Here is a 56,049-nt window from a genome sequence, read left to right as displayed (position 1 = left end):
ATGTGCTCGATGATGACGGTGGGCTTGCTGCCGGAGCCGCTCTTGCCCTTCTTTCCCTTGCCGCCGCCGACCAGGTTCTTGAAGCCGTCGGTGACCTTGTCCTTCAGGTGCGAACCGCCGGTCTCCAGGGCGCTGCGCAGCGGCCCCTTGCCCTCGGCGAGCTTGCGTCCGCCGTCGAGGGCCAGCTTGCCGAATCCGGGGCTGTTGCCCTCGGCGATGTCGTTGAGCTTGCCGGTGGTCTGCCCGAGCTTGCGGCCGAAGCCGGTCAGCAGGCGGGTGGCCTGGGCGGTCATGTAATCCTGCAGTTCGGCCTTGAGCCGGTCCGCGGCCTCACTGTGGGCCACTTCGCTGAGCGGGTTCTTCGACGTTTCGCGCGCGTCGGAGGCCGCCGATCCCACGGTGTCGGTCATCCCTCACCGCCTCCCTTCGGCGTACGGGAGCGGGCACTGCCGCCCCTGCTTCCGGCGGTCGCCTTCTTCGCGGCCGTGGTCTTCTTCGCCGTCGTCCGGCGTGCCGCCGTCTTCTTGGCGGGAGCCTTCTTGGCGGCCTTCTTCGCGGGGGCCTTCTTCGCCGGCGCCTTCTTGGCCGGCTCCTTGCGTGCCTCCGGTTCCGGTTCGCCGTCCTCGTCGCGGCCGGAGTCCTCGGGTTCCTCGTCCTCGCGCTCGTCCTCGTCGCGCTGGGCCTCGGGCTCCTCGTCCTCGTCGCGCTCGGCCTCGGGCTCCTCGTCCTCGTACTCGTCCTCGTCGGCGTCCTCGTCACGGCGGCCGGGCACCGCGCCCGTCAGCTGGTCGCGCACCTGGGCGGTACGGCCGTGCAGCCGGTCGGCGAGCGCGTCGATCTGGCGCTCGACCATGGCCCCGGACGCGGCCTTGCCGACGCCGCGCAGGTCCTCGCGCAGCTGGTCGCCGATCTCCTTGAACTGCGGGTTGTTCCGCAGTTGCTGCTGCAGCAGGTCCGCGACCATGCGCGGACTGAGGTTCAGCTTCTTTCCGGCGACCAGGCCGCCGACGGCCACCGCCATCTTCAGCTTCTTGGTGCGTCCCAGGAGATATCCGGCCCCCACCGCGAGGCCCAGTCCCACTCGGTTCATGGTGTTGTCCCGTTGCCTGTTCCCGCGCTCCTGCGCGAAGCGGTCTCCAGCCGGTCGAGGAGGTCGTCCTCAAGCCGGTCGAACTCTTCCTCGGTGATCTCTCCGGCCTCCAACTGCTCCTCGAGGCGAGCCAGTTCGGCCCGGACCGTGGCGGGGTCGTAGTAGATCCGCTCGGCTTCCTGGAGTACCTGTCTGACGGCCCAGGCGCTGCCGCGCACCGGTGCGAACGGCAGCAGCAGCACCTCGGAGATCAAGCCCACGTCGTCACCCCGCTCCGGTGTCCGTGCCACCCGCCGCGGTGCTCGCGTGCTCCGCCGGGCCGGGCTCGACGAAGCTGTACGGCGGCAGCGGGCCGTTGACCCGCACCTCCAGGTGCGGCATGTCCTTGCGGAGCTGCTCGACGGTGGCCAGGAAGGCGTCGGCCTCGTCTCGGTTCACCAGGTACGACACGTTGGCCAGCCAGCCGGTGGACTCGGGGCCGACGCTCACGTCGTCGGCGGCCCCCTCCAGGGCGCGCTGGACGGCGGCCCCGTCCTCGGCCTCCCTGGCCTTGACCGCCGCGGCGACCATCTCGCCGAGCCGGATCTTGTCGTCGTAACTGCCTCCGCCCGCCTGCCGGTTGGCCTCCGCGAGGCCGCGGATGTCGGGGCTCTCCGCCATCACCTGGTGCAGGACGGCCTCTTCGACGTGGTTGGCCTTGACGTTGTACTCGACCCGGTTGTCCAGCGCCCCCAGCCGCTCCTTGTAGTGCTCGGCACGCTCGGCGAGCACCCCGGTGACGGAGTTGTCGTCCGGGGCGACGCTGCCGAACCGCATGGGCAGCACGCAGCCGGCCGCACCCGCCTCGCTGAGCACGTTCTGGTGGGCGAGCAGGTCCTTCCGCTTGGGCCGCAGCCCCTCGGGCGCCTCGCTCACGACGGCCGCCAGGTCGCCCGCCCGCAGGATGCGCACCGGGCGCGGCGGGTCGCCCACGCCGCCCATGCCCTCCGGGAGGCCCGGGTGCGAGCTCGCCGCGATGCCGTAGACGTAGGTGCTCACTCCTGCTCCTCCTTCCGGCGGGCCGACGACGTCTTGCGGGCTCGCGGACGCGACTCGGTCTCACTCTCGCTGCGCGCCTGCTTGAAGGCGTCGGATATGGTCTCGGCGGCGCCCGACAGCGCCCCCTTGGACTTGCCCCGGGCGCCGGACTCGGTCATCTCCCCGACCAGGTCGGGCAGGCCCGGGTCCTTGCGCGGCCCGGCCTCCAGGTCGAGCCGGTTGCACGCCTCGGCGAAGCGCAGATAGGTGTCGACGCTGGCGACGACGACGCGCACGTCGATCTTGAGAATCTCGATGCCCACCAGGGACACACGGACGAACGCGTCGATCACGAGCCCCCTGTCCAAGACGAGTTCGAGCACGTCATAGAGACCGCTGCTGCCGCCTCCGCCGCCGGACTGCTGTGCCGGTACGACACTCATGCCGGATGTTCCTCCTTGTGCGTACGTACGGGTTGTGGAAGTACGGGACCGGTCGGGCGGCCTAGCGGCCGCCGGACCTGCGCGCGTCGGAACGACCGCGTTCATAGCGGCGGACGCGCCGGTAACCCGTGAGCTGCCCCTCGCTGTCGAGCTCCACCTGGTAGCTCGCCATCAGACTCATCGTGTCGGGCACGCGCTCGAGTTCGAGCACCTCGACCTCCAGCGCCCAGCCGTCCTCCGTCTGCTCGAAGGACGACACGGACTCGGCCTCCATGCCGGTGAGTTCCGCGAGCTGGCCGCGCGCCTGGCGCAGCACCTCCATCGGGTTCGGCCGCTTGGGGGCCGACTCGTTGTCCTTTGCCTTGCTTGTGCCGCTCGAATTCCGTGAGTCCTGAGAATCCTGTGAACTCTGTGACTCTTGCGTGTTTTTCGTGTTCGACATGGCCACCTCCCCCTCCGTGTGGCCGCAAGCGTGTACGCCAAACCTCTGGGGACGCATGCATCTGCCACCCGCCTGGCCGGAGGCGGGTCGCGTCAGCCCCGCAGGGCCTCCAGCCGCCGCCGGGCCGGACCCAGTGAGCGGCCCCGGGCGAGCAGGCCCGACCAGGGATCGGTGCGGGCCTGCTCGACGGCGTCGGCGATGGTCCAGCGGCGGGCGTGCAGCTCGGGGTCGTCCAGCTGCCGCCAGGTGATCGGGGTCGCCACCGGTGCTCCCGGGGCGGGCCGGACCGTGTAGGGCGCGACGGCGGTCTGCGCGTAGGCGTTGCGCTGGATGTCGAGGTAGAGCCGCTCGCCTCGGTCCTTCTTGCGGGGTGCGGTGGTGAGCCGGTCGGGGTGCTCGGCGGTGAGGGTGTCGGCCACGTCCCGGGCGAATGCCCGCACGTCCTCGAAGTCGTGCCGGCCGTTCAGCGGCACGATCACGTGCAGTCCGCGCGAGCCGGTGGTCATCAGCGCCGAGGGCAGCTCCAGCTCCTCCAGCAGCCGCCCGAGCAGCCGGGCGGCCTCGCGCACGGCCTCGAAGTCGTCGCCCGGCGGATCGAGGTCGAAGACCATCCGGTCCGGCCGCTCGGCGCTGTCGGCGCGGGACAGCCAGCGGTGCAGGGTGATGCTCGCCTGGTCGGCGAGGTACACGAGGGTGGCGGTGTCGTCGCAGACGGTGTGGCAGACGGTGCCGCCCTCCTTGGCCAGCTCGACGCGGCCGATCCACTTCGGGTAGTGCTCCGGGGTGTTCTTCTGCATGAAGCGGGGCCCGTCGAGACCGTCCGGGTGGCGCTGCAGCATCAGCGGCCGTCCGCGCAGGTGGGGCAGCATGAAGGGCGCGACGGCCCGGTGGTACTCCACCAGGTCGCCCTTGGTGTACTCCTCGGCTCCGCCGCCACCGGGGAAGAGCACCTTGCCGGGCCGGTGCACCTCCACCGTGCGGCGGCCCGCCCGCACCTTCAGCCCGCCGTCGCCGCCGCTCACCGCACGACCGCCTCCTCCACCAGCAGCCGTCCGGCCGCCGCGATGGACTCCGCGTCGATGCCCGCGGCGTGCAGCTGCTCCTCGGGCGACGCCGAGCCGGGCATCGCCCGCACGGCCAGCCGCACCAGGCGCGGCACGGGCCGCCCGTCGGTGAAGGCGTCCAGGACCGCGTCCCCGATGCCGCCCTCCGGGTGGTGGTCCTCCACGGTCACCAGGCAGCCGGTCTCCTCGGCGGCCCGGCGCAGGGTGGCCCGGTCGACGGGCTTGACGGAGTACAGGTCGACGACCCGGACACGGATGCCCTCCTGCTCCAGGGCGTCGGCGGCGGCCAGCGCCTCGTGCACGGTGACGCCCGCCGCGACCAGGGTCAGCCGGTCCTCGCCGGAGGAGCGCAGCACCTTGCTGCCGCCGACCGGGAACTCCTCGTCCGGGCCGTAGATCACCGGGCTCTCGCCGCGCGAGGTGCGCAGGTAGCGGATGCCCTCCATACCGGCCATGGCGCCGACCAGCCGCGCGGTCTGGTTGGCGTCGCAGGGGTACAGCACGGTCGAGCCGTGCACCGCCCGCATCATCGCCAGGTCCTCCAGGCCCATCTGGCTGGGCCCGTCCTGGCCGATGGCGACACCCGCGTGGGAGCCGACGAGGTTGATGCCGGAGCCGCTGACGGACGCCATGCGGATGAAGTCGTACGCCCGGGTCAGGAACGCCGCGAACGTGGCGGCGTACGGCACCCAGCCGCGGGCGGCGAGCCCCACCGCGGAGGCGACCAGCTGCTGCTCGGCGATGTAGCACTCGAAGTAGCGGTCAGGGTGCTCCTTGGCGAAGAACTCGGCGCGGGTGGAGTCGCCGACCTCGCCGTCCAGGGCGACGATGTCGCCGCGGCCGGTGCCGAGCGCGGTCAGGGCCTGGCCGAAGGCGTCGCGGGTGGCGACCTCGTCGCCCTTGTCCCAGGTGGGGAGCTCGAAGTTCCCGGTCTGCACGGAGTGCAGCATGCGGGTGGCGGGCGGCTCCTGCACCCGGACGCGGATGTCACGGGGCCCGCCGAGTTCGGCGACGGCGTCCTCGGCCTCCGGCAGCGGCTTGCCGTGCAGGCCCTCGCGGTCCTGGACGGCCTCGACGCCCTTGCCCTTGAGGGTCCGGGCGAGGATCGCGGTGGGCTGGCCCTTGGTGGAGGCGGCCTCTCCGTAGGCGCGGTCGACGGCGTCCACGTCGTGGCCGTCGATCTCGATGGTGTGCCAGTCGAAGGCCTGGAAGCGCCGGGCGTAGGCGTCCAGGTCGTGACCGTGCCGGGTGGGGCCGCGCTGGCCGAGCCGGTTGACGTCCACGATCACGGTGAGGTTGTCGAGGTGCTCATGCCCGGCGTACTCGGCGGCCTCCCAGACGGACCCCTCGGCCAGCTCGCTGTCGCCGCACAGCACCCAGGTGCGGTACCCGGTGCGGTCCAGCCGCTGGCCCGCCAGCGCGATCCCCACGCCGACGGGCAGCCCCTGCCCGAGGGAGCCGGTGGCCGTCTCGACCCACGGCAGGCGCTGCGGGGTGGGGTGCCCCTCCAGGCGGCTGCCCAGCTTGCGGAAGGTGAGCAGTTCCTCGTCGTCGATGGCGCCGGCCGCCTTGTACGCGGCGTACAGCAGCGGCGAGGCGTGGCCCTTGGACAGGACGAAGCGGTCGTTGCCGGGGTGGGCCGGGCGCTCGAAGTCGTAGCGGAAGTGGCGGGCGAGCAGCACGGCCACCAGGTCCGCGGCGGACATCGAGGACGTCGGATGCCCGGAGCCCGCGGCGGCGGCCGCGCGCACACTGTCCACGCGCAGCTGCCGGCCGAGTTCGGTGAGTTCACCGGTGTTCATGAGTCTCCTTTCGCGGAGTCGTCGGGAACGCCGTCCCGCTTGACGGGGCCGGGAGCGGTACCGGGCCCCGGCGGGGGCTGGTGGGGCGGGGGCTGGGGGGAGGGAACGGGCTGATTCTTGGCGGGCTCGCCACCGGGCTGATTCCTGGCGGGCTCGCGGCCTGGCTGGTTCTTGGCCGGCTCGCCGCCCGGCTGGCTCTTGGCGGGCTCGCTGCCCGGCTGATTCCTGGCCGGCTCGCCGCCCGGTTGATTCCTGGCCGGCTCGCTACCCGGCCGGCTCCGCGCGGTCTCGTCACCCTGCCGGCTGGCAGTGGGCTCGCCGCCGGGTTGGTTCCCGGCGGGCTCGCGGCCTGGCTGATTCCTGGCAGGCTCGCCGCCCGGCTGGTTCTTGGCCGGCTCGCCGCCCGGCTGGCTCTTGGCCGGCTCGCCGCCCGGCTGATTGCTGGCCGGCTCGCCGCCCGGCTGGCTCTTGGCAGGCTCGTCACCCGGGCGATCCCTCACCGGCTCACCGCCCCTCCCGGCCGGCTCCGGATCCGGCCGGTCGTTGGCGGCGGCACGCGGCGGCGGGGACGGCTCGGCCGGGCGGCCCTTCGCCGTGTCGGCCTCCGTCGGACGTAGCTGCGCGCCGCCCGTGTCCTGCCGTTCGCCCTGGTCACGGGCCGGGCGGCCCTTCGCCGTGTCGGCCTCGGTCGGTTGCAGCCGCGCGGCCCCGGGTCCGGGCCGCACCTGCGTCGTCCCGGACCCGGGGTGCCCCTTCGCGGGCTCGTCGCCGGCACGGCCGCCCTCGCCGGGCTCCGCCGTGCCGGTCTGCCTGTCGTGGGAGCCGGGCGTGCCGGTCCCGGAGTCGTGGATGTCCGACTCGAGCGCCGCCCCCGGTCCGGACCGGGCGTCGGCCTCCTGCCGCCGGCCCGGTCCGCCCGGCACCCGGGCCACCTCGGGGGACGACGTGTCCAGCGGCACCGACCAGGACCGCACCAGCCCCAACTGCACGGCCTGGCGCGGCAGCACCGCGTCCAGCAGCCAGTCGGCGGCGACCCGGACGCGGTTGCCGGGCATCGCGGCGAGGTGGTAGCCACGGGTGACCACGCCCGCCGGTACGCCGGACAGGGCCACACCGAGCGGGTTCGCCGCGGCCTTCGCACCACCCAGGTCGACGACGAAGCCCAGGTCACGGTGGCGGTAGGGCTTGCGCGCCCCGCCAAGACCCAGCGACGCGGCCACGTTCTCGGCCGCGACCTTGCCGTGCCGCCAGGCGTGCTGCGCGGTCATCGGCGTGTAGCTGCCCGGCTTCTCCAGATCGGGCACCGCCGCCACGTCACCGCACGCGTACAGCTCGGGCCGGCCCGGCACCTGCAGATGCGGGTCGACCAGCAGCCGCCCCTTCTCCATCGGCAGCCCCAGGGACTCGACCAGCGGATCGGGCCGTACGCCCACGCACCACACCAGCGTCCGGGTCGCGACGAACTCGCCGTCGGTCAGCACGACGCCCTCGTGCGTGGCCTCCTTCACGGAGGTGCCCATCCGCACGTCCACGCCCCGCTGCCGCAGCACCCGGTCGGCGGTGGCGGACAGCTTCTCGTCCATCTCGGGCAGCACCCGCGGCGCCACGTCGAGCAGCATCCAGCGCGGCCGCATGCCCTGCCGCAGCGGATGCCTGCGGACCTGCGCGTCGGTGAACATCTGCCCGTGGGCGGCGACCTCGGTCCCGGTGTAGCCGGCGCCCACCACCACGAAGGTGCAGCGCGCGGCGCAGGTGTCGCCGTCGTCGGCCCCGGCGGCCAGCTCCACCTGCCGTGTCACGTGGTCGCGCAGGTACAGCGCCTCGGGCAGCCCCCGGAAGCCGTGCGCGTGCTCGGCGACGCCGGGGATGGGCAGCAGCTTGTTCACGCTGCCCGCGGCGAGCACCAGCCGGTCGTAGGCGAGCGTGCCGTCCTCGCCCTCGGGCCCGGTGTAGTGCACGGCCCGGTCGTCGAGGTCGATCCGGTCGGCCCCGCCCAGGACGAGCCGGACGTTCGGCAGCGAGTCCGACAGGGAGACCGTGACCCGGCGCGGCTCCAGGATGCCGGCGGCGACCTGGGGCAGCAGGGGCAGATACAGGAAGTAGTCGGTCGGGTTCAGCAGGGTGATGTGGGCCCGGCCCCGGGTGAGCCGGGACAGGGTGCGGGCCGTGCGGTATCCGGCGAAGCCGGCACCGACGATCACGATGCGGGGTCGACTCACGGTTGACTCGCCTCCGGCGCTGTCGCGTACCTCGGAAGCCTTCCGCGTCCCCCTGGCCAGGGCACCCAAACGTCCGCGGGTGCCCATCGGGCCGGACGCGACGGTTTCCGGACCCGCGCCCGGGAAACCCGGTGCGGGATACGGACCGCCCACGTCGCGGAGGCACTCCCCCATGGCCGACTACGGTTACTTCCTCTCGTGCGAGCAGTACGGACCGGCCGAGCTGATCGAGCAGGCGCGGATGGCCGAGCAGGCCGGCTTCCAGGCGCTGTGGATCTCCGACCACTACCACCCGTGGAACGACGAGCAGGGCCAGAGCCCGTTCGTGTGGTCCGTGATCGGTGCGCTGTCGGAGGCGGTGTCCCTGCCGATCGAGACGGCGGTGACCTGCCCGACCGTGCGGATGCACCCGGCGGTGGTGGCCCAGGCCGCCGCGACCAGCGCGGTGATGACGGGCAACCGCTTCCGGCTCGGCGTCGGCTCCGGCGAGGCGCTCAACGAGCACATCCTGGGCGATCCCTGGCCACCGGCCCACGTCCGGCTGGAGATGCTGGAGGAGGCCATCCAGGTGATGCGCCGGCTGTTCACCGGCGAGGAGGTCAACCACCGCGGCCCGTACTACACCGTGGAGAACGCCCGGCTGTACACGCTCCCGGACGAGCCGATCCCGATCGACATCTCCGGCTTCGGCCCGGCGGCGACCAAGCTCGCCGCCCGCGTGGGCGACGGCTACATCACGGTCATGCCGGACGAGACGATGGTGGAGCAGTACCGCAAGGGCGGGGGCGGCGGGAAGCTGGTCAGCGGCGGCACCAAGGTCTGCTACGGCACCGACAGGGACGAGGCCGTGCGCACGGTGCACCGGCTCTGGGCGAACGAGCAGCTGCCGGGCGAGCTGGGGCAGGTGCTGCCCTCCCCGAGGCACTTCGAGCAGGCGCAGCAGCTGGTCACCGAGGACATGGTGCGCGCGAACCGGGTGTGCGGCGACGACGTGGACGAGCACGTCGCGGAGCTGAAGCAGTTCGCCGACGCCGGCTTCGACCGGGTCTACGTCAACCAGATCGGCCCCGACCTGCGCGGCTTCTTCGACTTCTACCGTACGAAGGTGCTGCCGCAGCTCCAGCAGGGCCTCTGACGAGGACGGAGCGCGCGATGAGACTGCACCGTCCCGTCGTCTCCGTCTACACGGTGCCGACCGACGCGCCCGAGGCCGACGGCACGCTGGCCTGGGAGGTGACGCCCGTGGTGGTCTGCGAGGTCGCCGCGGGCGCCGAGACGGGCACGGGCTGGACGTACGGCCCGCCGGCCGTCGCCGACGTGCTCTCGCGGCAGCTCGCGCCGCTCGTCGAGGGCATGAGCGCCCTGGACATCCCGGCCGCGCACGACGCCATGGGGCACGCGGTGCGCGACATCGGCCGCCCGGGCATCGCTTCCTGCGCCGTCTCGGCGCTGGACATCGCCCTGTGGGACCTGAAGGCCCGGCTGCTGGAACTGCCGCTGGCCCGGCTGCTGGGCGTGCGCGGCGAGCGCGTGCCGGTGTACGGCAGCGGAGGTTTCACGACGTACCACGACACGCATCTGGCCGCGCAGCTGCACGGCTGGGTGCACGGGCAGCACATCCCGCGCGTGAAGATCAAGATCGGGGAGGGGTGGGGCCGCGAGGTCGCGCGTGACCTGCACCGCGTCCGGGCGGCACGCCATGTGATCGGCGACGGGGCCGAGTTGTACGTCGACGCCGACGGCGCCTACGCCCGCAAGCAGGCGGTGCGGGTCGGCCACGCCCTCGCGGAGCACGGCGTGGGCTGGTTCGAGGAGCCGGTGTCCTCGGACGACCTGACGGGGCTGCGGCAGGTGCGCGACGCGGTGGTCAGTGACGTGGCGGCCGGGGAGTACGGCTTCGACTTGCCCTGCTTCGCCCGGATGATCACGTCCGGGTCGGTCGACTGCCTCCAGGTGGACGCGACGCGCTGCGGCGGCCTGACCGGGTTCCTGCGCGCGGCGGCCCTGGCGCACGCCCACGGACTGGAGGTCTCCGCGCACCGCGCCCCGCACGCCCACGCGGCGGCCTGCGCCTCGATCCCCAACCTCCGCCACGTCGAGTGGTTCCACGACCACGTCCGCATCGAGGACATGTTCTTCGACGGCGCTCTGGACCCCACGGGCGGCACGGTCCGTCCGACGCAGGGCGTGGGCCACGGGCTCACGCTGCGAAATCAGGAGGTGGAGCGGTACCGGGTCGCCTAGAGTCGCCGGCATGTCTGTGCGCCTGCGTCTGCGTGACGCCCTTCCCGCCGCGATGCGTGCCCGTGACAGGGCCGCGGTGAGCGCCCTGCGCGGTGCGCTGGCCGCCCTGGACAACGCCGGGGCGGTGCCCGTGGGCGAGACGGTGCCCGGTGCCGCGGCCCTGGAGGCCTCGCCGGCCGGCGCCGGTGCCACCGAGGCGGACCGGCGCGAGCTGAGCGAGAGCGACGTGCTGGACATCGTCCGCGCCGAGGCGGCCGAACGGCTGGACGCGGCAGACCGGTTGACCTCGCCCGCGCACGCGGACAGGGCCGCGCGGCTCCGGGAGGAGGCGGCGGTCCTGCTCCGCTTCCTCGACGGCGACGGCAACGGCAACGGTGACGGCGTCGGCGTCGGAGACGGCGCGGGCGGTCCGGTCCGGCTCTAGCGGCGGACCGGACCGGCCAGCCTGCGCGCCGCGAGGGCGCCGGCCCCGGCGGTCAGCGCGGCGCCCAGCCATCCCCGGTGACGCGACAGCCACTGCTGCGGGCTGCGGCCCTTGGCCTCGTGGTCGAAGCGCCCGTGCGCCCCGAAGTCCCTGCCGTGCGGCCCGTCCGCCGGGACCCACAGGTTCGCGGGCCCGTCGTGCGGGCCGTCGTCCTGCTGGGCGTCGACGTTGGTGCGGGCCAGGTAGCGGTCCAGCAGCCCGGGGGCGACGGCGTTGGCGAGGAGCGCCGCGACCGCGGCGCCGCCCACCCAGTACTCGCGGCGCCGGGCGTGCGACGCCGCGTGCACGACGGCGCGGGCCGCGACCTCCGGCTGGTACACGGGCGCGACGGGGCGAGCCCGGCCCGGCATCCGGTTCAGCACCCAGTCGAACTGGGGGGTGTTGACGCCCGGCAGCTGCACCATCGTCGTGCGCACTCCGCTGCGGGCGTGCAGCAGCTCGCAGCGCAGGGACTCGTTGAACCCCTGGATCGCGTGTTTGGCCCCGCAGTACGCCGACTGCAGCGGGATGCCCCGGTAGGCGAGGACGGAGCCGACCTGCACGATCGTGCCGCGGTCCCGCGGCAGCATGTGCCGCAGCGCGGCCCGGGTGCCGAACACGTAGCCCAGGTACGTCACTTCGGTGACGCGGCGGAACTCCTCCGGGGAGACCTCCGTGAACGGCGCGAGCACACCGGTGAAGGCGTTGTTGACCCAGACGTCGATGTGCCCGAAGGCGTCGGCGACCTGCTGGGCGGCGTCCTCGACGGCCTGGGCGTCGGAGACGTCCACGCCGACGACGAGCGCCTCTCCCCCGGCGCGCTGCACGTCGTCCGCCGCGGCGGCGAGCCCTTCACGCCCACGTGCGAGCAGGGCGACCTTGTCGCCGCGGGCGGCGAAGGCCCGGGCCGTGGCCCGTCCGATGCCGCCGCTGGCTCCGGTCACCACGACCACCCGGCCGCGCCGGTGCGGGGTGCGGGGCGCGCGCACCGGTCTCACCCCTCGCGGCGCGGTACGTCCGGGGCCTGCGCCGGCGGCGGGGGCACGGCGTCCGTGGCGCCCGCGGCGGGCGGGGCCGGCGGCACGGGCGGGTAGGGCAGGCCACCGGCCGCGGCGGCGGCCTGACCGGCGCCCTCGTGCCCCGGGACCCCGTCGGCCGTGTGCCCGGCACCCGGGCGGGACGGCCGGGCCATCGAGCGCAGCACGAACGCCGAGACGGCCAGGACGGCGGCGGTGATCAGCGCCGCGGCCCAGTCGGGCAGGCCGAGGGCGAGCGCCAGGCCCACGGCGAGCGCGAGGGCCGCGCCCGCGTACAGGGCCAAGGCGCCGGACGCGGCGTACAGCGCGGCCTTGCGGCGCTGCTTGCGGGTCTGCTCGCGCAGTTCGTCCCGTACGGTCTCACGTGCCACCTGTGCCAGTTCGTCGACCAGGTGCCTGTCCAGATGCTCCAGGTGATCCATCGGCTTCATGGGCGACCGGGTACCCTCGGCCCCCTGCGCGTAACTAGGCTCGTCCTCATGGAGATTCTGGGTGCGACCCTGCGCGTCTGCGTCGACGACCTCGAGACCGCGATCCCCTTCTACGAGCGGCTGGCGGGCGGCAGAGCCCAGCGCTTCGAGCGGCGCGGGGTCCAGGTGGCGGCGATCGGCTGCTTCCTGCTGATGAGCGGTCCGCCGGCCGAGCTGGAGGTGCTGCGCAAGGTCGCCGCGACGATCGCCGTGACGGACGTGGAGGAGACCCACAAGGTCCTCACCGAGCTGGGCGCCCACATCGTCGCCGGCCCCATCGCCTCCCCGGCGGGCCGCAACCTGATCGCGCTGCATCCGGACGGGTCGGTCTACGAGTACGTCGACCGTCAGGCCTGAGCGGGCCCGGGGCCGGGCCGGCGCCTCCCCGGCCCCTCGATCATCTCGCTGGTGATCGCCCAGCGCTCGTGGTCGCGCCAGGCTCCGTCGACGAAGAGCATCTTCGGCGAGAAGCCCTCCAGGCGGAACCCGCAGCGGCGGGCCAGCGCGATCGACGCGGTGTTGCGCGGCTGGACGTTGATCTCCAGCCGGTGCAGCCGCATCGGGCCGAAGGCGTGCCGCACGACGAGGTCGAGCCCTTCGCGCATCAGCCCGCGTCCGGCGGCGTGCGCGAAGGCGCCGTAGCCGAGGGCGCCGCACTGGAAGCCGCCCTCGACGATGTTGTTGATGTTGATGAACCCGGCGAGGGCGCCGCTGTCCTTCTCGCACACCAGGAACCCGGCCTTGGTGGGGTCCTCGATCAGCCGGCCCGCGTAGGCGGCGTAGGCCTGGGCGGTCAGGGGCGGGAAGAGCCACGGGTGGTGCAGGTCCTTGCTCTCCCGGGCGCGGGCGGTGAACTCGGCGGCGTCCGCGTGGGTGAAGGGGCGCAGGCCCACCCGGGGGCCTTCGGCGAGGTGACGGGATGCGGTGTGCGGCACCCCGCCACAGTAACCGCGTCACCGGTGTCCCTTCGGTCCGCCCCGGTCAGGGGCCGGTGACGGGCAGCCGGAGCACACCGGTGTCGCGCGGTCCGCTGACGACGGTCACCGGCTTGATGCCGCGGTTGCCGAAGTACGCGTCGTCGCTCGCCGCGATCACGAACCGCAGCCGGTGTCCGGCCTCGTACCGGTGCACGATGCCGGGCAGGGTGACCGTGAAGCTCCTGGTCACGTCCGGCACGCGGACCGGGGCGACCAGCCGGCGCACCAGCGTGCGGCTGCCGTCGGGGGCGACGTCGTAGAGCTTGGCGAACAGGACCAGCTTGTCGGCGGCGTCGCCGGAGGTCTGGGCGCGCTCGGCGCGCGGGGAGACGACCCTGAGCGTGGCCCGGGGGGCGCCGACGACGTCGAGGGGCCGTTCCAGGGGCGCGCTCGTCCAGTCGGCGTAGGTGCCCTTCAGGTCGCGGGGCGGGGTGTCCGGCACGCCGAGGAGCCCGGCCAGGGAGCTCTCCGAATGGCTCGTCGGGGTCGGCAAGTTGGTGTAGCTCCGGCTGCCCCGGACCACGTCGCCGCGGTGGCCGACGAGCCTGCCGTCGCCGGAGAGGTACAGCGTGCGGCTGAGGGCGGGCAGTCGGCCGGCGGTGGCGTAGGTGCGGTCCGGGTCGGTGATCCAGTCGCGGTAGTAGGCGAAGGCCGGTCCGGTGTCGGTGTGGGCCCGCTTGCGCAGGTGCCGGTCGAACCAGGCGAGGACGCGCCGTCCGACGTAGCTGGTCTCCAGGTTGCCCCGGGACAGGTCGAGTTCGCCGGTGGCGCCCGCGGGGATGCCGGCGCTGTGCCCCCAGGACTGCCAGATCATCTTCACGGGCGTGCCCTGCGCCCTGAGGGTCCGGTACGTCGCCGTCGCCTCGTTGAGGTTGAAGAGCGTGTCGGCCTGCCCCTGGACCAGCAGGGTGGGGGTGCGGACCCGGTGGAGGTAGGACACCGGGGAGACGCGGCGGGCGAAGGCGAGCAGCTCGGCGGTGCGGTCGGCTGGGTAGCGCCCGGAGTTGAGGGTCCGCACGGTCCGGCAGGCCTCGGTGACGAAGTGCAGGCAGGCCAGGGAGTTGACGCGGGACGGGTCGAGGCTCGGCTGGAGCAGCGGCTGTCCCTCGCCGATGAGGTAGAAGCCGTTGGTCCACTGCCACTTGAAGGCGCCGGGCACGTGCCGGCTGCCGGCGGCGCTGTTGGGGTCGAGCGAGTACGCCAGGTCGTTCCAGGTGATCATCGGGACGAGGGCGTCGAGGCGGTGGTCGACGGCGGCCGTGGCGAGCTGGACGGCGCCGCCGTAGGAGCCGCCGATCATGCCGACGCGCGGGTCCCCCGGGGCGTCGAGGGTGACGAAGTCGGCGGTGGTGCCGTCGTCGGCGGCGCGTTCACCGCCGAGGAAGTCGACGAGCCGGGAGGCGGCGGCGCCGTCGATGGCCGGGTCGTCGAGGGAGATGAGGCAGCCGCTGCGGCCGAATCCGAGCCCCGAGTAGACGAGCGAGACGTATCCGCGCGCGGCGAAGGCCTTGCCGATGGTGTCCGTGGAGCCGTCGGTCTTGCTGCCGCCGAAGCCGTTCGTGGCGAGCACGGCGGGCGCCGGGTGGTCGCGGTCGGCGCCCGCGGGGCGGTACAGGTCGGCGTCGATCGTGCAGGTGCGCTCGCCCGCCCGGACGGTGAACGTCAGCGGCGTGACCGTGGAGGAGCCGGCGGCGGTCGCGGGCGGGGGGAGGGTGAGCGGGACGGCCAGGGCGGCGCCCAGAGCGAGAGCGAGGGGTGCGCGGAATCTGGGCACGCGTCGGGACACTCGGACCTCCACGGTGGGGACAACCCGGATACCGACCGGTAGGTACCGGCCGGTAGTCATCGTGTGACACGTGTCAGATGCCGTCAATCACCGAAACGGAGGTTTCTTGACGCGGTTTCAGCGGCGGCCCGTTCAGCTCAGGGCGGGCACGTCGAGCGTCAACGTGCCCGCGTCGGCGTCCAGTTCGGCCGGGACGCCGAGCGGCATCGTCAGCGCGCCCTCGCCGTGCCCGAACCCGAACTCCTCCACCACCGGCACCCCCAGCCCGCCGAGCCGGTCGGCCAGGACCGTGCGCAGCACCTCGTAGGGCCCGCAGGCCGCCCAGGAGCCCAGTGCGATCCCGGCGACGCCGTCCAGCCAGCCGGAGCGCAGGAGTTGGGTCAGGTAGCGGTCCAGCCGGTACGGGCTCTCGCCGACGTCCTCCATGAGCAGCAGAGCGCCCCGGGCCCCGGTGTGGGCGTGCGGGGTGCCGAGGTCGCTCGCGAGCAGGCTCAGGCAGCCGCCCAGGGTGACGCCCCTGGCCCGGCCGGGCACGAGCGGACTGCCGCCCGGGGGCACGGCGGTGAGGGTCCGCACCGACTCGGGTGCGAAGAGGGTGGCCCGCAGGTGCTCCTGGGCGCGGGCGTTCTTCAGGAAGTCGACACCGGCGGCCGCGGGCCCGTACAGGGTGACCAGGCCCAGCCGGGTCGCGAAGGCCTGGTGCAGGACCGTGATGTCGCTGAACCCGGCGAACACCTTCGGGCCCGCCGCCCGCATCGCGTCCCAGTCCAGCAGGTCGGCCATGCGCTGCGCGCCGTAGCCGCCCCGGGCGCACAGCACCGCGGAGACCGACGGGTCGCACCAGGCCTGCTGCAGATCGGCCGCCCGCTGCGCGTCCGTGGCCGACAGGTAGTCCAACGTGCCGTGCCGGCCCAGCACATGGGGCGCCACCACGGGGTCGAGGTCCCAGCCGCGCAGGACGTCGAGACCGGCCTGCAACCGCTCCTCGGGCACCGGCCCGCTGGGGGCGACGACGGCGACACGGGCGCCGGGGGCGAGCCGGGGCGGCCGGACGAGCGGTCTCACCTGCCGAGCTCCAGGGTCGGGACGCCGGGCGGTTTCAGGCCGAACACCTGGGCGTACAGGGAGAGTTCGGCCTCCAGGGCGCGCACCATGGTCTCCGCCCTGCGGAAGCCGTGGCCCTCCCCCTCGAAGACGAGGTAGGCGTGCGGCACCTCGCGGTCCCCGAGCCGGGCCAGGAACCGCTCGCACTGGACGGGCGGGCAGATCACGTCGTCGAGTCCCTGCAGCAGCAGGAACGGCACGTCCAGGCGGTCGGCGTGGGTGGCGGGCGAGCGCTCCGCGTAGCGCGCGGGCACCTCGGCGAGCGGGCCGATCAGGCTCTCCAGGTACCGCGACTCGAAGTCGTGGGTCTCGCCCGCGCCCCACCCGGCGAGGTCGAGGATCGGGTACTTGATGGTGCCGCAGGCGTAGACGCCGGTCGTGGTGAGCGAGGCGGCCGCGGTCCAGCCGCCCGCGCTGCCGCCGCGCACGGCGAGCCGGTCGCGGTCGGCGGTGCCCTCGTCGGCGAGGGCCAGGGCGACGGCGGCGCAGTCCTCGACGTCCACGACGCCCCACTGCTCGCGCAGCCGCTCGCGGTAGTCACGGCCGTATCCGGTGGAGCCGCCGTAGTTGACCTCGGCCACGCCGATGCCGCGCGAGGTGAAGTAGGCGATCTCCAGGTCCAGCACCAGCGGTGCCCGGCCGGTGGGCCCGCCGTGCGCCCAGACGACGTACGGCGGCAGCTCGTCGCCGGGCGCGACGCAGCCGGGGTGGTGGGGCGGGTAGACGTGGGCGTGGATGTCGCGGCCGTCCGGGCCGGTGAAGGTGCGGATCTGCGGCTCGGGGTAGTACGCGGGGTCCACGGCGTCGTCGTGCTCGGCGCCGATGACGCGGGCGCGGCCGGTGCGGGTGTCGAGCTCGACGACCTCGTGGGCGCTGCGCGGGCTGGCCCCGACCGCGACGACCCGCTCGCCGTGGGCGGCGAGGGTGGGGGCGAACTCGGTCCAGGGTCCGGCCGCGTCGACGACCTCGCCCGTCTCCGGGTCCAGGACGCCGAGGGCGGTGGCGCCCCGGCCGTGCACGACGGCGACCAGTCCGCTCTCCAGCGGGGCGAACCAGGCCGACCCCAGCTTCCACAGCGGTCCGCCGAACTCCTCCTCGCGCGGGCACACCGGCTCCCCGTCGAGGTAGAGGTTCCACCAGCCGGAGCGGTCGCTCGCGTACAGCAGGCGGCCGTCGCGGGTGAAGCAGGCCTGGGCGATGGCCTCGCCCGGCCCGCCCGCGACGGTCCGGGCGCCGTGCAGGGTGCCGTCGGGGCGGATGCCGGCCAGGACCAGCTCGGTGCCGTCCCACGGCATGCGCGGATGGTCCCAGGCGAGCCACACCGCCCGCCGCCCGTCCGGCGAGAGCTTCGGGCCGGTGACGAACCGGTGCCGGTCGTCGGTGAGTTCGCGCACGGCGCCGCGGTCCTGTGCGGCGGACCCGTCCAGCGGTACGGCGGCCAGGACGCGGCGCACGTCCGTGGGCCCGTCGCCGGTGAACTCCTCCAGCACGCACCACACCTCGCCCCGCTCGGGCAGCGGCAGCGGCTCCGCCCAGCGCAGGCCCCCGCCCACCGGGGACAGGGGCGTCAGCGCACGCGGCTCGCGGCCCGGCCGGAAGAGGTACAGCCGCTGGTCGGCGAAGTTCACGAACACCGCCGTCGGGCCGTCGTCGCCCGGCACGGCGGCCCAGGGGTGCCCGCCGTACTCGATGACCCGGCTGCGCACGTTCCACGGCGGGGGCAGCAGCGGCTCCTCCCGGCCGTCCGCGTGCCGCCGCACCAGGGTGCGCCGGCCGCCCTCGGCGGGGCGCGGCTCCGTCCACCACACCTCGTCGCCGACGAAACCCACGTACTCCGGGTGCCCGTCGCGGGCGGCGGCCGTCGCCGCGTCGATCGGCGAGGGCCAGGCCCCGTACGCCAGCGTCCGCACCGTCTCCCCCACTCGTTCAGGCCGTCCGCAGGAACCGGTCGAGCACGCGGACGCCGAAGTGCAGCGCCTCGACCGGTACCCGTTCGTCGACCCCGTGGAACATCGCGGCGTAGTCGTAGCCCTCCGGAAGCCTCAGCGGCGTGAAGCCGTAGCCGGTGATGCCGAGGCGCGAGAACTGCTTGGCGTCGGTGCCGCCGGACATGCAGTACGGCACCACGTGCCCCTCCGGGGCGAACTCCTCCACCGCGGCCTTCATCCGGGCGTACGTCGGCGAGTCCAGCGGCGACTGGAGGGCGACCTCGCGGTGGTGGAACTCCCACTCCACGTCCGGCCCGGTGAGCCGGTCGAGGGTGCTGCGGAACTCCTCCTCGCAGCCGGGCAGACAGCGGCCGTCCACGTACGCCACGGCCTCCCCGGGGATCACGTTGACCTTGTAACCGGCGTCCAGCATCGTCGGGTTGGCGCTGTTGCGCACGGTCGACTCGACGAGCTTCGCGGCCGGGCCCAGCTTCTCGAGCAGCGCGTCGACGTCGGTGAGGTCGCTGTCGATGCCGTGCAGCGCGGCGAGTTCGGTGAGCGCGGCACGGACGGTCGCGGTGAGGCGCAGCGGCCACTCGTGCTCGCCGATCCGGGTGATCGCGGCCGCGAGCCGGGTCACCGCGTTGTCCCGGTTCACCTTGGAGCCGTGCCCGGCGCGTCCGCGCGCGGTGAGCTTCAGCCAGGCGGTGCCGCGTTCCCCGGCCGCGATCGGGTAGATCTGCCGGCCCTCGCCGTCGTGGAAGGTGAAGGCGCCCGACTCGCTGATGCCCTCGGTGCAGCCCTCGAACAGGCCGGCGTGCCGGTCGGCGAGGAACCCGGAGCCGTCCTCGGCGCTGGCCTCCTCGTCCGCGGTGAAGGCGACGACGATGTCCCGGCGGGGCCGCACGCCCAGCCGGGCCCAGGCACGGACGACGGCCAGGATCATCGCGTCCATGTTCTTCATGTCGACGGCGCCGCGCCCCCAGACCACCCCGTCGCGGATCTCCCCGGAGAACGGGTGGACGCTCCAGTCGGCGGCCGCGGCGGGCACGACGTCGAGATGGCCGTGGAGCAGCAGCGCGTCGGCCCCCGGGTCGGTGCCCTCGACGCGGGCGACGACGTTGGTGCGGCCCTCGGTGCGCTCCAGCAGCGTCGGCTCGACGCCGGCCTCGGCGAGTCGCGCCGCGGCGTACTCGGCGGCGGGCCGCTCCCGGCAGTCGCCGCCGCCCCGGTTGGTGGTGTCGATCCTGATCAGGTCGGACGTGAACGTCACGACCTCGTCCAGCGCCCGCTGGTCCGTCTGCTCAGCCATACTGCTCCTCCACCGCGGCCGCGACGATCGTGGTGACCGCCTTGAACGCGCGGATGCCGTCGTACATGGTCGCGCTCGTGCAGGCCACCTTGCGCTCCCCGATCCGCTCCACCCCGGGCACCACGGTGGCGCCCATGGCCAGGTGCTCCGCGTCGAACTCGACGGCGACGGTGAACGGGCCGCCCCGCACGGGTTCGTGACGGACCGCCAGCGCGGCGGCCTCCTTGGCGGCGGCCCGGATGTCGGCCGCGGTCCTGGCCGGGGTGCGGCAGACGGCCGCGTACCGCGACACATGGTCCTTGACGGCGACCTTGAGCGCCCCGGGCGCGTACCCGAGCGCGTCCTCGCAGGCCACGTCGTCGCCGGTGACCAGCACGACGGGCACCCCGTACTCGGCGACGACACGGGCGTTGAGCAGTCCCTCGCTCGCCCGTACGTCGTTCAGCCACACGCCGGTGATGGAGTTGGCGAGGTAGGTGTGCGCCAGGACGCCCTCCATGCCGGCGCCCGCGTGGTAGCCGACGAACGCGACGCCGTCGACGTCGCCGTGCTGCACGCCCTCCACCATGGACAGCGCCTTGTGCCGGCCGGTGAGCAGCTGCGCCCGCTCGTCCAGTTGCTCCAGCAGCAGGTTGCGCATCGTCGCGTGCGCCTCGTTGATGATCACCTCGTCGGCGCCGCCGTCGTAGAAGCCGAGGACGGCGGCGTTGACGTCGGAGGTGAACAGCGCGCGGCAGCGCTCCCACTGCGAGGCGCCCGGCAGCACGTCGTCGGGCCAGGTGACTCCCGTGGCGCCCTCCATGTCGGCGCTGATGAGGATTCTCATGACGAGCCGTCCCGGGTGCAGATCTTCATGGTTCGTCACGTTACGCGCTGCGGGCGCGACCGGCTACGAGGCGGTCACCATCGTATCGGCAGGCCGGCCAGGAACGCGGTGAGCCGGTCGGCGAGGAGCCGGTGGTCGCGGGCCGAGTAGTGCCAGTGGCAGCCGGTGAAGTCCAGGCCGGTGGCGTCCAGGGGCCAGTGGTGGACCCCGCGGTCCCCGGCGCCGTTGCGCTCCCGGACGACCTGCTCGACCTGGCCGGTGAAGGAGCCGGCGCCGACGGCCACCAGGGTCGTGCGGGGGCCGTAGCGCGAGCGCAGCTTCTCCAGGAAGCCGCTGTAGGCGCCGCGGTAGGCGGCGGCGAGGCTCTCGTCGGTCCACGGCTCGTCCGGGCCGGGCGGGGTGGAGAAGTCGTTCGTGCCGAGGTGGACGACGACCAGCCGGGGCCGCCAGGTGCCCGGGTTGTGCCAGACGTCGTCCGGCTCGTTCAGCAGGGCCCGGTCGTAGAAGGTGCGGTAGGTGACCTCCGGTGAGCCGCCGCCGTAGTTGCGCACTATGCCCAGGCCCGAGTAGGCGTTGATCTGGTGGTCGGCGCCCAGCCGCCGGGCGGTGAGGGCCCCGTAGCCCACGTCGGCGTTCGTGGTGCGCCCCAGCTGCTCGGCGTCGCAGTCGCGGGAGGCGGAGAGGTTGCCGTAGCCGGCGGTGAGGGAGTCGCCGATGAACTCGATCTGGCGGCTGCGGGCGGCCGGCGGGGCCAGCACGGCGCCGCCGGGCGCGGCGCGGAAGCCGCCGAAGGAGCTGGTGGACCAGGGCGTGTCGTTGCGCTTGACGAGCCGCACGGTGTGGACGCCGTCGCGCAGGCCGCGGATCCAGTGGGTGGTCCTCCCGGGGGTGACGAGGGTGGCGACGGTGGTGCCGTCGACGCTGACGTCGTAGTCGGCGGCCGGGTCGTCCAGCACGACGCCCACGCCGGTGCCGCGGACCCGGCCCTCGAAGTACACGCCGGGCCAGCTGTAGCGCAGCACGTCCCCGGCGTCCTGCACCCGCCCGGCGGTGTGCACGCTCGCCGACACGCCGCCGTCGCGGTCCGGTGCCGCCGCGGTGGCGCCGGTGGAGGTGCCGAGCAGCAGCAGTGACGCCGCCGTGGCGATCAGTGTGCGCATCCGGGGCAGCGGCATGACGGTCCTCCGGACGGCGGGGCAGGTGCACACGGACGGGAGAGGAGTGACCGTACCCCGGCGCGAACGCCGCCGGACAGACCGCTTCCGGTCAGGCGGCGCGCCCCGCGACCAGCCAGGTGGACGGCAGCTCGATCCGGGTGCCGTCGGGACGGTACTCCGTGGTGACGAGGGGCAGTTCACCGCGCGCCAGGACCGTCAGACCCGCCGCGCGCAGATGCGCGGGGACGGCGTCGTCGGCGACCTCGCCGGGTGCGATGCCGTGCCGGAACACCGGCGCGAGCTTGGCGGGGGGACCGTCCGGGCCGCTCGCCAGGCCCGTCAGCACCTGTTTGGCGGCCTGGGACGGCTCCACCAGGAAGACGCGGCCCCGGGCGCCGGCCAGCGTGGCCGTGCCGTCGACGAGGTCCTGCCGGGCGTCCGGCTCGCACTGGTGCAGTACCCCGCGTACGTAGACGTTGCTGTCGCCGAGCTCCGCGTGCAGCGTCTGCGTGGCGCCCTTGTCGGCGGCGTCCAGCCGCCGGTAGGCCGCACGGCCCGCGGGGTCGGCGCGCCGGGCGTGCTCCAGGGCCGCCGCCGACAGGTCGGCGCCCAGGACCCGCGGGAAGCGGTCGGCGAGGTAGCGGGTCTGGGTGCCGTTGCCGCAGCCCAAGTCCACCAGCGGCAGCGCCGGATCGGCCAGGTACGGCTCGAACAGGGCGAGGTGCGGGCCGATGGTCAGCGCCGGCTCCGCGTCCCAGAACACCGCCCCCGGTCCCTCCGGCGCCTCACGCCAGAACCCCTCCCACGCCTCCCGGTACCGACGCGTCACACTCATGCCCAACTCCCCAGGATGCGAACGGATCCCGCCGGGTGCGACGGGCGAGTACGGTGTACCGCGCCCCGGTCACGGCGACAAGGACACGGCGCGATCCTTCACCTCCCTTTCGAGCGGGGGGTGTTCAGCGGCGCGGCAGCGTCAGCTCGAACCAGACCGTCTTGCCGGCCCGGGTCCGGCTGGTGCCCCACGCGCGGGACAGGGTGCTGACCACGCGCAGTCCGCGTCCGGCGTCGTCGAGCGGGCCCGTGCCGAGGAGGGTCGGCAGCTCGTGGTCGTCGTCCTCGACCTCGCACAGCAGGGTGTCGCCGCGCACCAGACGCAGCTGGACGGGGCGTGCGTGGGAGTGCCGTACGGCGTTGGTGACCAGTTCGCTGACCAGGAGCTCGGCGGGGGCGGCGAGCCCGGCCAGCCCCCAGTCGTGCAGCTGCTCGCGGACCACCGCGCGGGCCCGGGCGGCCTGGGCCGGGTCGAGGGCGAGTGTCCATTCGGCGACGTCGTCGGGCGCGATGCCGCCCAGGCGGGCCATCAGCAGGGCGACGTCGTCCTTGCGGCCGCCCCGGTTGTTGAGGGCGCGGATGATGGTGTCGCAGGCGTCGTCCATCGACGCGGCCGGATGGGCGGCCGACTCGCACAGGGTCGCCAGTCCCACGCCGATGTCCTCGCCGCGCACCTCGACCAGCCCGTCGGTGCACATCACCAGCCGGTCGCCGGGCTCCACCCGCACCCGTACCGCCTCGAAGGGCACTCCGCCGACGCCGATGGGCGCGCCCGTGGGCAGGTCCAGCAGTTCGCTGCGGCCGTCCGCGGCGCGGACCAGGACGGGCGGGATGTGCCCGGCGTTGGCGAGGTGGAGTTCGCCGGCGACCGGGTCGTACACGGCGTACAGGCAGGTCGCGAGGTAGCTGTCGCCGAGGCGCTGGGCGAGGTCGTCGAGGTTGCGCAGCAGCTGCGCGGGCGGCAGGTCGAGCCCGGCCATGGTCTGCACGGCCGTGCGCAACTGGCCCATCATCGCCGCCGAGTTCAGACCGTGTCCCATGACGTCGCCGACGACGAACGCGGTGCGCCCGCCGTGCAGCTTCACCGCGTCGAACCAGTCGCCGCCGACCCGCCCGAGCAGGGTGCCCGGCAGGTAGCGCGTGGCGATGTCGCAGCCGGTCATCCGGGGCGGGATGTGCGGCAGCATGCTGTCCTGGAGCGTCTCGGCGACGTTCTCCTGGAAGGTGTACATACGGGCGTTGTCGAGCACGAGGGCCGCCCGGGCGGCGAGTTCGGCGCCGGTGACGCGGTCCATGTCGTTGAAGACCGGCCGCTCCGGGTGGCGCAGCAGGATCATGAAGCCGAGGACGACGTTGCGCGCCTTGAGCGGGACGACCAGCATGGAGCGGCCGGTGATGAGCGGCCGGATGTCGCGCTTGTCGAACTGCGCGGCGATCGCGTGGCCCAGCTCCTCGGAGATGCGCGGCACGAGCACCGGCTCGCCGCTGGTCATGCACTGGAAGAACGGGGTGTGCGCCGGGAAGGGCATGGCCTCGCCGACCGGCACGACGTCGTCCCAGCGGCCGGGCTCGTCGGTGTGCTCCAGGGCCACGCGGTGCCACATGGTGGTCGTGTCGGGCACGCCGTCCGGGAAGCCCTCGCCCGCCACGACCTGTTCGCGCAGGTAGGTGCCGGCGACGTCGGTGAAGCGGGGCACCACGGCCCTGCTGACCTCGACGATCGTCCGCGCCAGATCGAGGGAGGTGCCGATGCGGCCGCTGACCTCGTTGAGGAACTCCAGACGCTCGCGGACGGCGGCGTACTCCAGGTCCTCGCCCTCGTCGCGCAGTTCCCGCGGCACGGGCTCGCCCGCGGCCAGGGCCCGCGCGGCCCGCGCCCGGCGGGCCTTGCGCTCCGCACGCCGGGCCACGCCCCAGTCCGGGGTGACCGGCACCCGGTCGTTCTGGCTGAACTCCAGGACGGGATAGCCGAGTTCGAGGACCTGGGCGACGATGCGGGCGCTCTCGCCGACGCTCATGCTGGGCAGGATCTCGGGCAGCCGGCGCGCCAGGTCCTCCGCGCCGGGGAGGTCGGTGTGCAGCGCGAAGCCGGGCGCGATGCGCTCGAACTCCCCGTCCGACGGGCGCAGTCCGTCGGCGTCGGCGGCGAGGACGAGCAGCCGCTCGGGCCCGGGACCGACCAGCGGGTAGGCCCACCACAGGACGTCGACCCGGTCGGCCGCGGGCGCGGCGAGCCGGGCACGGCCGGCGGCGGGGTACGAGAGCCCTCCGTCGAGGGAGAACTCCAGGCCCGGGCCGAGGCCGTCGTCGACGGCGTAGGAGACGGTGTCGGGCTCCCCCGGCAGGGCGCCCGATATGGGGAGCAGGTCGACCGCCGCACGGCCGATGGCCTGTTCCTTGGCGACGCCGAACAGGCGTACCGCGCCCCGGCTCCAGTGGGACACGAGGCCCTCGCGGTCGACGACGACCACGGCGAGGGGCACCCGGCCGGGCTCGGCCGCTTCCGTCCGCGTGCCGTGCCCCGCTGCGGGGCCGGGAGGTGTGTCCCTCTCGGTGCCACGGTCCATGGCCCAGGCCCTCTCTCCCCACGGATCCGCAAGATCTGTGCCAGCGTCACCACCGTACGGGGACGGCCTGTCGCGATGTGCGGCATCGCGGGAATTCGCCCGCGCGGGGGCGCACCGGAGTGCGACCCCGCGCGGTCGCGGTGTCAGCCCTCGTGGCCGGGCTGCGGATCCCGCTCGGTGCGGCCCCGGCCCGGACGGCCCGGCTCAGCCCAAGAGCGACAACCACGGGCGAGCGCGACGAGCCACGGCACGGGACCGAACGGAACGGGGATCGCCCGCACCGGTGCGGGAGCGGCAACGGCCCCCGCACACAGGCCCTTTGACGGGGCTGCTACTCGACTTGCCGAGGGTTACTCCTCGAACTCGTCGGGGCTACTTCTCCACCTCGGCGGCGAGCCGGGCGAGCAGGGCGTCGTAGATCCGGCCGAGGCCCTTGGGGGCGAAGGTCCTCTCGAAGAAGCCGCCGATGCCGCCGGCACCGGTCCAGGTGCTGGTCACGACGACCCGCGCCCTGCCCTCTCCGGCCGGGGTGACCCGCCAGGTGGTGACCATGGACGAGTTGCGGTCCTTCTCGACGAGTTCGCCGTCGGTGGGCTCGGTGACCTCCAGGAGGCAGTCGCGCACCCGCTTGCTGGTGGCCTGGAGCTTCCAGTGGACGAGGGTGCCCTCGCCGTCACCGCCCTCCCGGACCTCGTACTCGCTGAACTGCTCGGGGAGCACCTTCGCGCGCGTGCCGCTGTAGTCGGCGAGGGCGTCGAACACCGTCTCCGCGTCAGCCGCGACGATCCGCTCCGTAGTGGCCTCGACCTGCGCCATCGCATTCCTCCAGGACCTGGTTGCTCGGGGGTCGGGGCAAGCCAACCACCCCGCCGCCCGGCCGCCCAAATCGGGGTGGCCGAACCCGGTCGAACGCGTTCGGAAAACGCCCTCGCACGATCAAGGGAACATGTGTTCTATTCTGTGGTCAGTGCTACCGAGGAGGCGTCATGCGCTGGGAGAACCTCACCGTGGACCCCGAACACACCCGGGCCGATCCCGCGCTGTTCGGCGCGGACGCGGTGACGACGCGTACGTTCGACTCGCCGGAGTTCCGGGGGATCACGTTCCACGAGATCCGGGCCCGCTCGATCATCAACCGGGTCCCGGCGGTCTCCCGGATGTCGTTCCAGTGGACGGTCAACCCCTACCGCGGCTGCACGCACGCGTGCGTGTACTGCTTCGCGCGCAAGACGCACAGCTACCTCGACCTCGACACGGGCCTCGGCTTCGACAGCCAGATCGTGGTCAAGGTCAACGCGCCGGAGCTGCTGCGGCGCCAGCTCGGCTCGCACCGCTGGCAGGGCGAGCACATCGCGATGGGCACCAACGTCGACTGCTACCAGCGCGCCGAGGGCCGTTACCGGCTGATGCCGGGGATCATCTCGGCCCTGCGCGACCACGCGAACCCCTTCTCGATCCTGACCAAGGGCACGCTGATCCTGCGCGACCTGGACCTGATCCGGCAGGCCGCGGAGGTGACCGACGTCGGCATCTCGGTGTCGGTCGGCTTCACCGACGCCGCACTGTGGCGCACCGTGGAGCCCGGCACTCCCGCGCCGGAGCGGCGTCTGGACGTCGTACGCGCCTTCGGCGAGCACGGCATCGGCTGCGGGGTGCTGATGGCGCCCGTGATCCCCTTCCTCAGCGACCACCCGGACCGGCTCCGGGCCACGGTCGAGGCGATCGCGGCGGCCGGCGCCACGTCGGTCACCCCGCTGGTGCTGCACCTGCGCCCCGGCGCCCGCGAGTGGTTCATGACCTGGCTGGGGCGGCACCACCCGCACCTGGTGCCGCGCTACGAGCGGCTGTACGCGGACGGCTCGTACGCGCCGAAGTGGTACCAGCGGCGGATCACCCGTCAGGTGCACGAACTGGCCGAGGAGTACGGCATCGGGCCCACGCGCGCGCAGACGCCGCGCCGGATCCGGCCCTCCGAGCCCGCGCAGGAGCCGCCGGCGTCCGGGCCGACTCAACTGTCGCTCATTTAGGAGCATACGAGGGCAACCGAAGATCCAATCGGGTCATGAGTTTTACGGAATGAGTTCTTCCGGGGCTGCTTTCCGGGACGATGCCGCGAGGACGGTGACCTTCGCGGTCCTCCACCCCGCCGTCCTGGGAGGACTCCATGAGAAAACGCGCAGCCGCGCTGTGCGGCGCCGCCGTCGTCATGGCCGGGACCTTCACGGCCGTTCCCGCCGAGGCGAGCGCATCCGGCACCACGGCATCCGTGCGCACCGCGCCCCTCGCCTGGAAGGACTGCGCCACCGACAACTACCCCACCCTGCAGTGCGCTTCGCTGAAGGTGCCGCTGGACCACCGCAGGCCGCACGGGAAGCAGATCACCCTCGCGCTGTCCCGCGTCCCGCACACCGCCAAGACCTACCAGGGCCCGCTGCTGGTCAACCCGGGCGGTCCGGGCGGCAGCGGTCTGACGCTCGCCGGGTTCGTCGCGTCCTCGCTGCCCGAGAAGGTGGCGGCCCAGTACGACGTCATCGGCTTCGACCCGCGCGGCGTGGGCGCGAGCAAGCCCGCGCTGGACTGCCGGCCGGGCCACTTCGACCCGGTCCGCCCGGACTCCCTGCCGGCCACGCCCGCGATCGAGAAGGCCAACCTCGACCGCGCCAGGTCCTTCGCCGCCGCCTGCGGGAAGAAGTACGCGCACCTCCTGCCGTACATCAGCACCACCAGCGCCGTACGCGACATGGACGCCATCCGGCAGGCCCTCGGCGCGAAGAAGCTCAACTACTTCGGCTACTCGTACGGCACCTATCTGGGCGCGGTCTACGCGAAGTTCTTCCCGGAGAGGGTGAGGCGCCTGGTCCTGGACTCCGTGGTCGACCCGACCGACGTCTGGTACGAGGCCAACCTCAACCAGGACGTCGCCTTCAACGACCGCCACCGCGCCTTCCTGGCCTGGGTCGCCCGGCACGACGCGGCCTACGGGCTGGGCACCGATCCGGAGCGGATCGAGGCGAAGTGGTACGCGATGCGGTCGGCCCTGGCGAAGAAGCCGGCGGGCGGCACGGTCGGCGCCGCGGAGCTGGAGGACACCTTCCTCCCGGGCGGCTACTACAACGGCTACTGGCCGGTCCTGGCCGAGGCGTTCGCGGCGTACGCGAAGGACGGGAACGCCGAGCCGCTCGTCGAGGCGTACGAGGACTTCGGCGCGGTCGACACCTCCGGCGACAACGGCTACAGCGTCTACACCTCGGTGCAGTGCCGGGACGCCGACTGGCCGCGCGACTGGCGGCAGTGGCGCGAGGACAACTGGGCGGTCTACGCGAAGGCGCCGTTCATGACCTGGAACAACGCCTGGTACAACGCGCCGTGCGCGTTCTGGCCGACGGAGTCCCGGCGCCCGGTGAACGTCGCCAACGGCAAGCTGCCGCCCGTGCTGCTGTTCCAGGCGACCGGTGACGCGGCCACGCCGTACGAGGGCGCGGTCACCACCCACCGTCTGCTGGCCCGTTCCAGCCTGGTCGTCGAGGAGGGCGGCGGCAACCACGGCATCACGCTGAGCGGCAACGCCTGTCTGGACGAGCACCTCGCGGCGTACCTGTCCGACGGCACCGTGCCGCGCGGCCACGGCGAGGCGGACGCGGTGTGCGAGGCGCTGCCGGACCCGAAGCCGGCGGCCGCCGAGTCGGCGGCGGCGAAGAAGGCGGCGAAGGCGGTGAAGGGAGCCTCGAAGGGGGCGCCGGCGTCCTCGAACGGCTCGGCACTGCACGGCCTGCTCGGTTTCCGCGGCTGAGCGGCCGGCAGTCTGCTTGTCCGTCCGCCCGTCCGTCCGTCCGTCGGGGGCGCTGTCAGACCCATGGTCCACCATGGCCCCATGAGTGAGCTGACGAGGATCACCGCCCCCGACGGAGTCGCCGCCGCGGCGCAGTACAGCCATGTGGTCTCCGGCTCGGGCCGGTTCGTGGCGGTGGCCGGTCAGCTCCCGCTCGACGAGCGGGGCCGGCCGGTCGGCGAGGGCGACCCGGCGGCACAGGCCCGCCAGGTCTTCGAGAACCTCCGGCGGTGCCTCGCCGCCGCCGGGGCGACCTTCGACGACGTCGTCAAACTCACCTATTTCGTCACGGACATGGCCCACATGCCCGCGATCCGCGCCGCCCGGGCCGCGCACATACCCGACGACCGGCTGCCGGCCGCGTCCGCGGTGCGGGTCGCCGGGCTGGTCCGGCCCGAGTGCCTGATGGAGATCGAGGCGTTCGCGGTGCTGCCGGAATGACGGGCCTGCGGATACGGGAGATGACCCCGGCCGACTGCGACCGCGTCGCGGAGATCCGCGTCCGCGGCTGGCAGCACGCGTACCGGGGCCTGATCCCGCAGTCCTACCTGGACGGGCTGAGCGTCGCGGCGGACGCCGAGCGGCGCCGCGCGTCTCTCACCCGGGCCGACGGCGGTGTGGTGAACCTGGTCGCCGAGGACGCGGGCGGTGAGGTCGTCGGCTGGGCCTGCCACGGACCGTACCGGGACGGCGAAGTCCTCAGCGCGGACGGCGAGTTGTACGCCCTCTACGTCCACCCGGACCACGTCGGCCGGGGCGCGGGCCGGGCCCTGCTCGCGGAGTCCGCCACGCGCTGCGCCGCCGCGGGCCACGGCCGTCTCCTGCTGTGGGTGCTCAAGGAGAACGTCCGGGCCCGCCGCTTCTACGAACGGGCCGGTCTGCGGCCGGACGGCGCACAGGAGCCCTTCGAGGTGGAGGGGGTGGCGGTGCCGGAGGTGCGCTACGCCAGGCCGCTGTGACTCACCTCTGTTTCGGAATCCGCCCCAGGGCCCGTACCGCCGCCTCCGCCAGGGCCGGATGCGCCAGGGCCTCGTTCAGCACGGGTCGGGCCCGGGTGTCCCCCAGCGTGCCCAGGCCGTCCACGCAGGCGAGGGCCACGCGGCGGTAGGGGTCGTGCGGGCGCAATCGGCGCCGGAGCGTGGTGATCAGCGCGGGCACGGCCTCCGGGGCGCGCAGCTCGACCAGGAGGCGGACCGGGTGCAGGGCGTAGGCGACGCGCAGCTCGTTGGTGGCGAGGGCGGCGGCGGCGCGGGCCGTGCGCGGGTCGCCGAGGCGGGCCAGGGCGTGGGCCGCGGAGGCGCAGCGGGGCGGGTCACGGTGGTTGAGCAGCAGCACCAGGGCCTCGAAGGCCCGCCGGTCCCGGGCGAGCCCCAGCCGGAACGCGGCCAGCTCCCGCGCCCAGAGGGGCTGCCCGGGTTCGGTCAGCACCGCCGCCAGGGCGTCGAGGTCGCCGGTCGCCACGAGCCGCTCGAACGCGGGCGGTGCCCCCGACTCCTGCCGTAAGCGCTCCGTGAGTGATCGCAACTCTTCGTCCATGACGGAGAGGTTAGGCGGGCCGTGAGCCGCGCGGGACGTACATCACAAACACGGGGGCTGGCGCGCTCGTTACCCGCCAGTTAAGCTCAGACGAGCGAGTTACCCACTCGCATCGCTCGCGGCGGTCTGGTGACGCGGCCACCGTGAGAGCAGTCGGTTCGGTACGTCAGGTACCGCAGGACGACTCGGCCCCGGGACAGGGCCGGTCGGACCGCCGATCCCCCTCGGGCGTGTGCACGCCCGCGGAGACGGCATCCGGGCGTGTGCGCATCGCAGCCCGGCCCACACCCGCACTCCTCACGCACTTCCCGGTGCGCCGAGGCCCGGCTCCCGCCGGGCCGTGTCCGGCGCACCCGGGGCGCGTTCCCCGTCGTCACCCTCATCCTGGAGTCCCGCGATGGCCACTCCCCTTTCCGACTCGTCCCCGTCCCCGCTGCGCACCGTCGCCGTCGTCGGCCTCGGCACGATGGGCACCGGCATCGCCGAGGTCCTCGCCCAGGCCGGCCGCGAGGTCGTCGGCATCGACATCAGCGAGGCCCAGGCCGCCAAGTGCGTCGCCGCCCTGGAGGCCTCCACGGCCCGCGGCGTCGAGCGCGGACGGCTCACCGAGCAGGACCGCGCCGGCATCCTGGCCCGCGTCCGCACCTCCGCCGACCTGCGGGCCGCGGCCGACGCCGACCTGGTCATCGAGGTGGCGCCGGAGTCGTACGAGGTCAAGCAGCAGATCTTCCGGGAGCTCGACGGGATCGTGCGCCCCGAGACGATCCTGGCGACCGGCACCAACGCCCTGTCCGTGACCCGGCTGGCCGCCGACTCGGCGCGTCCCGAGCGGGTGCTGGGCCTGCACTTCTTCAACCCGGCCCCGGCGATGCGCCTGGTCGAGGTCGTCTCCTCGGTGCTGACCGCGCCGGCCGCCGTCAGCGCGGTCACCGACCTCGCGCTCGACCTGGGCAAGGAGCCCGTCGCGGTCGGCGACCGGCCCGGCTTCGTCGCCGACGGCCTGCTGTTCGGCTACCTCAACCAGGCCGCCGCGATGTACGAGGCGAAGTACGCCTCCCGCGAGGACATCGACGCCGCGATGCGGCTGGGCTGCGGGCTGCCCATGGGCCCGCTGGCGCTGCTCGACCTGATCGGCGTGGACACCGCGCGCACGGTCCTGGAGGCCATGTACGCCGAGTCGCGGGACCGGCTGCACGCCCCCGCGCCGATCCTGAAGCAGCTCAGCGAGGCCGGTCTGACGGGCCGCAAGGCGGGGCGCGGCTTCTACACCTACGAGGCGCCCGGCAGCGGCACGGTCGTGCGGGACGCGCTGACCCCGCTCGACGGCGGTGACCTGGTCGCCGGCCGTCCGGTCCGCTCGGTGGGCGTCGCGGGCTCGGGCACCATGGCCTCCGGCATCGCCGAGGTCTTCGCCAAGGCCGGGTACCAGGTCGTGCTGGCCGCCCGCAGCGAGGAGAAGGCCCGGACCGCCAAGGCCCGGATCGGCAAGTCCCTGTCCCGCTCGGTCGACAAGGGCCGGATGACCGCGGAGGCCGCCGCCGAGACCCTGGACCGCATCACGGCCACGGGCACGTACGACGACTTCGCCGGTGTCGACCTGGCGGTGGAGGCGGTCGCCGAGGACCTGGAGGTCAAGCGGCAGCTGTTCGCCGCGCTGGACAAGGTGTGCAAGCCGGGCGCGATCCTGGCGACCACCACCTCGTCCCTGCCGGTCGTCGCCTGCGCCCGGGCCACCTCGCGCCCGCAGGACGTGATCGGCATGCACTTCTTCAACCCGGCGCCGGCCATGAAGCTGGTCGAGGTCGTGCGGACGGTGCTGACCGCCGACGACGTGCACGCGACGGTCCGCGAGGTGTGCGGGCGGATCCGCAAGCACCCCGTCGACTGCGGCGACCGCGCGGGCTTCATCGTGAACGCGCTGCTGTTCCCGTACCTCAACAACGCGATCAAGATGGTCCAGGAGCACTACGCCTCCCTCGACGACATCGACGCGGCGATGAAGCTGGGCGGCGGCTACCCGATGGGCCCGTTCGAGCTGCTGGACGTCGTCGGGCTCGACGTCTCGCTCGCGATCGAGAAGGTCCTGCACCGCGAGTTCCGCGACCCCGGGCTCGCCCCGGCGCCGCTGCTGGAGCACCTGGTGGCCGCGGGCTGCCTCGGCCGCAAGACCGGCCGTGGCTTCCGCGAATATGCCAAGCGCTGAGCGTCCCGGCGACCGGTTCCGGTCCGGCTCCGAGTGGGGCGGCCTGCTCGGCCCGGACCGGTTCCCGCCCCCCGCCGGCGGGGGCGGAGGACCAGCTCATGCGCACCGAGCTGCGCACATGCAGTACGTTCAGGGCATGTCCCAGCCCGCCAAGTCCTCACGTACACCAGCGGCGACCGACGCGCCGGAGAGTGCCGCCGGCTCCCGCGCCGCCGCCCAGCGGCTCAAGATGCGCCGGGAACTGGCGGCCGCCGCGATGGAGCTGTTCGCCACCAAGGGATACGAGGCGACCACCGTCGACGAGATCGCGGCCCAGGCCGGGGTCGCGCGCCGCACCTTCTTCCGCCACTTCCGCTCCAAGGAAGAGGCGATCTTCCCCGACCACGACGACACCCTGATCCGCGCCGAGGCGGTGCTCAACGCCGCGCCGGCGCACGAGCATCCGCTCGACACGGTGTGCCGCGGCATCAAGGAAGTCATGAAGATGTACGCGGCGCGGCCGGAGATCTCCGTCGCCCGCTACAAGCTGACGCGCGAGGTGCCCACCCTGCGCGAGGCGGAGATCGCGTCGGTGGCCCGCTACGAGCGCCTGTTCACCCGCTACCTCCTCGGCCACTTCGACGAGCGCGCGCACGCCGACGACGCCAACGACGACCCGCTGCTGGCGGAGGTCGCCGCGTCCGCGGTCGTCACCGCCCACAACCACGTCCTGCGGCGCTGGCTCAGGGCGGGCGGGCAGGGGGACGTGGAGGCGCAGCTGGACCACGCGTTCGCCATCGTGCGCAAGACCTTCGGGACGGGCATCGGGGCGGGCCGCTCCACGGAGCCGCAGCCGGCCGCCGCCACGGCCTCCACGCAGGGCGAGGTGCTGGTGACCGTGGCCCGGACCGACGCGCCGCTCGACGAGGTCATGCGGACCATCGAGCAGGCCCTGAAGGAGCGCTGAGCGCCCCCTCCCGCGCTTTTCCCGCTGTGATGACGGCCACCCCCCGGGGTGGCCGTTTTGCCATGTCAGGGGCGGTTTTGCAGACCCTCGGACGGCCCGTTCGATCGATCATCGCTCATCTGTCGCGTAAAGAATTCACTTGAGAGCAACTTCTGGCACTCAGTGCCTTGCGGGGTGACACGCGGTGTCATACGTTGAAGAGGTCGGGGCGACGTCCCAGCGGGCCCAGCGCCTGCTCGCCCGGACGCCTGCGTCACAGGCAACCTCCCGCGCCACCAGCGCTGCCGAACAGCACCACCACCGCCGAACCGACGGCACACCCGCACCCCTCAGCAGCACCGACGTAACCATCGGCGCCCCTCCCTCAGGGCGCTCACCGCCGGAGGCAACACCGTGACCGTGAAGGACATCCTGGCCGCGATCCAGTCGCCCGACTCCACGTCGGAGGACTTCGCCGCCCTCCCGCTCCCCGAGTCGTACCGCGCGATCACCGTGCACAAGGACGAGACGGAGATGTTCGCCGGGCTCGCCACGCGCGACAAGGACCCCCGCAAGTCGATCCACCTGGACGAGGTGCCGCTGCCCGAGCTCGGCCCGGGTGAGGCCCTGGTGGCCGTCATGGCCTCGTCGGTGAACTACAACTCGGTCTGGACGTCGATCTTCGAGCCGCTGTCGACGTTCGGCTTCCTGGAGCGCTACGGCCGCACCAGCGAGCTGGCCAAGCGCCACGACCTGCCGTACCACATCATCGGCTCCGACCTCGCGGGCGTCGTCCTGCGCACCGGCCCGGGCGTCAACGCCTGGCAGCCCGGCGACGAGGTCGTCGCGCACTGCCTGTCGGTCGAGCTGGAGTCGTCCGACGGCCACAACGACACGATGCTCGACCCGGAGCAGCGCATCTGGGGCTTCGAGACCAACTTCGGCGGTCTCGCCGAGATCGCGCTGGTGAAGTCCAACCAGCTGATGCCCAAGCCGGACCACCTCAGCTGGGAGGAGGCCGCCGCCCCCGGTCTGGTCAACTCCACCGCCTACCGGCAGCTGGTCTCCCGCAACGGCGCCGGCATGAAGCAGGGCGACAACGTCCTCATCTGGGGCGCGAGCGGCGGACTGGGCAGCTACGCCACGCAGTTCGCGCTGGCCGGCGGCGCCAACCCGATCTGTGTCGTCTCCTCGCCGCAGAAGGCGGAGATCTGCCGCGCGATGGGCGCCGAGGCGATCATCGACCGCAACGCCGAGGGCTACAAGTTCTGGAAGGACGAGCACACCCAGGACCCCAAGGAGTGGAAGCGCTTCGGCAAGCGCATCCGCGAGCTCACCGGCGGCGAGGACATCGACATCGTCTTCGAGCACCCCGGCCGCGAGACATTCGGCGCGAGCGTCTTCGTCACCCGCAAGGGCGGCACCATCACCACCTGCGCCTCCACCTCGGGCTACATGCACGAGTACGACAACCGCTACCTGTGGATGTCGCTGAAGCGGATCATCGGCTCGCACTTCGCCAACTACCGCGAGGCCTGGGAGGCCAACCGGCTGATCGCGAAGGGCAAGATCCACCCGACCCTGTCGAAGGTGTACTCCCTGGAGGACACCGGGCAGGCCGCGTTCGACGTGCACCGCAACCTCCACCAGGGCAAGGTCGGCGTGCTGTGCATGGCCCCCGAGGAGGGCCTGGGCGTGCGCGACGAGGCCAAGCGCGCCCAGCACATCGACGCCATCAACCGCTTCCGCAACGTCTGAGGAGCGCTGCATGACTGAGCGTCAGCCCGCCGACGGCGTGCGGGAGAAGGACCGGCCGTGGCTCATGCGCACGTACGCCGGTCACTCCACGGCCGAGGCGTCCAACGAGCTGTACCGGCGCAACCTCGCCAAGGGCCAGACGGGCCTGTCGGTGGCGTTCGACCTGCCGACGCAGACCGGCTACGACTCCGACCACATCCTCGCCCGCGGCGAGGTCGGCCGGGTCGGCGTGCCGATCGCGCACGTCGGTGACATGCGCCGGCTGTTCCAGGACATCCCCCTGGAGCAGATGAACACCTCGATGACCATCAACGCCACGGCCATGTGGCTGCTGGCGCTCTACCAGGTCGTCGCCGAGGAGCAGGGTGCCGACATCACCAAGCTCCAGGGCACGACCCAGAACGACATCGTCAAGGAGTACCTGTCCCGGGGGACGCACGTCTTCCCGCCGGGACCGTCCCTCCGCCTGACGACGGACATGATCGCGTACACGGTCTCCCACATGCCGAAGTGGAACCCGATCAACATCTGCAGCTACCACCTGCAGGAGGCGGGCGCCACCCCGGTCCAGGAGATCGCGTACGCGATGTCCACCGCGATCGCCGTGCTCGACGCCGTGCGCGACTCCGGCCAGGTGCCGCAGGAGCGCATGGGCGATGTGGTGGCCCGTATCTCCTTCTTCGTGAACGCGGGCGTCCGCTTCATCGAGGAGATGTGCAAGATGCGCGCCTTCGGCCGCATCTGGGACAAGGTCACGCGCGAGCGGTACGGCATCGAGAACCCCAAGCAGCGCCGCTTCCGCTACGGCGTCCAGGTCAACTCCCTGGGCCTGACGGAGGCGCAGCCGGAGAACAACGTCCAGCGGATCGTGCTGGAGATGCTGGCCGTGACGCTCTCCAAGGACGCCCGCGCGCGTGCCGTGCAGCTGCCCGCCTGGAACGAGGCCCTCGGGCTGCCCCGCCCCTGGGACCAGCAGTGGTCGCTGCGCATCCAGCAGGTGCTGGCGTACGAGAGCGACCTGCTGGAGTACGACGACATCTTCGAGGGCTCGAAGGTGATCGAGGAGAAGGTGCAGGGCCTGGTCGAGGCGTCGCTCGCCGAGATGGACCGCATCGAGGAGATGGGCGGCGCGATGGCGGCCGTCGAGTCCGGCTACCTCAAGTCGCAGCTGGTCGCCTCGCACGCCGAGCGCCGGGGCCGGATCGAGTCCGGCCAGGAGAAGATCGTCGGCGTCAACATCTTCGAGGGCACCGAGCCGAACCCGCTCACCGCCGACCTGGACACCGCTATCCAGACGGTGGACCCGGCGGTCGAGGCCCGGGTCATCGCCGCGCTGCAGCAGTGGCGCGACACCCGGTACCAGCCGCCGTTCAACCACCCGCGGCCCTGCAAGGCGCTGGAGCGGCTGAAGGAGGCCGCGCGCGGCAACGAGAACCTCATGGAGGCCACCCTGGAGTGCGCCCGCGCCGGCGCCACGACCGGCGAGTGGGCCGGGGCGCTGCGCGAGGTGTTCGGCGAGTTCCGGGCGCCCACGGGTGTCTCGTCCGCGCCGGTGGCCGTTCCGGTCGAGGAGGGCAGCACGCTGGCCCTCGTCCGCCGGAAGGTGGATCTCACCGCCAAGGACCTGGGCGTGGGCAAGCTGCGCTTCCTGGTCGGCAAGCCGGGCCTGGACGGGCACTCCAACGGCGCCGAGCAGATCGCGGTGCGCGCCCGCGACGCCGGCTTCGAGGTGGTCTACCAGGGCATCCGGCTGACGCCTGAGCAGATCGTGGACGCGGCCCTCGCGGAGGACGTGCACGCGGTCGGCCTGTCCATCCTGTCCGGCTCGCACGCCCAGCTCGTCCCGGACGTCCTCGAACGGCTCCGTGTGGCCGGTGCCACAGACATCCCGGTGATCGCCGGTGGCATCATCCCGAATGGTGACGCCGAGCAGCTCAGGGAAGCCGGAGTGGCCGCGGTCTTCACCCCGAAGGACTTCGACATCACCGGAATCATCGGCCGCATCGTCGACGAGATCCGGAAAGCGAACAAGCTCGACCCCCTGGAGGTCCCCGCATGACCACGCCTGTCAACCGTCTCCGTCCGCGGCGTTCCTGCCTGGCGGTGCCGGGCTCGAACCCGCGCTTCCTGGAGAAGGCCCAGGGCCTCCCGGCGGACCAGGTCTTCCTCGACCTGGAGGACGCCTGCGCCCCGCTGGCCAAGCCCGAGGCGCGGCACACCATCGTGAAGTTCCTCAACGAGGGCGACTGGACGGGCAAGACGCGCGTGGTCCGGGTCAACGACTGGACGACGGAGTGGACGTACCGCGACGTCGTCACGGTCGTCGAGGGCGCCGGCCCGAACCTCGACTGCATCATGCTGCCGAAGGTCCAGAACGCCCAGCAGATCGTCGCCCTGGACCTGCTGCTGACGCAGATCGAGAAGACGATGGGCTTCGAGGTCGGCCGCATCGGCATCGAGGCGCAGATCGAGAACGCGCAGGGCCTGAACAACGTCAACGAGATCGCGCAGGCCAGCCCGCGCGTGGAGACCATCATCTTCGGCCCGGCCGACTTCATGGCCTCCATCAACATGAAGTCGCTGGTCGTGGGCGAGCAGCCGCCCGGCTACCCGGCGGACGCCTACCACTACATCCTGATGAAGATCCTGATGGCCGCCCGCGCCAACGACCTCCAGGCGATCGACGGCCCCTACCTGCAGATCCGCAACGTCGAGGGCTACCGCGAGGTCGCGCAGCGCGCCGCCGCGCTCGGCTTCGACGGCAAGTGGGTGCTGCACCCGGGCCAGGTCGAGGCGTCCAACGAGATCTTCTCGCCGTCGCAGGAGGACTACGACCACGCCGAGCTGATCCTGGACGCGTACGACTACTACACGTCCGAGGCGGGCGGCAAGAAGGGCTCGGCGATGCTCGGCGACGAGATGATCGACGAGGCCAGCCGCAAGATGGCCCTGGTCATCGCGGGCAAGGGACGCGCCGCCGGCATGCGGCGCACCAGCAAGTTCGAGATCCCGGAGGGCTGAGCGCGATGCAGTTCGGGCGCACCTACGAGGAGTTCGAGGTCGGGGCGACGTACAAGCACTGGCCGGGCAAGACGGTCACGGAGTACGACGACCACCTGTTCTGTCTCCTCACCATGAACCACCACCCGCTCCACATGGACACGAACTATGCGGAGAAGACGACGGACTTCGGCAAGAACGTCGTCGTCGGGAACTACATCTACTCCCTCCTGCTCGGCATGTCCGTGCCGGACATCTCCGGCAAGGCCATCGCCAACCTGGAGATCGAGTCGCTCAAGCACGTGGCGCCGACCTTCCACGGCGACACGGTCTACGGCCAGACGACCGTGCTCGACAAGTGGCCGTCGAAGTCGAAGAACGACCGCGGCATCGTCTACGTCGAGACCAAGGGCTACAAGCAGGACGGCACGCTGGTCTGCGTGTTCCGCCGCAAGGTGATGGTGCCGACCGAGACGTACATCAAGGAGCGCGGCGGCGAGCAGCCCGGCCGCCCGGAGCTGCGAGAGCAGGAGAAGTAGTCATGGCGCGACTCGCCCAGACCGCCGGTCTGACGGACGTCCAGCAGGAGATCCTGTCCACCGTCCGGGACTTCGTGGACAAGGAGATCATTCCGGTCGCCACGGAGCTGGAGCACCGCGACGAGTACCCGCAGGCGATCGTCGACGGGCTGAAGGAGTTGGGCCTGTTCGGCCTGATGATCCCCGAGGAGTACGGGGGCCTGGGCGAGTCGCTCCTGACGTACGCGCTGTGCGTGGAGGAGATCGCCCGCGGGTGGATGTCGGTGTCCGGCATCATCAACACGCACTTCATCGTGGCGTACATGCTCAAGCAGCACGGCACGCAGGAGCAGAAGGACCACTTCCTGCCGAGGATGGCGGCCGGTGACATCCGGGGCGCGTTCTCGATGTCGGAGCCGGCCCTCGGCTCGGACGTGTCGGCGATCACGTCGAAGGCGGTGAAGGACGGCGAGGAGTACGTCCTGAACGGCCAGAAGATGTGGCTGACGAACGGCGGAACGTCGTCGCTCGTGGCCGTTCTGGTCAGAAGTGACGAAGGTCACCCCGAGGGCACCGCGCCCCACAAGTCGATGACGACCTTCCTCGTGGAGAAGGAGCCCGGCTTCGGCGAGGTCCGTCCCGGCCTCACCATCCCCGGGAAGATCGACAAGATGGGCTACAAGGGTGTCGACACCACCGAGCTCATCATGGATGGCCTGCGGATTCCCGCGGATCGCGTGCTCGGCGGGGTCACCGGCCGGGGCTTCTACCAGATGATGGACGGCGTGGAGGTCGGCCGTGTGAACGTCGCCGCGCGTGGCTGCGGCGTCGCCCAGCGTGCGTTCGAACTGGGCGTCCGGTACGCCCAGCAGCGCCACACCTTCGGCAAGCCGATCGCCCAGCACCAGGCGATCCAGTTCAAGCTGGCCGAGATGGCTACCAAGGTCGAGGCCGCGCATGCCATGATGGTGAACGCAGCACGCAAAAAGGACTCCGGGGAGCGAAACGACCTCGAGGCCGGGATGGCGAAGTACCTCGCCTCCGAGTACTGCAAGGAGGTCGTCGAAGACGCCTTCCGGATCCACGGCGGCTACGGCTTCTCCAAGGAGTACGAGATCGAGCGCCTCTACCGCGAGGCGCCGATGCTGCTCATCGGTGAAGGTACCGCCGAGATCCAGAAAATGATCATCGGCAGGCGGCTGCTCGAAGAGTATCGATTCCAGGGCTAGATGTCCGGATACGGGGTGTTTTCTTGGAGAAGAAGATCACACCCCGTCAGCACTCTTCGGAAGCCGACTCGGTTGCCTGGCTTACCCAGTTAGGGCCCCGAGCCGCTACGATCGCCGGAAAGCCGCCGTCCCCCGTCAGAGTGCGGCATCATCCGCTACGAAGGTCATCCATGCCCCACAGCCAAACCTCTGCACCTCGCGACAGCCGGGCCGGCGTACGCCTCGCGCGCGGAGCATCGCCGTGGCTCCTTCCGACCGTCGCCACCGCAGCCCTCAGCCTGGCCCGCGCCCGCCGCTCCGGTGCGGCCAAGGCCGTAGCCGTTCCCGCCACCGCGCTGGCGGCGGGGATGCTGTGGTTCTTCCGCGACCCCGAGCGTGAGATCACCCAGGGCCGGGTCATCTCGCCCGCCGACGGTGTGGTGCAGAGCATCATGCCGTGGAAGGACGGCCGCACGCGCGTCGCGATCTTCATGAGCCCGCTCAACGTCCACGTGAACCGCGCCCCGCTGGCCGGCACGGTGACGTCGGTCGAGCACGTTCCCGGTGGCTTCGTTCCCGCCTTCAACAAGGAGAGCGAGAACAACGAGCGGGTCGTGTGGCACTTCGACACCGAGCTCGGCGACATCGAGATGATCCAGATCGCCGGCGCGGTCGCCCGCCGCATCGTCCCCTACCTGCCGCAGGGCACCAAGGTCGAGCAGGGCGAGCGGATCGGCCTGATCCGCTTCGGCTCGCGTGTCGACCTCTACCTGCCGGAGGGCGTGGAGGTGGCGGTCGAGGTCGGTCAGAAGACCGTGGCAGGGGTGACTCGCATTGACCGTGATTGATCCGGATACCAAGGCCGGCTGGGGGCCGGACGCCGACGAGGTCGACGAAGAAGAGGAGATGCCCCTCTCGCTGCGCCTGTCGATAGCGGACACCCTGACGCTCGGCAACGCCACGTGCGGCTTCATGGCGGTGTACTTCACCACCACGGGCATCCTGATCCCGCACCTCACGGGCAGCCAGGAGACCGGCATGGCCCGCCACAGCGCGGCCACCGCGGTCATCCTGATGCTCTGCGCTGCGGTCTTCGACCTGTTCGACGGCCTGGTGGCGCGCAAGCTGCGCTCCTCCCCCATGGGCGCCGAGCTGGACAACCTGTCCGACCTGATCAGCTTCGGCCTGGCGCCGGCGTACTTCGTGCTGGTCTACGGCATGGTCGCCGACGACGCGCACCAGAGAGTGGCCGCGGTCGGGGCGATCGTGGTGCTGCTGGCGGTGGTGCTGCGGCTTGCCCGGTTCTCCTGCGTCACGGTCAAGGACGGCACCTTCCAGGGCATGCCCTCGCCGTTCGGCGCGCTGACGGTGGTGTCCATCGTGCTGCTGGAGCTGCCCTTCGTGGCGACGCTCCTGGCGATCCTGGGCACGGCGTGGCTGATGGTGAGCCGCGTGGAGTACCCCAAGCCGCGCGGGCGCCTCGCGGTCGCGATGCTGTCGTGGATCGTGCTGAGCATGGGCCTGCTGGCGGCCTGGGCCTTCGACGCGCCGAGCGGTCAGCTGCTGCTCCAGACGGGCTGCGCGCTGCAGCTGGTCATGGGCGCCGTGATCCCGCTGTTCGCGACGGCCCGGCGGGTGAACAACTTCCGCGACAACCGGCGGGAGGCGCGGGCGGCCCAGCTACCGTGACCTCGCAGAACCACTGACGGGTGTGGCCCGGGCCTTTCGAGGCCCGGGCCACACCCGTTTCGCATGACGGTTCAGGCCGGGTGACGGTTCAGGTCAGGAAGTCCCGCCCGATCCGCTCCGCGACCCGTTCCAGGATCGGGCCCGCCTCGGCGATGCACTTCGCCACGTCCGGCTCCTCCTGCGTCAGGGGGTAGGCGCGGCGGATGCCGGCCCGGCCGAGGGCCTCGGGGGGCAGGGCGAGGCGGCCGCAGACCGCCACGACCTCCTTGCCTGCGGCGCGGGCCGCCGCGGCGACGCCCGCCGGGGCCTTGCCGTGCAGGGTCTGCTCGTCCAGCGAGCCCTCACCGGTGATGACCAGGTCGGTGCCGTCCAGGGCGGGGCCGAAGCCCAGCACGTCGAGCATGACCTCGATGCCGGGGCGGAAACGCGCGCCCAGCAGCAGCGCGCCGTAGCCGATGCCGCCGGCGGCTCCCGCGCCCGGCGACGCGGCGTACTCGGCGGCCCGCGGGCCCACCGCGCCTTCCAGGACCTTCGCGAAGTGCGCGAGGGCGGCGTCCAGGGCCGCCACGTCGTCCGGTGAGGCGCCCTTCTGCGGCCCGTACACCGCCGGTGCGCCCGTCGGGCCGGTCAGCGGGTTGTCCACGTCGCTCGCCAGCACCAGGTCGACCTCGGACAGACGGGGGTCGAGGGCCGACAGATCGGCGGTGGCCAGCTCGGCCAGGCCGCCGCCGCCCGGGGGCACCGGCTCCCCGTCCGCGTCCAGGAACCTCGCGCCCAGCGCCGACAGCATCCCGGCGCCGCCGTCCGTGGTGGCGCTGCCGCCGACCCCGAAGACGATCGTGCGGGCGCCCGCGTCCAGGGCGGCCCGCAGCACCTCGCCGGAGCCGTACGTGGAGGAGGTGAGCGGGGCGAAGACACCGGCCGGCAGCCGCTGGAGTCCGCTGGCCTCGGCCATCTCCACGACCGCGGTGCCGTCGCGCAGCGCGAACGCCGCGGTCACCTCGTCCCCGAGGGGGCCGGCGACCCGGACCTCCCGGCGCTCGAACCCGGCCGCGACCGCCGCGGCCACGGTCCCGTCGCCGCCGTCGGCCACGGGCAGCGCCTCGACCTCCAGGTCCGGCACGGCCCGGCGCAACCCGGACGTCACCCGTTCGGCGACCTCCACGGCCGTCAGCGACCCCTTGAACTTGTCCGCGGCGACGAGCACCCGCCGGGTCCTCCGGGCCTCGCTCACTGCAGCGTCCGCCACTTGCACTCCCCTTGCTCTACGGGCCCGGTCCGGGCCGGTCGCGCCGCTGTGACCTTAACCGCAGGACACCCCCGGCGTCAGCCCGTGCCCACCCCGTGGACCGGTGCCGCCGGGGCCCCGGAACGGAACACACCGCAGCGCCCGGCGCGAAACGGGTAAGCCGTAACCATGAGCCCCGCACGCACCGCGACAGACACCGCGACGGACCTGGCGAACCGCATCCTCGGCGGCTGGCTGGGCCGCATCGCGGGGAACATGCTCGGCAAGCCCGTGGAGCAGGGCGAGGTCTGGACCCGCGACCGCATCGACCGCTATCTGCGGCAGGCCGCCGCCCTGCCCCTGACCGACTACCTGCCCGAGCCGCCCACCGACCGCGACGGCTTCGAGCTGCGCCCCGAATGGCGCCAGTGCGTGCGCGGCCGCATCCACGGCAGCTGCCGCGACGACGACGTCGACTACGCGATCCTCGGCCTGCACCTGCTGGAGACGCACGGCTTCGGCTTCAGCACGGAGCAGGTCGGCGACCTGTGGCTGCTGCGGCTGCCGTACCTGCAGACCTTCACGGCGGAGCGGGCGGCGTACCGCAACCTGGCCAACGGGCTGAAGCCGCCGCTGACGGCCACGTACGACAACCCGTACCAGGAGTGGATCGGCGCCCTCATCCGTGCCGACGTCTACGGCTGGACCTGCCCGGGCGTCCCGCGCCGCGCCGCCTCCCTGGCCCGCCGGGACGCCGTGCTGTCGCACACCGGCAACGGGGTGTACGGGGCGATGTGGGCGGCGGCGCTGATCGCGGCGGCCTTCACGGCGCCCACCGTGCGGCACGCCGTCGACGAGGCCCTGGCGGTGATCCCGGCCAGCAGCCGTCTGGCCCGTACGGTGCGCCGGGTGGTGTCGCTGCACGACACCCGCCTGTCCTGGGAGGACACGCTCACCACGGTCGCCGAGGAGACCGCCGGCATGGGCTGGATCCACACCGTCCCGAACGCCGCAGTCCTCACCGCCGGTCTGCTCTACGGCGACGGCGACTTCACCCGCACCATCACCCTGACCGTGCGCGGCGGTCTGGACACCGACTCCAACGGCGCCACGGCGGGCTCGGTGGCGGGGGTGTTCGGCGGGGCCGCGGCCATCCCGGACCAGTGGAAGCTCCCGCTGGAGGACACGGTGCGCAGCGCGGTGTTCGGCTTCGACGGGGTGCGGATCAGCGAGCTGGCGGAGCGGACGGTGCGGCTGGCGGAACTGGAGGCCTGAACCGGACGCGTCCGCCGGATGGATACCCTGCCCCCCATGACCGCCTCTTCCGACTTCGCCGCCTACATCGCGTCCCTGCCCCGAGTCCTGGCCGGCGCCGCCGCCCTGTTCCGGGACGGCGAGGGCCGGGTGCTGCTCGTGGAGCCCAACTACCGGGACGGATGGGCGCTGCCGGGCGGCACCGTCGAGTCCGACGACGGCGAGACCCCGCGGCAGGGCGCACGCCGCGAGACGGCGGAGGAGATCGGCCTGGACCGGGAGCTCGGCCGGCTGCTGGCGGTGGACTGGGTGCACGGCGCCGGCCGTCCGCCGCTGGTGGCGTACCTGTACGACGGCGGCGTGCTCGACGAGGACGACCTCAAGGCGATCCGCCTCCAGGAGGAGGAGCTGCTGTCCTGGCGCCTGGTCCCGCGCGAGGAGCTGACGGACCACCTCCCGGGCGCCCTCGGCCGCCGCGTCCTGGCCGGCCTGGACGTCCTGACGGACGGCTCGGGCACGGCGGAGCTGGAGAACGGGCACCGGGTCGGCTGACGGAGCGACCCGCTCCCCGGGTGGCCCGCTCCCCCGGGGTGTTCCGCTCCCGTGGGGTGTCCCGTGCGAAATACGCTCGCCGCTCCTCCGCGGCCCGGCCTACGCTCGGATCATGGCCAAGCCCCTCGTCGCCCTCCTCACCGGCGCCGGTGTCAGTACCGACTCCGGGATTCCCGACTACCGCGGGCCCGACGGGCTGTGGCGGCGGGATCCCGAGGCCGAGAAGCTCGTGACCTACGACTGCTACATGAGCGATCCGGAGATCCGGCGGCGGTCCTGGCAGATGCGGCGGCGGACCGAGGCGCTGGGGGCGGAGCCCAACGCGGCGCACCGGGCGGTGGCCGCGCTGGAGCGGTCCGGGGTGCCGGTGCGGGTGATCACGCAGAACGTGGACGGGCTGCACCAGCTCGCCGGGATGCCCGCCCGGAAGGTGCTCGAACTGCACGGCAGCGCGCGGAGTGTCGTGTGCACCGGGTGTCATGCCCGGGGGCCGATGGCGGACGCGCTGGCCCGGGTCGAGGCCGGTGAGGAGGATCCGGCGTGCCTGGAGTGCGGCGGGATCCAGAAGCCGGCGACGGTGATGTTCGGGGAGCGGCTCGACCCCGTGGTCCTGGGCGACGCGGTCGCCGTCACCAAGGCCTGCCAGGTGTTCGTCGCCGTGGGGTCGAGCCTTCAGGTGCAGCCGGCCGCCGGCCTGGCCGGTGTCGCCGCCGACCACGGGGCCCGGCTGATCATCGTGAACGCCGAGCCGACCCCGTACGACGACCGCGCCGACGAGATCGTCCGCGAGCCCATCGGCAGGGCCCTGCCGGAACTGCTGCGCGGGCTGACGGGTCAGGAGCGGCCGGCGGGGCCTCAGGGCGGCTGAGGGCGGTCCGGGCGGGGGTGCCGCGCGGTGCCCCTCAGGACGGGAAGAGTGTCGCTCCCCGCTCGAAGTCCAGCAGGCGGCGCTTGCGCTCCAGGCCGCCGCCGTAGCCCGTGAGGCCGCCGTTCGCGCCGATGACGCGGTGGCAGGGGACGATGATGCCGACGGGGTTGCGTCCGTTGGCGAGGCCGACCGCGCGGGAGGCGGTGGGGGCGCCGAGGGCGTCGGCCAGCTGGCCGTAGGTGCGGGTCTCGCCGTACGGGATGCGGCGCAGCTCTTCCCAGACGGTGCGCTGGAACGGGGTGCCGTGCAGGCGCAGTTCGACGGTGAACTCCTCGAGGTCCCCGGCGAAGTAGGCCTTGAGCTGCTGCTCGGTCTCCGTGAAGAGGGTGTCGTCGCGCGGGCCGAAGGACTCCTCCGGGGGGCGGTGGCGCTGGTCGGTCATGTAGAGGCCGCACAGCACGCCGTCGTCGGCGACGAGGGTGAGGGGGCCGTAGGGGCTGTCGGTCACGGTGTGCTGTTTCATCGGACGTCCCTATACCGGAAGGAAGTTGATCGGGTGGCTGTCGGTCGCCCAGAGGTACTGGACCGCGTAGGCCCGCCAGGGGCGCCAGGCCGCCGCGCGGGCGGTGAGTGCGGCCGGGGTGGAGGGCAGGCCGAGTTCGCGGGCGGCGCGGCGGATGCCGAGGTCCGTGGGGAGGAAGGCGTCGGGGTCGCCGAGGGCGCGCATGGCGATGACGTCCACTGTCCAGGGGCCGAAGCCGGGCAGCGCGAGGAGCTGGGCGCGGGTCTGCGGCCAGTCGCTCTCCACGCCCAGGTGGAGATCGCCGTCGGCGAGGGCGCGGACCAGGGTGGTGAGGGTGGTGCGGCGGGTGCGGGGCATCGCCAGGGACTCGGGGTCCAGCGCCGCGAGGGCCTCGGGAGCCGGGAAGAGGTGCGTGAGGCCGCCCTCGGGGTCGTCGACCGGTTCGCCGTGCGCGGTGACCAGGCGGGCCGCGTGGGTGCGGGCGGCGGCGGTGGAGACCTGCTGGCCGAGCACGGCCCGCACGGCGAACTCCGCCTCGTCGATCGTGCGCGGGACGCGCCGCCCGGGTGCCTTGTCGACCAGCGGCGCGAGGACCGGGTCCGTGCGCAGCTGGTCGTCCACGGCCACCGGGTCGGCGTCCAGGTCGAGCAGCCGGCGGCAGCGGCTGATGGCGACGGTCAGGTCCCGCAGGTCGCTCAGGGTGAGGCGGCAGGCGATGTGGTCGGGGCGCGGGGTGAGGGCCACGATGCCGTGGCCGTAGGGCAGGCGCAGGGTGCGCCGGTAGGAGCCGTCGCGCCACTCCTCCACGCCGGGTACGGCCGTCGCGGCGAGGTGGCCGAAGAGGTTGTCGGGGTGGAGCGGGGCGCGGAACGGCAACCGCAGGCAGAGTGCTCCGGGGGTGCTCGCGCCCTGCCGTTTCGGGGCGCGGGCGCGCAGCTCGCTCGGGGGCAGGGCGAAGACCTCGCGGACGGTGTCGTTGAAGGTGCGGATCGAGGCGAAGCCGGCGGCGAAGGCGATCTGTGCCATGGGCAGGGCGGTCGTCTCGATGAGCAGCCGGGCCGTCTGGGAGCGCTGGGCGCGGGCCAGCGCGAGGGGGCCCGCGCCCAGTTCGGCCTGGAGCTGGCGCTCGATCTGGCGGGTGCTGTAGCCGAGCCGGGCGGCGAGCCCGGGTACGCCTTCGCGGTCCACGACGCCGTCGGCGATCAGCCGCATGGCGCGGGCGACGAGGTCGGCGCGCCGGTTCCACTCCGGGGAGCCGGGGCTGGTGTCGGGGCGGCAGCGCTTGCAGGCCCGGAACCCGGCCTGCTGGCAGGCCGCCGCGCTCGGGTGGAAGACCATGTTCTGCGGCTTGGGCGGTGTGACGGGGCAGCTGGGACGGCAGTAGATGCCGGTCGTCAGGACGGCGGTGAAGAACCATCCGTCGAAGCGCGCGTCCTTGGAGCGGACGGCGCGCACGCAGCGCTCCGTGTCGGTGTGCATCCCCGTGTGCATGGCTCCAGCATCGGGCACCGGGCGGGACCGGGCTGGCGGGAATCCGACATCGATGTGCCCCCGTCCGCCGCCCCGCAGGGACAGATGAAGACTCATTCATGTGTCAGTGGGCGCCCGGTACGATGACGGCATGGGTCATGGAGCCGTCATCCCCGCGCAGGACGCCGCCGAGCGGGTACGCCTGGACGCGGACAACGTCGCGAAGGTCGCCACCACGCTCCAGGCCCTGTCCACGCCGTCCCGGCTGCTGATCCTCGCGCGGCTGCGGGAAGGCCCGCTGCCGGCCACGGAGCTGGCCGCCGAGGTGGGCATGGAGCAGTCGGCCTGCTCGCACCAGCTGCGGCTGCTGCGCAATCTGGGCCTGGTGGTCGGCGAGCGCCGGGGCCGGTCGGTGGTGTACGCGCTGCACGACCACCATGTCGCCGAGCTGCTCGACCAGGCGGTGTACCACGTGGAGCATCTGCGCCTGGGCCTCAGCGACGCCGCCGACTGAGGCGGCGCCGCCGGGGCGCGGGGCGGTTCCTACTCGGTGGCGGTGGGCCGCCGTGAGGCCCGCATCGCCTCGCTCAGGCGCGTCAGCGGACGCAGCCGGTAGGTGTAGGCGTAGTCGCGGTCCGCGAACAGCTTGAACTCGTCGTGGGTGTGCGCGCCCCAGCTGTTGTCGCCGCCCACGCCCATCTGCCGGTGGTTGATCCGCAGCACCACCGCGTCGCGGGGGGTGAGCTGGTAGTCGTGGCGGACGCCGGCCGACAGGTCCTCGGGCGTGAAGTGCGAGGCGCCGACCTCCAGCAGCGGCTCACCGCAGACCAGCAGTCCGCGTCCGCCGCGGTCGGTCAGCGCGGCCCAGCGGACGTCGGTCTTGTTGCCGTTCTCCTGGGGGCGCAGGTAGGGGGTCCACTGGCCGGAGACGGTGCCGGAGTGGAGGCCGACGTCGGTGGCGTTGTTGCGGTCCCACATGTTCTCCTCGGGGCCGCGGCCGTAGTAGTGCAGCCGGTCCAGGCGGCGCGGCAGGAACAGCAGGGTGCCGACCTCGGGGATGTACGGCAGGTCCGGTGCGCCGGGATGCAGGGTGGCCTCGACCTTGATCTCGCCGTTGCCGAAGACCGTGTACGTCGTGCCGAACGCGGACTCGGCGCCGGTCGGCAGGGTGCCGGTGAAGGCGATCTCGACGGCCCGGTCGCCCAGGGGCCGGACCCGTACGTCCGTCACCTCGCGCCGCGCTCCGGCGTCGCGCCACACCTGGTTGCGGGTGTGGTGGCCGTTGCCGCGGTCGTTGTCGGTGGGCGCCCGCCAGAAGTTCGGGACGGGGCCGGAGGTGACGAGCCGTTCGCCGCCGGCCTCGAAGGAGGTGAGGGTGCCGGTGGTCTTGTCGACCGTGACGGAGAAGCCCCTGCCCCGGACCGTGACGGTCCGGTCGCCGTCGGTGTGCCGCAGGGCGGGGACGCCGCGCAGCGGCGCCGGTGTCACGGCCGGGCTGCCCGCGTCGAGGGCGAGCTGCTGCTTGGCGACTTCGAAACCGGCCTCCGCCCACGGCGTGGCGTCCTTGGTGGTGAAGGAGAACTGCAGGAAGTACTCGGTGCCGGGCGCGGGCTTCGCCGGGAGCCGGACCGGGATCTCGACGTCCTTGCTGCCGAGCGGGGCGACGGTCAGCTGGTCGCGGGTCAGCCGGCCGCGCTGGACGACCTCGCCGTCCGCGACGAGGGACCAGCGGCCGTCGAACTCGCGGAGGTCGGTGAACAGGTACTCGTTGGTGAGCGTGACGGCGCCGGGGCCGCCCGGCGCCTCCGTCACGTTGATCGCCTGGTAGATCTGCTTGACCTCGGCGGACTTGCCGGTGAGGGTGCGGTCGGGCAGGACGATGCCGTCGCCGGCGAAGGCACCGTCGTTGGGATTGTCGCCCCAGTCGCCGCCGTACGCGTGGAACGTCTGGTCGCGCGGGCGCTTCTCGGTGAGGCCGGCGGTGGCCGCGTCGAACCAGAGGCGCACGCCCTCGTCGTCGGGCTTGCGGGTGTCCGAGGCCAGTTCCGTCGCGCTCAGGGCACGGGCGTACACGCGGGCCCGGCGGATGGTGCCGCTGAACTCCCGCGTCGGGTTGTCGATGTCGGTGGCGAGCGACAGCGACGCGGTGTTGACGTCAGGGCGGCGGGTGGTGGTGCGGGTGCCGCGCACCTGGCCGTCGACGTACAGGGTGAGGGTGCCGGCGTCCGCGTCGAAGACACCGGCGATGTGGTGCTCCCTGCCGGTCCAGCCGTCGGGCAGGGCCCAGCTCGCGGTGACCCACTGGCCGCCGCCGTGGATGAAGAACTCCAGGTTCCCGTCGGTCTGCTTGAGGGCGTACTGGGTGTCGCCCTTGGCGATGACGGGCTGATGGCCGCCGGTGACGTCCGGGGTGACCCAGGCCTCCAGGGTCAGGGAGCCGGTGAGGTCGAGGCGGGGGTCGCGGGGGAACACGGTGCCGCCCGAGACGCCCTTGGCCCGGTCGAAGGTGCCCGCGGGCGCCATGATCTCGCCGCGCAGCGCGCCCGGCCCCTCCTCGGTCAGCAGCTTGCGCGTCGGCGTGGGCCAGCGCAGCGCCTGGTCCGCGAAGTCCCAGATCCAGCCGCCCTGGAGGACGTCGTGGCGGCGGACGACGTCCCAGTACTTCTTGAAGTTGCCGTTGGAGTTGCCCATGCCGTGGGAGTACTCGATCATCACGTACGGGCGGGTGTCGTTCGTGTCCTCGGCGCGCTGCTCGACCCGCTGCGGGCTGTCGTACATCTCGGAGCGGATGTCGCTGATGCCGGGGCGGTCGTCGCCCTCGTACTGGATGACCCGGGTGGGGTCGTAGGAGCGGATCCAGTCGTACATGGCGTTGAAGGTGGTGCCGCCGCCCGCCTCGTTGCCGAGGGACCAGATGACCACCGAGGCGTGGTTCTTGTCGCGGTGGACCATGTTCCGGGCGCGGGCCAGGCACGCCTCGGTCCACTCGGGGTGGCCGCTGCCCGGGTAGGTGTCGCGGATGCCGTGGGTTTCGAGGTTGGTCTCGTCGACGAGGTACAGGCCGTACTCGTCGGCGAGTTCGAGCCACAGCGGGTTGTTGGGGTAGTGCGAGGTGCGGACGCTGTTGATGTTGAGGCGCTTGATGATCCGGATGTCCTCGACCATCTGCGCGCGGGTGAGCGCCGAGCCGGTGACCGGGTGCATCTCGTGCCGGTTGGTGCCGCGGAAGGAGACCGGCTTGCCGTTGATGCGCATCAGGCCGTCCTTGAGCGCGAACTCGCGGAGGCCGACCCGGTGCGAGAGGGTCTCGACCACCGTGCCGGCCGGGTCGCGCAGGCGGAGCACGGCGGTGTAGAGGTTCGGGTGCTCGGCCGACCACAGCTTCGGCGAGGGGACGGCTCTGGACGCCTCGACGGTGGCCTCGTCGCCGTCGGGGACGTCGACGGGCCGGTTCAGGGGCCGCGACCAGACCGCGTGGCCGCGCGCGTCGTACAGCTGGGTCTCGACGGTGTAGCGCCCCGCGCCCTTGCCGCCGTAGTCGCGGACGTGCGCGGTGACCTTGAGTTCGGCGGAGGTGTAGCCGTCGCCGAGCGGGGTCTCCAGGCGGAAGTCGCGCAGGTGCACGTCGGGCGTGGAGTAGAGGTGGACCGAGCGGAAGATGCCGCTCAGCCGGATCATGTCCTGGTCCTCCAGCCAGTCCCCGTCGGAGTAGCGGTACACCTCGACGGCGATCTGGTTGGTGCCCGGCTTCAGGTGGCGGGTGATGTCGTACTCGGCGGAGGTGTAGGAGTCCTCGTGGTAGCCCGCCAGCTCGCCGTTGATCCACACGTAGTGGGCGGACTTGACGCCCTCGAAGTGCAGGAAGGTGCGCCGGCCCTGCCAGTCGCGCGGGACGGTGAAGGTCCGGCGGTACTGGCCGACGGGGTTGTGGCGGGTCGGGGCGGCCGGCGGCCGGGCGTTCTCGCCGCGGCCGTTGGGGCCCCACCAGGGGTAGGTGATGTTGACGTAGATCGGGGCGTCGTAGCCGTGCAGTTGCCAGGCGGAGGGCACGGGGACGGTGTCCCAGCCGGAGTCGTCGACGTCGGTGCGGTGGAAGTCGGGGTCCCGGTCGTCGGGGCGGTCCGCGTAGGCGAACCGCCACGTGCCGTCCAGGCTCAGCCGGAACGGCGAGCGCTCGCGGTCGCCGGCCAGGGCCTGGCCGAGGGTCGCGTACGGCATGAGCGTGGTGTGCGGCGGCTCGGTGCCGACGCTGTGGGTGGCCAGGCCGTCGTTCCACTCCGGGGGGCCGTCCGCCGCGGGGCGCCGGCCGGCCGCGTGCGCGGCGCCGGGCGACGCGGACAGCGCGAGCGCGCCGAGCACGGCGGCTCCTCCCTCCAGCAGGCGGCGGCGGCTGACGACCGGCCGTTCGGGCGGGGCGGGCCGGTCGGCGGGGGACGGGTGCGGGTGCGGCATACCGTGGCCTTCCTCGGTTCGACAGGGTGCTGCTGCACGGACTGAGGGCACGTCAGACGCCGTCCACAACGGCCCGGTGGGCAGGGGCGTTTCTGTTGGGACGCGTGACAACTGACGGTGACGGAGCAACTGCTGAGCAGGCACACCCTAGGACTCGAACACAACCGAAGCAATGACCCCGTCGGTCTTTGTTCGATCCTGATGGTTCCGGGCGGGCGCCGGGCCGTTGTCACGCGTCGGGGCGGGAACGCATCCCTGAGGCGCCCGGACCCGGAAGGTCACACGTGAAGGTGGTGGCCGATGGCGGCGAGCGCGGCGGTGATCCCGTGCCGCGGGTACGACGGGAAGGGCGTCCCCTGCGGCGTCCCGGCGCGACAGCGCCGCGCCACCGACCGTACCCTGACCTCATCGGACACCCCGCGCGACGGATCCCGGCGGTGACTCCGCCGCGCCGGAGGGAGCGGCTCGCATGAACGGGTACGCGACGCCGGACCGCGACGCCGTCCCGGCCGCGCCCGGCGGGCTGCTGGACCTGCTGAAGGTCGCGGCCGTGGTGCTGGACCCGGGCGGGCACATCGCCCTGTGGAGCCCGGAGATAGAGCAACTCCTCGGCTACACCGCCGAGGAGGCCCTGCGGCAGCGCGCCGACACCCTGCTGGTCTCCCCCGCGGAACGGTCCCGCGGACGGGAGCTGTTCGCGCAGGTCAGCTCGGGTGCCCGCTGGGCCGGGGTCTTCCCGCTGCGGCACCGCGACGGCACGGAACGCCCCGTGGAGTTCCGTACGATGCGGCTGCTCGACCCCGACGGCCGGCCCCATCTGCTGGGCCTCGCCACCGACGCGACGACCGTGCGGAAGGTCGAGCGCGACCTCGCCCTCTCGCACAGCCTCGTCCACCAGACCCCGCTGGGCATCGCCGTCTTCGACAACGACCTGCGCTGGGTCGGCGTCAACCCCGCGCTGGAGCGGATCAACGGTGTGCCCGAGGACGCCGTGCTGGGCCGCCGGGTCGGCGAGGTGCTGCCCGACCTGGACGTGGCGGCCATCGAGTCCCGGATGCGGCACGTGCTGGAGACCGGCCGCCCCCTGATCGACCAGCAGACCGTCGGGCGGACCGTCGCGGACGTCCGGGACCGCGCCTACTCGGAGTCGTACCACCGCATCGAGGACACCGAGGGGCGGGTGCTGGGACTCGCCATGGCCGTCCTGGACGTCACCGAGCGCCAGCGGGCCGCCGCCGAGGTCGCGCAGGCGCGCCAGCACCTGTCGGTGATCGCCGACGCGGGGGTGCGGATCGGCACCACGCTGGACCTGGGGCAGACCGCCCGGGAACTGGCCGACGTGGTGGTGCCGCACCTGGCGGACCTGGCCGCCGTGGACGTCCTGGAGTCGGTCGTGGCCCACGGCACGATAGCGCCCGTGTCGGGCGGCGCCCCCGCCGAGTTCCGGGCGCTGGCCGTCGCGGCCGGCTACCCCACCGACGCCCTGCACGCCGCCGACCCGGTGGGCGAGCTGGCCGCCTACGGGGCGTCCCGCGTGATCACGCAGTGCGTGCTCAGCGCCCGCCCGGTCCTGATCGCGCACGTGGACGCCGGGACGCTGCGGCGCCTGGCCCGCGACGAGCGCTCCGCCCGGGCCCTGCACGAGGCCGGTGCCCACTCCTATCTGGCGCTGCCGCTGCTGGCCCGGGGCCGGGTGCTGGGCACGCTGTCGCTGTTCCGCACCGTCAACGAGCGCCCCTTCGACGACCGGGACCAGGTCCTCGCCTCGGAGCTCGCCGCGCGCGCCGCGATCTGCATCGACAACGCCCGCCTCTACGGCCGGGAGCGCGGCACCGCGCTGACCCTGCAGCGCAGCCTGCTGCCTGTCGCGCCCGCCGAGCAGGAGGGGCTGGACATCGCCGCGCGGTACCGCCCGGCCCTCAGCGAGGTGGGCGGCGACTGGTACGACGTGCTGCCGCTGGGCCCGGGACGCACCGGGCTGGTCGTCGGGGACGTCATGGGCAAGGGCGTCCAGGCCGCGGCGATCATGGGGCAGCTGAGCACGGCCACCCGGGCCCTGGCCCGCCTGGACCTGCCGCCCGCCGAGCTGCTGCGGCACCTCGACGACATCACCGGCTCGCTCGGCGACACGATCGCCACCTGCGTGTACGCCGTGTGCGACCTGCGGCGCGGCACCTGCGAGCTGTCCAGCGCGGGGCACCTGCCGCCGGTGCTGGCCGGGGCGGACGGCGGGGCGCGGCTGGTCGACGTGCCCGGCGGTGTGCCGCTCGGCGTGGGGGGCGTGGCGTTCGGCACCGCGCGGGTGGAGCTCGCCCCGGGCTCCGTGCTGGCGCTGTACACCGACGGACTGGTCGAGAGCCGCGGGGAGCCGATCGACACCGGCCTGGCCACGCTGACCGGTCTCCTGGAGCACGTGGACCCCAGCCTGCAGGACACGAGCGACCGCCTGATCGGCGCCCTGAGCCCGGCGCCCGACGACGACGTGGCCCTGCTGCTGGTCCGCACCCGGGCGTGAGCCGCGCCCGCACACGGGGTCCGCACGCGGGCGTGAGCCGCGCCCGCGTGCGGACGCGGCTCACGGCGTTCACCTCCCGGGCTCACCTCACGGGTTGCCGGAGTTCTGGTCGAAGGGCCGCCAGGCGTCTTCCCTGCGCACGGTGCACAGGCCCCAGATGACGAACCCCGAGATCGCGATCATCACGACCGACCAGACCGGGTAGTACGGCAGGAAGAGGAAGTTGGCGATGATGACCAGGCTCGCGATGGCCACGCCGGCCACGCGGGCCCAGGTCGACGCCTGGAACAGCCCGACGCTGACGATGACGGCGACCACGCCGAGGGCCAGGTGGACCCAGCCCCAGCCGGTGAGGTCGAACTCGAAGACGTAGTTCGGGGTGGTGACGTAGACGTCGTCCTCGGCGATGGCGGCGATGCCGCGCAGGACGCCCAGGATCCCGGCGATCATGAGCATCACGGCGGCGAAGGCCATCAGGCCGACGGCCCATTCGCGCTGCGCCCTGGACGGCGCCTGCGTGGGGTGTGTGGCGGTCATCCTGGTGCCTCGATTCTTCGGTGCCCGGTGCGTGCGGCGACCGGGGGGTGGAGAGGGGGAGCCGGAGGGTCACGACGGTCGGGGACCGCTGAGCACCAGCTCCTTCGCCCTGCGGTACTCCTCGTCCGTGATGTCGCCGCGGGCGCGGATCTCGGAGAGCCTGGCGAGCTCGTCGACGCTGCTCGCTCCGGTGCCGCCCTTGGCGGTCTCCCGGATGTAGGTGTCGAGCGCCTCCTGCTGGGAGCGGGCCTGGGCGGTCTCGCGGCGGCCCATGTCCTTGCCGCGGGCGATGACGTAGACGAACACGCCGAGGAAGGGCAGGACGATGCAGAACACCAGCCAGCCTGCCTTGGCCCAGCCGCTCAGGGTGTCGTCGCGGAAGATGTCGAAGACCACCCGGAAGAGCAGCACGAACCACATGATCCACAGGAAGAACCACAGCATCGCCCAGAAGGCGCTCAGCAGCGGAAAGTCATAGGCCAGGTAGGTCTGTGCGGTCATGTCACGCCTCCGTCCCGGGCATCCGCCCGGCAGTGGTTCCCCGGGCACTTCCAGCCTGCGCGGGGCGGGGCCGGGCTGCTTCACCCGGGGCGGGTGAGCGTGGGGCCCGTGGCTGTGGCTGTGGCGGCGAGTGTCTCCAGGAGGAGCAGGACCACCAGGACCAGGCCGGCGACCAGGGCCACCGCGCCGGCCGTGGGGTGGTTCCACAGCAGGAGGGTCAGGACGCCCGCGCCGACGACGACGCCGGTGGTCCACGGGCGGTGCGCCGCAAGGGCGCGCCCGGGCGCACCGGTGCGCACCCCGGCGCGCGCCAGGCCCCGGCCGGCGGCCGCGGTGCCGCGCCGGGCGAACCCGCGCACGGCGACGGCGGCCCGGCCGGGGCCGTACAGGTATGCGGCCAGCGCCGTGATCACGGCGACCACCAGGAGGGTGCGGGTGCTGTCGCGCAGGAAGCGGACGAAGGTGTCGTAGATCACCGCGGCGGCGTCCGGGGGCAGGGTCGTGGCCGGCACCGCGTCGAGGTAGACCCGCCGGGCGACGGCGAGCCCGACCAGCAGCAGCACCATCATCACGCCGACGCCTACGGCCGTGATCAGCAGCGTCAGCCGGTGCCGGGGAGCGGTCCACACGGCGAGTCCGGCCAGCACCACGGTCAGCACGGGCAGCCAGGTGCCGACGACGTCCAGCAGCCGCATCGCGTC

General features: G+C 73.0%; 51 protein-coding genes (2 of these 51 only partly in view). 22 read left to right on the top strand and 29 right to left on the bottom strand.

Annotated features, from left to right (window positions below; translation table 11 throughout):
* The 9 genes from ABZY20_RS11765 to ABZY20_RS11725 all read right to left on the bottom strand — a co-directional run.
* On the bottom strand, positions 1-410 hold the beginning of the coding sequence (locus tag ABZY20_RS11765; protein WP_356440157.1) for an SRPBCC family protein. Its footprint begins 733 nt before the window's first position; 410 of the gene's 1,143 nt are visible here — the first part of the coding sequence; it begins with the start codon at positions 408-410; its stop codon lies beyond the left edge, outside the window.
* On the bottom strand, positions 407-1,090 hold the full coding sequence (locus ABZY20_RS11760; RefSeq protein WP_356440154.1) for a DNA primase: 684 nt from the start codon (positions 1,088-1,090) through the stop codon (positions 407-409). The genes ABZY20_RS11765 and ABZY20_RS11760 overlap by 4 nt, the downstream gene beginning before the upstream one ends.
* Positions 1,087-1,350: a gas vesicle protein GvpG gene (locus ABZY20_RS11755; protein ID WP_356440151.1), complete on the bottom strand. Its 264-nt coding sequence runs from the start codon at positions 1,348-1,350 to the stop codon at positions 1,087-1,089. The genes ABZY20_RS11760 and ABZY20_RS11755 overlap by 4 nt, the downstream gene beginning before the upstream one ends.
* A gap of 4 nt (positions 1,351-1,354) precedes the next feature.
* Positions 1,355-2,128: a GvpL/GvpF family gas vesicle protein gene (locus tag ABZY20_RS11750; protein WP_356440148.1), complete on the bottom strand. Its 774-nt coding sequence runs from the start codon at positions 2,126-2,128 to the stop codon at positions 1,355-1,357.
* The gene (locus ABZY20_RS11745; protein ID WP_356440145.1) at positions 2,125-2,550 is read right to left on the bottom strand and encodes a gas vesicle structural protein GvpA; all 426 of its coding nucleotides are present in this window, start codon (positions 2,548-2,550) and stop codon (positions 2,125-2,127) included. Before ABZY20_RS11745 ends, ABZY20_RS11750 begins: the two co-directional genes overlap by 4 nt.
* A gap of 61 nt (positions 2,551-2,611) precedes the next feature.
* Positions 2,612-2,992: a gas vesicle protein gene (locus ABZY20_RS11740; protein WP_356440142.1), complete on the bottom strand. Its 381-nt coding sequence runs from the start codon at positions 2,990-2,992 to the stop codon at positions 2,612-2,614.
* 92 nt (positions 2,993-3,084) lie between these two features.
* A complete protein-coding gene (gene ligD, locus ABZY20_RS11735; protein WP_356440140.1) occupies positions 3,085-4,014 on the bottom strand; it encodes a non-homologous end-joining DNA ligase in 930 nt (309 codons plus the stop codon).
* Entirely contained in the window at positions 4,011-5,858 is a 1,848-nt protein-coding gene (locus ABZY20_RS11730; protein WP_356440137.1) for a transketolase, read from the bottom strand. Before ABZY20_RS11730 ends, ligD begins: the two co-directional genes overlap by 4 nt.
* A complete protein-coding gene (locus ABZY20_RS11725; protein WP_356440134.1) occupies positions 5,855-8,077 on the bottom strand; it encodes an FAD-dependent oxidoreductase in 2,223 nt (740 codons plus the stop codon). The genes ABZY20_RS11730 and ABZY20_RS11725 overlap by 4 nt, the downstream gene beginning before the upstream one ends.
* Before the next feature lie 172 nt (positions 8,078-8,249).
* On the opposite strand from ABZY20_RS11725, the gene ABZY20_RS11720 reads away from it, so the two are divergent.
* Genes ABZY20_RS11720 through ABZY20_RS11710 form a run of 3 tightly spaced genes read left to right on the top strand, consistent with a single transcriptional unit; the run spans position 8,250 to position 10,745 of the window.
* A complete protein-coding gene (locus ABZY20_RS11720) occupies positions 8,250-9,212 on the top strand; it encodes an LLM class F420-dependent oxidoreductase (RefSeq protein ID WP_356440131.1) in 963 nt (320 codons plus the stop codon).
* Positions 9,213-9,229: 17 nt separating this feature from the next.
* Positions 9,230-10,321 (top strand): enolase C-terminal domain-like protein, encoded by a 1,092-nt coding sequence (locus tag ABZY20_RS11715; protein WP_356440128.1) that lies wholly within the window; start codon positions 9,230-9,232, stop codon positions 10,319-10,321.
* 52 nt (positions 10,322-10,373) lie between these two features.
* Positions 10,374-10,745: a hypothetical protein gene (locus tag ABZY20_RS11710; protein ID WP_356440728.1), complete on the top strand. Its 372-nt coding sequence runs from the start codon at positions 10,374-10,376 to the stop codon at positions 10,743-10,745.
* Here the strand turns inward: ABZY20_RS11710 and ABZY20_RS11705 are convergent.
* Together ABZY20_RS11705 and ABZY20_RS11700 are read right to left on the bottom strand one after the other, a co-directional pair.
* The gene (locus ABZY20_RS11705) at positions 10,742-11,773 is read right to left on the bottom strand and encodes an SDR family oxidoreductase (RefSeq protein WP_356440125.1); all 1,032 of its coding nucleotides are present in this window, start codon (positions 11,771-11,773) and stop codon (positions 10,742-10,744) included. The two genes, ABZY20_RS11710 and ABZY20_RS11705, sit on opposite strands and share 4 nt — an antisense overlap.
* 5 nt (positions 11,774-11,778) lie before the next feature.
* Positions 11,779-12,252, bottom strand: coding sequence for a phage holin family protein (locus ABZY20_RS11700; RefSeq protein WP_356440122.1), 474 nt, complete (start codon positions 12,250-12,252; stop codon positions 11,779-11,781).
* A 48-nt stretch (positions 12,253-12,300) separates the two neighbouring features.
* On the opposite strand from ABZY20_RS11700, the gene ABZY20_RS11695 reads away from it, so the two are divergent.
* Positions 12,301-12,648: a VOC family protein gene (locus ABZY20_RS11695; RefSeq protein ID WP_356440119.1), complete on the top strand. Its 348-nt coding sequence runs from the start codon at positions 12,301-12,303 to the stop codon at positions 12,646-12,648.
* Here the strand turns inward: ABZY20_RS11695 and ABZY20_RS11690 are convergent.
* The 10 genes from ABZY20_RS11690 to ABZY20_RS11645 form a co-directional block, all read right to left on the bottom strand.
* Positions 12,639-13,226 carry a GNAT family protein gene (locus tag ABZY20_RS11690; protein WP_356440116.1) on the bottom strand — a complete coding sequence of 196 codons (588 nt, stop codon included), beginning with the start codon at positions 13,224-13,226 and terminating at the stop codon, positions 12,639-12,641. The genes ABZY20_RS11695 and ABZY20_RS11690 overlap by 10 nt on opposite strands.
* 46 nt (positions 13,227-13,272) lie before the next feature.
* Positions 13,273-15,114, bottom strand: coding sequence for a CocE/NonD family hydrolase (locus ABZY20_RS11685; protein WP_356440113.1), 1,842 nt, complete (start codon positions 15,112-15,114; stop codon positions 13,273-13,275).
* A gap of 72 nt (positions 15,115-15,186) precedes the next feature.
* Positions 15,187-16,119: an LD-carboxypeptidase gene (locus ABZY20_RS11680; protein ID WP_356440110.1), complete on the bottom strand. Its 933-nt coding sequence runs from the start codon at positions 16,117-16,119 to the stop codon at positions 15,187-15,189.
* The gene (locus tag ABZY20_RS11675) at positions 16,116-18,080 is read right to left on the bottom strand and encodes a prolyl oligopeptidase family serine peptidase (RefSeq protein WP_356440107.1); all 1,965 of its coding nucleotides are present in this window, start codon (positions 18,078-18,080) and stop codon (positions 16,116-16,118) included. Before ABZY20_RS11675 ends, ABZY20_RS11680 begins: the two co-directional genes overlap by 4 nt.
* 4 nt (positions 18,081-18,084) lie before the next feature.
* Complete coding sequence (locus ABZY20_RS11670; protein ID WP_356440105.1) at positions 18,085-19,398, bottom strand: M20/M25/M40 family metallo-hydrolase; 1,314 nt, start codon at positions 19,396-19,398, stop codon at positions 18,085-18,087.
* A complete protein-coding gene (locus ABZY20_RS11665) occupies positions 19,391-20,224 on the bottom strand; it encodes a M55 family metallopeptidase (RefSeq protein WP_356440102.1) in 834 nt (277 codons plus the stop codon). The genes ABZY20_RS11670 and ABZY20_RS11665 overlap by 8 nt, the downstream gene beginning before the upstream one ends.
* A gap of 74 nt (positions 20,225-20,298) precedes the next feature.
* Entirely contained in the window at positions 20,299-21,399 is a 1,101-nt protein-coding gene (locus ABZY20_RS11660; RefSeq protein ID WP_356440099.1) for an SGNH/GDSL hydrolase family protein, read from the bottom strand.
* 91 nt (positions 21,400-21,490) lie between these two features.
* Positions 21,491-22,216, bottom strand: coding sequence for a methyltransferase domain-containing protein (locus tag ABZY20_RS11655; protein WP_356440096.1), 726 nt, complete (start codon positions 22,214-22,216; stop codon positions 21,491-21,493).
* A 124-nt stretch (positions 22,217-22,340) separates the two neighbouring features.
* Positions 22,341-24,782, bottom strand: coding sequence for a SpoIIE family protein phosphatase (locus ABZY20_RS11650; RefSeq protein WP_356440094.1), 2,442 nt, complete (start codon positions 24,780-24,782; stop codon positions 22,341-22,343).
* A gap of 372 nt (positions 24,783-25,154) precedes the next feature.
* The gene (locus ABZY20_RS11645; RefSeq protein ID WP_356440091.1) at positions 25,155-25,598 is read right to left on the bottom strand and encodes an SRPBCC family protein; all 444 of its coding nucleotides are present in this window, start codon (positions 25,596-25,598) and stop codon (positions 25,155-25,157) included.
* 170 nt (positions 25,599-25,768) lie between these two features.
* Between ABZY20_RS11645 and ABZY20_RS11640 the strand changes: the two genes are divergently transcribed.
* From ABZY20_RS11640 to ABZY20_RS11625, 4 genes are all read left to right on the top strand, one after another.
* Entirely contained in the window at positions 25,769-26,809 is a 1,041-nt protein-coding gene (locus tag ABZY20_RS11640; protein ID WP_356440088.1) for an Rv2578c family radical SAM protein, read from the top strand.
* A gap of 137 nt (positions 26,810-26,946) precedes the next feature.
* Positions 26,947-28,572 carry an alpha/beta hydrolase gene (locus ABZY20_RS11635; protein ID WP_356440085.1) on the top strand — a complete coding sequence of 542 codons (1,626 nt, stop codon included), beginning with the start codon at positions 26,947-26,949 and terminating at the stop codon, positions 28,570-28,572.
* Positions 28,573-28,653: 81 nt separating this feature from the next.
* A complete protein-coding gene (locus ABZY20_RS11630) occupies positions 28,654-29,052 on the top strand; it encodes a RidA family protein (protein ID WP_356440082.1) in 399 nt (132 codons plus the stop codon).
* Positions 29,049-29,570 (top strand): GNAT family N-acetyltransferase, encoded by a 522-nt coding sequence (locus ABZY20_RS11625; protein WP_356440079.1) that lies wholly within the window; start codon positions 29,049-29,051, stop codon positions 29,568-29,570. The genes ABZY20_RS11630 and ABZY20_RS11625 overlap by 4 nt, the downstream gene beginning before the upstream one ends.
* A gap of 1 nt (position 29,571) precedes the next feature.
* Here the strand turns inward: ABZY20_RS11625 and ABZY20_RS11620 are convergent, their stop codons facing one another.
* A complete protein-coding gene (locus ABZY20_RS11620) occupies positions 29,572-30,147 on the bottom strand; it encodes an adenylosuccinate lyase (RefSeq protein WP_356440076.1) in 576 nt (191 codons plus the stop codon).
* A gap of 397 nt (positions 30,148-30,544) precedes the next feature.
* On the opposite strand from ABZY20_RS11620, the gene ABZY20_RS11615 reads away from it, so the two are divergent.
* The 9 genes from ABZY20_RS11615 to pssA all read left to right on the top strand — a co-directional run bounded on the left by ABZY20_RS11615 (position 30,545) and on the right by pssA (position 41,448).
* Complete coding sequence (locus ABZY20_RS11615; protein WP_356440073.1) at positions 30,545-32,350, top strand: 3-hydroxybutyryl-CoA dehydrogenase; 1,806 nt, start codon at positions 30,545-30,547, stop codon at positions 32,348-32,350.
* 136 nt (positions 32,351-32,486) lie between these two features.
* Positions 32,487-33,296 (top strand): TetR family transcriptional regulator, encoded by an 810-nt coding sequence (locus ABZY20_RS11610; protein WP_356440070.1) that lies wholly within the window; start codon positions 32,487-32,489, stop codon positions 33,294-33,296.
* A 393-nt stretch (positions 33,297-33,689) separates the two neighbouring features.
* On the top strand, positions 33,690-35,033 hold the full coding sequence (ccrA, locus tag ABZY20_RS11605; protein WP_356440067.1) for a crotonyl-CoA carboxylase/reductase: 1,344 nt from the start codon (positions 33,690-33,692) through the stop codon (positions 35,031-35,033).
* 10 nt (positions 35,034-35,043) lie between these two features.
* Complete coding sequence (locus ABZY20_RS11600) at positions 35,044-37,092, top strand: protein meaA (protein ID WP_356440064.1); 2,049 nt, start codon at positions 35,044-35,046, stop codon at positions 37,090-37,092.
* A complete protein-coding gene (locus ABZY20_RS11595) occupies positions 37,089-38,054 on the top strand; it encodes a CoA ester lyase (RefSeq protein ID WP_356440061.1) in 966 nt (321 codons plus the stop codon). The genes ABZY20_RS11600 and ABZY20_RS11595 overlap by 4 nt, the downstream gene beginning before the upstream one ends.
* A gap of 5 nt (positions 38,055-38,059) precedes the next feature.
* Positions 38,060-38,572, top strand: a complete 513-nt coding sequence (locus ABZY20_RS11590; protein ID WP_062930087.1) for a MaoC family dehydratase — start codon at positions 38,060-38,062, stop codon at positions 38,570-38,572.
* Between the two features lie 2 nt (positions 38,573-38,574).
* Positions 38,575-39,780, top strand: a complete 1,206-nt coding sequence (locus ABZY20_RS11585; protein ID WP_356440058.1) for an acyl-CoA dehydrogenase family protein — start codon at positions 38,575-38,577, stop codon at positions 39,778-39,780.
* Positions 39,781-39,950: 170 nt separating this feature from the next.
* The gene (locus tag ABZY20_RS11580; protein WP_030843916.1) at positions 39,951-40,607 is read left to right on the top strand and encodes a phosphatidylserine decarboxylase; all 657 of its coding nucleotides are present in this window, start codon (positions 39,951-39,953) and stop codon (positions 40,605-40,607) included.
* 58 nt (positions 40,608-40,665) lie between these two features.
* Positions 40,666-41,448, top strand: a complete 783-nt coding sequence (pssA, locus tag ABZY20_RS11575) for a CDP-diacylglycerol--serine O-phosphatidyltransferase (RefSeq protein WP_050810223.1) — start codon at positions 40,666-40,668, stop codon at positions 41,446-41,448.
* Positions 41,449-41,536: 88 nt separating this feature from the next.
* Here the strand turns inward: pssA and ABZY20_RS11570 are convergent, their stop codons facing one another.
* On the bottom strand, positions 41,537-42,655 hold the full coding sequence (locus ABZY20_RS11570; protein ID WP_356440725.1) for a glycerate kinase: 1,119 nt from the start codon (positions 42,653-42,655) through the stop codon (positions 41,537-41,539).
* A 210-nt stretch (positions 42,656-42,865) separates the two neighbouring features.
* On the opposite strand from ABZY20_RS11570, the gene ABZY20_RS11565 reads away from it, so the two are divergent.
* From ABZY20_RS11565 to ABZY20_RS11555, 3 genes are all read left to right on the top strand, one after another.
* Positions 42,866-43,951: an ADP-ribosylglycohydrolase family protein gene (locus tag ABZY20_RS11565; protein WP_356440055.1), complete on the top strand. Its 1,086-nt coding sequence runs from the start codon at positions 42,866-42,868 to the stop codon at positions 43,949-43,951.
* Between the two features lie 36 nt (positions 43,952-43,987).
* Positions 43,988-44,482 (top strand): NUDIX hydrolase, encoded by a 495-nt coding sequence (locus ABZY20_RS11560; protein ID WP_356440053.1) that lies wholly within the window; start codon positions 43,988-43,990, stop codon positions 44,480-44,482.
* Between the two features lie 112 nt (positions 44,483-44,594).
* Entirely contained in the window at positions 44,595-45,350 is a 756-nt protein-coding gene (locus tag ABZY20_RS11555; RefSeq protein ID WP_356440050.1) for a Sir2 family NAD-dependent protein deacetylase, read from the top strand.
* Between the two features lie 34 nt (positions 45,351-45,384).
* On the opposite strand, the gene ABZY20_RS11550 is transcribed toward ABZY20_RS11555, so the two are convergent.
* Together ABZY20_RS11550 and ABZY20_RS11545 are read right to left on the bottom strand one after the other, a co-directional pair.
* Positions 45,385-45,873, bottom strand: coding sequence for a methylated-DNA--[protein]-cysteine S-methyltransferase (locus tag ABZY20_RS11550; RefSeq protein ID WP_356440047.1), 489 nt, complete (start codon positions 45,871-45,873; stop codon positions 45,385-45,387).
* A gap of 9 nt (positions 45,874-45,882) precedes the next feature.
* On the bottom strand, positions 45,883-47,352 hold the full coding sequence (locus ABZY20_RS11545; protein WP_356440722.1) for an AlkA N-terminal domain-containing protein: 1,470 nt from the start codon (positions 47,350-47,352) through the stop codon (positions 45,883-45,885).
* 142 nt (positions 47,353-47,494) lie between these two features.
* Here ABZY20_RS11545 and ABZY20_RS11540 point away from each other — a divergent pair, with 142 nt between their 5' ends.
* The gene (locus ABZY20_RS11540) at positions 47,495-47,857 is read left to right on the top strand and encodes a metalloregulator ArsR/SmtB family transcription factor (protein WP_356440044.1); all 363 of its coding nucleotides are present in this window, start codon (positions 47,495-47,497) and stop codon (positions 47,855-47,857) included.
* A 29-nt stretch (positions 47,858-47,886) separates the two neighbouring features.
* Here ABZY20_RS11540 and ABZY20_RS11535 read toward each other — a convergent pair whose 3' ends face one another.
* Positions 47,887-51,795, bottom strand: coding sequence for a glycoside hydrolase family 2 TIM barrel-domain containing protein (locus tag ABZY20_RS11535; RefSeq protein WP_356440041.1), 3,909 nt, complete (start codon positions 51,793-51,795; stop codon positions 47,887-47,889).
* A 469-nt stretch (positions 51,796-52,264) separates the two neighbouring features.
* Here ABZY20_RS11535 and ABZY20_RS11530 point away from each other — a divergent pair, with 469 nt between their 5' ends.
* Positions 52,265-54,310, top strand: a complete 2,046-nt coding sequence (locus tag ABZY20_RS11530; protein ID WP_356440038.1) for a SpoIIE family protein phosphatase — start codon at positions 52,265-52,267, stop codon at positions 54,308-54,310.
* 87 nt (positions 54,311-54,397) lie between these two features.
* Here ABZY20_RS11530 and ABZY20_RS11525 read toward each other — a convergent pair whose 3' ends face one another.
* The 3 genes from ABZY20_RS11525 to ABZY20_RS11515 all read right to left on the bottom strand — a co-directional run.
* On the bottom strand, positions 54,398-54,847 hold the full coding sequence (locus tag ABZY20_RS11525) for a hypothetical protein (protein WP_356440035.1): 450 nt from the start codon (positions 54,845-54,847) through the stop codon (positions 54,398-54,400).
* A 69-nt stretch (positions 54,848-54,916) separates the two neighbouring features.
* Positions 54,917-55,348 (bottom strand): SHOCT domain-containing protein, encoded by a 432-nt coding sequence (locus tag ABZY20_RS11520; protein WP_356440032.1) that lies wholly within the window; start codon positions 55,346-55,348, stop codon positions 54,917-54,919.
* Positions 55,349-55,428: 80 nt separating this feature from the next.
* Positions 55,429-56,049 carry the 3' portion of a hypothetical protein gene (locus tag ABZY20_RS11515; RefSeq protein ID WP_356440029.1) on the bottom strand. The gene runs 723 nt beyond the window's last position, so 621 of the gene's 1,344 nt are visible here — the last part of the coding sequence; its start codon lies beyond the right edge, outside the window; it ends in the stop codon at positions 55,429-55,431.

It is taken from the genome of Streptomyces sp. NPDC006624 (assembly GCF_040611555.1).
Classification (GTDB): Bacteria; Actinomycetota; Actinomycetes; order Streptomycetales; family Streptomycetaceae; genus Streptomyces.
This window is presented reverse-complemented; position numbering and strand designations above follow the sequence as displayed.

Bases quoted from the DNA above. Each gene is read 5' to 3' on its own strand.
- ABZY20_RS11760 (WP_356440154.1), bottom strand. From the start codon at position 1,090: ATGAACCGAGTGGGACTGGGCCTCGCGGTGGGGGCCGGATATCTCCTG.
- ABZY20_RS11745 (WP_356440145.1), bottom strand. From the start codon at position 2,550: ATGAGTGTCGTACCGGCACAGCAGTCCGGCGGCGGAGGCGGCAGCAGC.
- ABZY20_RS11740 (WP_356440142.1), bottom strand. From the start codon at position 2,992: ATGTCGAACACGAAAAACACGCAAGAGTCACAGAGTTCACAGGATTCT.
- ABZY20_RS11730 (WP_356440137.1), bottom strand. From the start codon at position 5,858: ATGAACACCGGTGAACTCACCGAACTCGGCCGGCAGCTGCGCGTGGAC.
- ABZY20_RS11720 (WP_356440131.1), top strand. From the start codon at position 8,250: ATGGCCGACTACGGTTACTTCCTCTCGTGCGAGCAGTACGGACCGGCC.
- ABZY20_RS11715 (WP_356440128.1), top strand. From the start codon at position 9,230: ATGAGACTGCACCGTCCCGTCGTCTCCGTCTACACGGTGCCGACCGAC.
- ABZY20_RS11710 (WP_356440728.1), top strand. From the start codon at position 10,374: ATGCGTGCCCGTGACAGGGCCGCGGTGAGCGCCCTGCGCGGTGCGCTG.
- ABZY20_RS11700 (WP_356440122.1), bottom strand. From the start codon at position 12,252: ATGAAGCCGATGGATCACCTGGAGCATCTGGACAGGCACCTGGTCGAC.
- ABZY20_RS11695 (WP_356440119.1), top strand. From the start codon at position 12,301: ATGGAGATTCTGGGTGCGACCCTGCGCGTCTGCGTCGACGACCTCGAG.
- ABZY20_RS11685 (WP_356440113.1), bottom strand. From the start codon at position 15,114: ATGACTACCGGCCGGTACCTACCGGTCGGTATCCGGGTTGTCCCCACC.
- ABZY20_RS11670 (WP_356440105.1), bottom strand. From the start codon at position 19,398: ATGGCTGAGCAGACGGACCAGCGGGCGCTGGACGAGGTCGTGACGTTC.
- ABZY20_RS11665 (WP_356440102.1), bottom strand. From the start codon at position 20,224: ATGAGAATCCTCATCAGCGCCGACATGGAGGGCGCCACGGGAGTCACC.
- ABZY20_RS11660 (WP_356440099.1), bottom strand. From the start codon at position 21,399: ATGCCGCTGCCCCGGATGCGCACACTGATCGCCACGGCGGCGTCACTG.
- ABZY20_RS11655 (WP_356440096.1), bottom strand. From the start codon at position 22,216: ATGAGTGTGACGCGTCGGTACCGGGAGGCGTGGGAGGGGTTCTGGCGT.
- ABZY20_RS11650 (WP_356440094.1), bottom strand. From the start codon at position 24,782: ATGGACCGTGGCACCGAGAGGGACACACCTCCCGGCCCCGCAGCGGGG.
- ABZY20_RS11645 (WP_356440091.1), bottom strand. From the start codon at position 25,598: ATGGCGCAGGTCGAGGCCACTACGGAGCGGATCGTCGCGGCTGACGCG.
- ABZY20_RS11640 (WP_356440088.1), top strand. From the start codon at position 25,769: ATGCGCTGGGAGAACCTCACCGTGGACCCCGAACACACCCGGGCCGAT.
- ABZY20_RS11635 (WP_356440085.1), top strand. From the start codon at position 26,947: ATGAGAAAACGCGCAGCCGCGCTGTGCGGCGCCGCCGTCGTCATGGCC.
- ABZY20_RS11630 (WP_356440082.1), top strand. From the start codon at position 28,654: ATGAGTGAGCTGACGAGGATCACCGCCCCCGACGGAGTCGCCGCCGCG.
- ABZY20_RS11625 (WP_356440079.1), top strand. From the start codon at position 29,049: ATGACGGGCCTGCGGATACGGGAGATGACCCCGGCCGACTGCGACCGC.
- ABZY20_RS11620 (WP_356440076.1), bottom strand. From the start codon at position 30,147: ATGGACGAAGAGTTGCGATCACTCACGGAGCGCTTACGGCAGGAGTCG.
- ABZY20_RS11615 (WP_356440073.1), top strand. From the start codon at position 30,545: ATGGCCACTCCCCTTTCCGACTCGTCCCCGTCCCCGCTGCGCACCGTC.
- ABZY20_RS11610 (WP_356440070.1), top strand. From the start codon at position 32,487: ATGTCCCAGCCCGCCAAGTCCTCACGTACACCAGCGGCGACCGACGCG.
- ABZY20_RS11600 (WP_356440064.1), top strand. From the start codon at position 35,044: ATGACTGAGCGTCAGCCCGCCGACGGCGTGCGGGAGAAGGACCGGCCG.
- ABZY20_RS11595 (WP_356440061.1), top strand. From the start codon at position 37,089: ATGACCACGCCTGTCAACCGTCTCCGTCCGCGGCGTTCCTGCCTGGCG.
- ABZY20_RS11590 (WP_062930087.1), top strand. From the start codon at position 38,060: ATGCAGTTCGGGCGCACCTACGAGGAGTTCGAGGTCGGGGCGACGTAC.
- ABZY20_RS11585 (WP_356440058.1), top strand. From the start codon at position 38,575: ATGGCGCGACTCGCCCAGACCGCCGGTCTGACGGACGTCCAGCAGGAG.
- ABZY20_RS11580 (WP_030843916.1), top strand. From the start codon at position 39,951: ATGCCCCACAGCCAAACCTCTGCACCTCGCGACAGCCGGGCCGGCGTA.
- pssA (WP_050810223.1), top strand. From the start codon at position 40,666: ATGCCCCTCTCGCTGCGCCTGTCGATAGCGGACACCCTGACGCTCGGC.
- ABZY20_RS11565 (WP_356440055.1), top strand. From the start codon at position 42,866: ATGAGCCCCGCACGCACCGCGACAGACACCGCGACGGACCTGGCGAAC.
- ABZY20_RS11560 (WP_356440053.1), top strand. From the start codon at position 43,988: ATGACCGCCTCTTCCGACTTCGCCGCCTACATCGCGTCCCTGCCCCGA.
- ABZY20_RS11555 (WP_356440050.1), top strand. From the start codon at position 44,595: ATGGCCAAGCCCCTCGTCGCCCTCCTCACCGGCGCCGGTGTCAGTACC.
- ABZY20_RS11550 (WP_356440047.1), bottom strand. From the start codon at position 45,873: ATGAAACAGCACACCGTGACCGACAGCCCCTACGGCCCCCTCACCCTC.
- ABZY20_RS11545 (WP_356440722.1), bottom strand. From the start codon at position 47,352: ATGCACACCGACACGGAGCGCTGCGTGCGCGCCGTCCGCTCCAAGGAC.
- ABZY20_RS11540 (WP_356440044.1), top strand. From the start codon at position 47,495: ATGGGTCATGGAGCCGTCATCCCCGCGCAGGACGCCGCCGAGCGGGTA.
- ABZY20_RS11535 (WP_356440041.1), bottom strand. From the start codon at position 51,795: ATGCCGCACCCGCACCCGTCCCCCGCCGACCGGCCCGCCCCGCCCGAA.
- ABZY20_RS11530 (WP_356440038.1), top strand. From the start codon at position 52,265: ATGAACGGGTACGCGACGCCGGACCGCGACGCCGTCCCGGCCGCGCCC.
- ABZY20_RS11525 (WP_356440035.1), bottom strand. From the start codon at position 54,847: ATGACCGCCACACACCCCACGCAGGCGCCGTCCAGGGCGCAGCGCGAA.
- ABZY20_RS11520 (WP_356440032.1), bottom strand. From the start codon at position 55,348: ATGACCGCACAGACCTACCTGGCCTATGACTTTCCGCTGCTGAGCGCC.